Origin of the sequence: Brenneria rubrifaciens, from assembly GCF_005484945.1 — a bacterium.
GTDB classification, from domain to species: domain Bacteria; phylum Pseudomonadota; class Gammaproteobacteria; order Enterobacterales; family Enterobacteriaceae; genus Brenneria; species Brenneria rubrifaciens.
Genome location: NZ_CP034035.1, coordinates 1,729,881 through 1,787,551, shown reverse-complemented (window position 1 = coordinate 1,787,551; position 57,671 = coordinate 1,729,881). Strand labels below are relative to the sequence as shown.

The window sequence follows — 57,671 nt, the reverse complement described above, 5'->3', positions numbered from 1 at the left end:
CCAGCGCGGACGCCACAGCCAGCGGGTTACCGGCATAGGTGCCGCCCAATCCGCCCGGCGCAGGCGCATCCATCACGTCGGCGCGGCCTACCACGCCGGAAATCGGGAAACCACCGCCCAGACTTTTCGCCATGGTGATCAGGTCTGCATGCTCGGCATAGTGCTCCATCGCAAACAATTTGCCGGTGCGGGCAAAGCCGGTCTGTACTTCATCGGCTATTAGCAGTATACCGTGCTCATCACACCGCTTACGCAACGCGCTGATAAAGGCCGGCGGCGCCACGTTGAAACCGCCTTCGCCCTGAACCGGCTCCAGCACAATAGCGGCGACCTGATCGGCCGCGATATCCGCTTGCAACAAGTTATCGATACTGGCCAGCGCCTGTTCCACCGTGATACCCAGTTGCTCATTGGGATATTGCGCATGGAAGATGGAACCAGGGAAAGGGCCGAAACCGTTGGAGTAAGGCGCCACTTTGCCGGTTAACGTCATGGTTAACAGGGTACGGCCGTGGAACGCCGCGCCAAAAGCAATCACGCCGGGACGACGGGTATAGCAACGGGCGATTTTCACCGCGTTTTCCACCGCTTCGGCGCCCGTGGTAAAAAACGTACTTTTCGCCGGGCCATCAATCGGCGCCAGCGCGTTGATACGCTCGGCCAAACGGACATAGCCGCCGTAAGGCACAATTTGGTACGCCGTATGAGTGAAGCAATCCAGTTGCTCACGCACCGCCGCTAAAATTTTCGGATGGCGATGCCCGGTATTCAGCACCGCGATGCCGCCAGCGAAATCGATAAACTCACGGCCTTCAATGTCCCACAGCGTGGCATTCTCCGCCCGGGCCGCGTAGAAATCACACATCACACCTACACCACGCGGCGTGGCGGCCAAACGGCGTTGATTCAGTTCGCTATTCTTCATTCTCTGCTCCGATTACAAGGTACACCCAGGTTTATTAGTGCCGCGATGTGATCCGCTGCCTGACATCTTTCTGTTGCTATTTATGCGCCGGATGGTTCTATAATCCAGTGCCAGTTTTGAATATTTGAAGGAACCACTTTTGCGCTCGCTTTTAACCGATTTACTGCTACAGCGTTTAGGCAACCAACAGGCTGGCACGCTGAACAAGCGGCTATACGACAGTATTCGCCTGTCAATTCTCGACGGCGCCATTACCGCGGGCAGCCGACTGCCCTCTTCACGCGATCTGGCCCACGAGTTGTCGCTGTCGCGCAACACGGTATTGGCGGCCTATGAACAGCTTCTGGCGGAAGGCTATATTGAAACCCGAACCGGGAGCGGCACCTTTGTGACGCAGCAGTTGCCGGACGGCAGCATGATGCAGGTACGTAGCGTGAATCTCTCGGCGGCCCGATTGCCGATACAGGAGTTATCGCGCCGGGGACGGCATCTGCTGGGTTATGCCGGGGCATCTCCCCGGCAGTGGGGCGCGTTTATGCCCGGTATTCCTGACATTGCCAGCTTTCCTCTCGATCTGTGGCGCAGAATCCAGACCCGGCTCATACGGCGCGTCAAACCGGAGCAACTTTCCTATTCACCTGTCGGCGGCTGTCCTGAACTTCAACTGGCGCTGATGGATTACCTGCGGGTATCCCGCTCGGTTGAATGCACGCCGGAACAGATTCTGATTACGGAAGGTACGCATCAGGCGATGGATTTGCTGGCGAAGATGCTCTGCAATCCCGGTGACTTGGCCTGGATAGAAGACCCCTGCTATTGGGGAACGCGAAACATTCTGACGATTAATGGTCTTCGGGTCGCCCCTATTGACGTCGATGAACAGGGGATGGTGCCGCCGGATACGGTAACGCCCCAGTCAGTGCCGCGGCTTATCTGCGTTACGCCTTCGCATCAGTACCCGCTGGGCGCGGTGATGAGTCTGGCACGCCGCCAACGGCTGTTGGCATTGGCGCAGGAGCAAGAATGCTGGGTGGTGGAGGATGACTATGATAGCGAATTCCGCTTCTCCGGCAGCCCAATCCCCTCGCTGCAAGGGTTACAGACTCACTCCCCGGTGATTTATATCGGCACTTTCAGTAAAACGCTTTACCCCGGTTTGCGGGTCAGTTATATGGTCTTGCCGCCGCAGTTGGCGCGTGATCTGAAAATCGCCCATTCGGAGATGTACCGTGGCGGCCATTGGCTGACACAGGCCACGCTGAGCCAGTTTATTCAGGAAGGTCACTACGCCGCGCACATCCGCCGTATGCGCCTGCTGTACGCCAAACGGCGCACGATGCTGACAGAGCTGATCGAGCAACAGCTTGGGCCTGAATATGTGGGCGACAACAGCAATGCCGGGCTGCACATGCTGCTTCGGCTGCCTTCAACCACCGATGACGTCCAGCTCAGCACGCAAATTATGCAACGCGGCGTGACGGTCAAACCGCTGTCCAGCTACTATCTGCGCCCAACCCGAAACCGGGGATTATTGCTGGGTTACGCCTCGGTGGAAGAGAGCAATATGACGCAGGCGTTTTCCGTGATTGTGTCCTGTATTCAGGCGTCAAAAAAGGTCGAACGCGGTTTTTGACGCTGTGCCGCGTAAGCACTATTTCGGTGCTCACCAACAACAGGCCTCACCATAACAGGGCGACCCGATTGTCTGATTTTCTCCCTCTTAGTTTTCAACATGCTCGTAATGCTCACTTTTATCAAAACAGGCATGTTTTATGCATCCTGATGGTTGAAGACACCCGTCACTGCGAGAGAATGAAATAATGAGAAATTATGTCAGCTTCAAGAATATCCAGAAAACCTACGATGGCGATCGTCTGGTCGTTAAAAACCTGAATCTGGATATCCATGAAGGCGAGTTTCTGACCCTGCTCGGCCCGTCAGGGTCAGGAAAAACCACCAGCCTGATGATGCTGGCCGGATTTGAAACCCCGACTCAGGGTGAAATTCTGCTGCGCGATACCCCACTGCACCACCTTCCCCCGCATCAGCGCGGCATCGGCATGGTGTTCCAAAATTACGCGTTGTTTCCGCATATGACGGTGGCAGAAAACCTGGCCTTCCCGTTATCCATTCGCCGCATGAATCGTACCGACATCAAAGAAAAGGTCGACAAAGTGCTCGATCGCGTGAAGCTGACCAATCTGGCGGATCGCTATCCGGCGCAAATGTCCGGCGGGCAACAACAGCGCGTGGCGTTGGCGCGCGCGTTAGTATTTGAACCCAAACTGGTATTGATGGACGAGCCGCTGGGGGCGCTGGATAAACAGTTGCGGGAGCATATGCAGTTGGAAATAAAAGAATTGCATGAGGCGTTAGGGTTGACCGTTGTCTATGTCACACACGACCAGAGTGAAGCCATGACCATGTCCAACCGGGTCGCGGTTTTCAACGATGGCATCATTCAGCAGATGGCCAGCCCCAGCGAAATCTACGAAAAGCCGGAAAACACATTCGTCGCGCAGTTTATCGGGGAAAATAACACGCTGATCGCCACACAACTTGGCGCCGACGGCAATTTCTATCGTGCTCAGCTTGACGATGGCACACAACTGCGGGCGTTAAAAGTGCGGCCCAGCTCACCGGGCAAAAAAATCGCTTTGTGTATCCGACCTGAACGCGTTCGGATTAATGCAGCAAACGTTGACAGCCTGGCTCAGCAGGTCAAAGCACGGATTCAGCAGTTCATCTATCTGGGCGACCATGTGCGCATGATGACGGAGGTGGCAGGCCAGCCGCAGTTCATGGTGAAGCTGCCCGCGAGCGAAATTCAACCCCACTGGACAACCGGTTCGGAAGTCACGCTTTCCTGGCACCCGGAGCATCTGCGTGCGCTGGATGTGATTGTCACCCATTAATATTGATCTTCCCTAATAACAAAACCGCCCCGATAAAAACGGGGCGGTTTTCATGCTGCCGATTAATACGCTAATCGCGGATCATGCGGTATATCCACAGCACCACAATGGCGCCAACCACCGCGACAACAAAACTCCCGAAATTGAAACCATCCACCCGCCCAAAGCCAAAGAAGGTGCTGACGTATCCCCCGACCACCGCACCCACAACACCGAGTATGATCGTCACAAAAATTCCGCCGCCGTCTTTGCCCGGCATAATCCACTTCGCCAAAATACCGGCGACTAAGCCAAAAATAACCCAGGACAAAATACCCATAATAACCTCTCTTTAGATTCATCGCGTCCCTCACTCTGCCAACCGTCGGCAGATAAGACACGAGTCCAAGTATAGGCAAAGATTGAAAAAAGCGTCAGGAAGATGCTCAGAAAATCATTAACGCTGATTGGAAAAGCCAGGAGGCAGCGACGTGCCCGGTTTTAACCGTACCGGCATACAGGTGAACAAAATCTCCCTTTATAACACCTAAATAACCGACGTTCGTATAAGGACGACCAAAAAGAGCATTCACTATTAGGAGGGAAACATGGATAGGATTAATAACTGGTACTCAAACGCATATACGCACAATCACTCTATGGATTCATCTTGCAGTGTGTCAGCCACTGAATCCAGTGGCGCCGTAACAGGGCTGTCTGAACAGATCAGCGACTTAACCAGGGAGATAGCCAACAGGACCCGACTGTCCACAACCGGGTATCAAATGGCGATGGACCGTATCAATAATCCGCATAAGCTGGATTCGGACTCACTGATGACGATGAGAAGAGCAGAACAGTATCAAAGTGCGGCGAAATCTGCATATCCGACAGAAACCCTAAAATCGCTTGCTTCTTTGCAACAATCACAGATTTATCACACTTCCAGCGGCGAAATGCTAGGCGCGATTGAAATGTCGCTGGAACAACTCTCCACATGTCTGGACAGATGCAGAGCACACGGTTTTTCCAATTGCGATATGCAAGCGCTGGAAGTCGCACTTCATCTGAAACATCGTTTAGGCGTTGACGACTTCAAGATCATGAGTAATCACAAGCTCAGTCATAATTACGTTGTCATGAATCCGAGTAACACGTTTCCTAGAGGCGCTATCGTCGATTCCTGGACCGGGCAAGGCGTACTGGAATTAAATTTGAAGACGAAACTGAAATTTCAGCATCACGAAGGAAATTGCTATATCAACCAAAATATGCATGACTGGATTGATAGTTACGGCTCCAGCTACGTTTTATAGTACTGAACATGAAATTTAGGCCAGCGAGGTTATCCGCGTTCCCCACCCCACTTACAACTGCGCCTAAACCGACAGGTCATTTATAGACAAAATCCTAATTAATGCGGTGTTGCTCTCGTTTAAACTAAACGATTACACTGTTTTTACGCTGTTTCAACAGGTTTGTAACGTTGAGGAGTAATATGAAAAAAATCAGTAAAGAGCGATTTATCGGGCTGGAGTGGCTACGATTTTTGCTCGGCTGCTATGTTATGATTTATCACACAATACATGCCTATCCACAGCGTTTGCGCGTACCGTTTTTGACCGAGCTCACCAGTATGGGATTTTTTGCCACCAGCACATTTTTTGTGTTGTCGGGTTTTCTCTTGGCGCACGTCTACATCAAAGACGGTCGTTTACGTGAACCGGCCCGACATTTCTGGGCCAAACGCTTGTTTAACCTTTACCCCATCCATATTATCGCGTTGCTCTCGTCGGTTGCCGTCGTGACACTGATGCAATGGCTGGCGGTTCCGCCGGAAGGACAGGTCGCCAGCGCCCGTTTCGTGATTTATGACACCAACGATCCTGCGGCCGACCCACAATCGCTGCGCCACTATATGTCCAATGCACAGTTGGCATTCAACAGCGTTTTACAGTTGCTGTTGTTACAAGCGTGGAATCCCTATTTTCTGACGTTCAACGCCCCGCTGTGGTCGCTTTCCACGCTGTTCTTTTTCTATCTGCTGTTTCCTCTGCTGGCCCCGCGGCTGCTCAACAGCCGTCATCCCTGGCTGTGGATGGGGATTGTCTGCCTGCTCTACCTGCTGCCGCCCATCTGGGTTGTCTGGAGCGAGCAATACGGCATGCCATACACTGGGCTATTGCAACGTGGGCCCATATTCCGTTTACCCGAATTTCTGGCGGGAATTCTCGGTTATGCCCTTTTCCGTCAATATCGTCAGAAAGACGTTTTGCCGCTGACCAGAGTCCAACGCTATGGCGTTGCGCTTTTCATTTTCGCCAACTTTATCGTGGCGACCTGGCTGTTTACCCACGGTGAGGCATACTGGTATTTCCTGCTGCACAACGGTTTGCTGCTGCCCGCGCAGGTGGGTCTGGTTTGTATCAGTGCGCTGGCGCGTGATCCCGATAGCGAATTTCTGCGGCACTGGTCCCCCCGTCTGGGGGCCGCATCGCTGTCGATTTTTGCGTTGCATGTGCCGCTGTTCAACCTGTTTCGCACCCTGGAACAGTTGGTTCGGGGAGATCCGATGGCCTGCTTTACCAATTGGAATCAGTGTATTGCCGCCGCCGGACAGGTTCAGTTGTCAATGACCGGCTACCTTATTTTCCTGATCGCTACCGCCACCCTGTGCGTTATGTTCCAAGAACGTATCATTTTACCCGTTCGCCAGTTCCTGACGGCACGCTTCCTGAATCCGCGTCCAGCGTCCCCGACCTGAGCCTTGCAACAGCTAGCGCGCGAAGTGTGACGAACATCGCGTTATAGCTGTTAATCATCCAACATATCTTTTGTAACTATTTCCATTCTCGCTAATGTTCGTTTTTGACTAGAGCCTCACATCAATTCCTGTTAATGTTTGCCGTTCCGGGATAAACCGGCTTATTACTCAATCGGCTGTACGTCTTGAATGACGTCGTTCAATACTTGTCACCACTGTGTATCTTTATCTGGCAAAATGACACTATCCAAATACGCAATATCTTCCCTGAGCCTGGTTATCGCATATGCTTGCACAAGCATTTCCCAAAGCCGCGCCGATACCGTCTGGTTGACCAACGGCGACCAACTTAGCGGTAAAATCACCCTGCTTGACAGCGGAAAGTTATTCCTCACTACGGATTATGCCGGTACGCTCTCCGTTTCATGGGATAAGGTAAAAACCTTTGAAACCGATCACGGCCTGGTCATTCAGGGCGAACGCTATCAGGACGGCGTACTCTATCCGAAGATTAAAGCCGGGGAAAATCGCGCTATCGTGGCATTACCGTCGCTCGCCAACGATGAATCCGGGCCACAGACGCTGAAACTCTCTGAAATTACCTCAATTGTCGCGCAGAAACCCCTGGTGGAAGACTTTGTCTGGAAAGGCAACATCGACGCAGGCATGTCACACAAGAAAAGTTCGACTGAAACCGACAACTATGATGCCAGCCTGGATACGCAGGCACGCCACGGTACATGGCGTCATAACGTCGACGTCAACTACCACCTGGCGAAAGAAAACAACGTTCAGAGCACTAAAAACGCGTCAGGCGAATATGCGCTGGATAAATTCGTGGATGAAAACTGGTTCTGGCAGGCGCGTTATCGATACAAACGAGACTGGATTGAAAGTATCAAAATCAACCGCTCGTTCGGTCTTGGTCCGGGTTATCAGTTCTGGGATAACGATCTTGGCGCGTTTTCACTGACCACGCTGCTCAGCACCCAGACCTATGTCTACCGGGATGAAGGAAAAGACGACTTTTACTCCGGCGGTGTGAAGTGGGATTACAACCGTTATCTTTACAGTAAATCGATAGAAGCGTTTACCAACGGTGAATTGGGCCGCTCTTTCGACGCTACCGCGCCGCTCTATCTAAAAGCGGAAGCGGGTTTGCGTTTCAAGCTGACCGACTGGTCTTCAATGAGTATGAAAGTGTCACGCACCCGCGTCGAAAGCGATCAGGGTGACGTCGATGATACCCTGTACACGATGGGTGTCGGCGTCGGCTGGTAAACCAGCGCGAAAGCTTGAGCATTAGCGAGCGTTACCAACGACGCTCGCCAACGTAGCGGGCGGCCGCTCTCATTGTTCTTGATCGCTGACGGCTAACTGATGCTGCAAAACACGTACACGCTGCGCAAGTTCGCTCAATCCGTTATCCAGCACGCCGTAGTTTTTCAGTTCTTTTTCCAACGCAAACAGATACTGAGCGTTCGTCCCCAGCGGACCGCTAGCCTGTGCAATCAAGGGCGCAACTTTCTGAATACAGGTATCCTGCTCGACCAGTGGATGTTCAGGTTCAACAACAAACACCAACGCAGTGACAGTGTCACCATCGCGCTTATGCAGTTCACACCATAACGGCCGATAGCAGGCTGTCAGCATTTCACGCTTCCACAGCAGTTCCAAATCTTCCCGCAGAGAAGTCTCAGGCAGACGGAATGCCAAACCGGTGGTATGTCCGCCCTGCTTTAGCGCCAGCATGCGTCCCGGCTGACTTGCCGTACCGCGCCCGACGGTCAGGCGTAAACAAAAAGCCCGATGCCAGCCGTACAGGGTGGCCAGGCAAGCTTCTTCAGCATCGAAAACCGGATTCCACATCAGAGAACCATAGCCGAAAACCCAGACCGGGCTGTCGTCAGGCCGACTAGCGAGGGTTTGCGCCAGCGAGTCCGCCCGCTGCTGTGGTGTGAGTAATAAGGTTTCCTCAATACAACCAAAAGACGTTCTACAATCTGCTTTCTGCAAAAAATCACGTGTTAACACTACTGACAGCTCCTGGTCGTACTTTTTGTTGTTTATGAAAGTCCATTGTCGTTTCAACCTTAAAACCCGATTGTTTTTGCTTGGTTAATTTTACGGCAACACCAGAATCAAGGTTATTCATTTCTGGCTCAGCAATCAAGGTTGATACCGGTCACAAAAAGTAAAAAAGATCACATCGTTATCATTTACATCGCTACACCCGTCATATTTCAAGCACGCGTCCGCCGACTCACTCAGGAAGACAATGCATGGCAAACCGGCAACCCACATTAACACATCAAAAAAATGCCGGATACGCAGGACTGGCTTGTCGGCAGACTAACGGGTCTTCAACTGCACGGGGATCGGGAAGGTGGACGTAATCCGCATTATGTCTGACTTTACTAATGAGAAGAGCAAAATAAACAGCATTAACACCACAAACACCTCGATATCATGAACAACCCTGAATAATAATCATAAAAAAAACACTAGATATTATTATGATAATACAAAAACACTCATATTCCCCACTTTCACATAAATTTTAGCGTTAAGCGTAAAAATTAGTAAAAAAGTCAGCAATCCGCAGATAATTTGCTAACCTATGCTTTCTTTTTACGCTATAACTACTTTTTAGTAACGTCAGTGCCGAAGAAGCCGTTTGATGACGTACTATTTTTTTGCCTCCGCGCATAATTCCTCTGGATAAGGAGAAGCCCCTTAAATGAAGTCTCACACCGAGGTTGTCAAAACCCGCCATCAGGAATATTCGCTTATTCTCCCCATTATTGCGTTGTTCGTTCTGTTCCTGTCGGGAAACTCGCAAAATTTCCTCACCATTCTGGGCATAAACTTGCTGGCTTTAGCCGGTATTCTTTTTAGCGCGTTCAGCGTGGTCCGCCATGCCGATGTGCTGGCCCACCGACTGGGTGAACCCTATGGCTCCCTAATCCTCAGCCTGTCTGTCGTGATCCTTGAAGTCAGTCTGATCTCGGCGCTGATGGCTACCGGCGACGCCGGTCCTAATCTGATGCGCGACACGCTCTATTCCATCATCGTGATTGTGACGGGAGGACTGGTCGGTTTCGCCCTGCTGTTGGGAGGACGGAAATTTGCCACCCAGTACGTCAACCTGAGCGGCATCAAACAATACCTGATGGCGATTTTCCCGTTGGCCGTGCTGGTGCTGGTTTTCCCCAGCGCCTTGCCGGACGGAAATTTCAGCATCGCCCAGTCTCTGATTATCGCCCTGATTTCCGCCGCAATGTACGGCGTATTTCTGTTGATTCAAACCCGTACTCACCAAAGCCTGTTTGTTTACGAGCATGAAGATGAAGGGGACGATCCCCATCATGGGAAACCGTCCGCGCACAGTTCGCTATGGCATACCGTGTGGTTACTTATCCACCTGATTGCCGTTATCAGCGTGACCAAAATGAACTCCCTGCCGTTGGAAACGCTGTTGGCAGAAATGAACGCGCCCGCGCAGTTTACCGGCTTCCTGGTCGCGTTGCTGATTCTGTCGCCGGAAGGACTAGGCGCGATTCGAGCAGTACTGAAAAACCAGGTACAGCGCGCCATGAATCTGTTTTTCGGCTCCGTGTTGGCCACCATTTCCCTCACGGTTCCCACAGTGACGGTGATCGCCATGCTGACAGGCCATTCGCTGAACTTTGGGCTGGATATGCCGCATATCGTCGTGATGCTGTCCGTGCTGGTACTGTGTCATATCACGTTTTCAACCGGCAGAACCAATGTCCTCAGCGGCAGCGCGCATCTTGCCCTTTTCGCCGCTTACCTGATGACCATCATGTTGTAAAACAAAAACCCGCCCGCTTTAACACCCCACTTCACCGGTGCCGCAGAATGCGGCACCGCCCTTATAACCAGCTTCCTCTTGATGTATGTCTGGATCTCTGAAGAGCATAAGGCGTATCGTATATCGCGTATGTCTACGACGGACCGTTTGGCCCGCCATTCTTTGTTTCTTTATTGGTTCTTTCCTCGATGAAAACGCACGGAATTAACGGTATCAAACCGTTCAGCGCACTTCTTGAAGCGTGCTGGCGCGAAAAATATACGCTGCAACGCTTTACTCATGACATCATTGCAGGCATTACGGTTGGGATTATCGCCATACCATTGGCAATGGCGCTTGCTATCGCCAGCGGCGTTCCCCCGCAATATGGTCTGTATACTTCCGCCGTAGCCGGGATCGTTATCGCCGTCAGCGGTGGTTCCCGGTATAGCGTTTCCGGTCCGACAGCGGCTTTCGTTGTCATTCTATATCCGGTTTCTCAGCAGTTCGGTCTTTCCGGGCTGCTGGTCGCCACGCTACTTTCCGGTATTTTTCTGGTCTTGATGGGCGCCTGCCGTCTGGGGCGGCTCATTGAATATATCCCGCTGTCGGTCACGCTGGGATTTACGTCCGGGATTGCCATCACCATCGCCACCATGCAAATTAAAGATTTTTTTGGACTTCATGTGGTGGTGGTGCCCGAGCTCTATGTTGGTAAAGTTGCCGAACTCGCCCGCGCCCTGCCGACATTCCAGCCTGGCGATACGCTGATTGGCATCACCACGCTGATGGTACTGATTGTCTGGCCCAAGCTGGGCATTCGTCTGCCGGGACATCTTCCCGCACTGCTTGCGGGCATGGCGGTGATGGGCGTGCTGTCGCTGTTTGGCTCGGAGGTCGCGACCATCGGTTCTCGTTTCAGCTATCTGCTGGCCGATGGCGCCCAGGGACAGGGGATTCCGCCTATCCTGCCGCGTCTGGTGCTTCCCTGGGATGTTGCCGTTCCGGGCGGCAACACCATGTCGCTGGACTGGCAAAGTATTTCCGCCCTGCTGCCCGCGGCGTTCTCGATGGCAATGCTCGGCGCAATTGAATCCCTGCTTTGCGCCGTGGTTCTGGATGGCATGACCGGCAGAAAACATTACTCGAACGCCGAACTCATGGGACAGGGCTTTGGTAATATCATCGCCCCGTTCTTTGGCGGCATTACCGCTACCGCCGCGATTGCCCGCTCCGCCGCGAACGTACGCGCCGGGGCCACTTCCCCCGTCTCCGCCGTGATCCACGCTTTGCTGGTGTTGCTGGCGCTGTTGGTCCTCGCGCCCTGGCTCTCTTATCTGCCGCTGGCCGCCATGTCCTCGCTGTTGCTGATAGTTGCCTGGAACATGAGCGAAGCCCACAAGGTGGTCGATCTGCTACGTCACGGCCCTAAAGACGACATCATCGTGATGCTGCTTTGCATGTCGCTGACCGTATTGTTTGATATGGTCATCGCCATCACCGTCGGGATTGTGCTGGCGTCATTACTCTTTATGCGTCGTATCGCGCGCATGACCAAACTGAGTGAATTGCCTGAAACCAAGATACCGGACCATCTGGTGCTGCGCGTCAACGGTCCGCTGTTTTTCGCCGCCGCCGAACGTATCTTCAACGAAGTGGAGCAACGCAGCGAGGCGTATCAGACCATTATTCTACAATGGGATGCGGTGCCGGTGCTCGATGCCGGGGGATTGAACGCATTCCTGCGCTTCAGCGAAACGCTGCCGCCAGGCAAGCGTCTGATCGTGACCGATATTCCGTTCCAGCCGTTAAAAACGCTGGCCCGCGCCAATGTCTATCCCATTGAAGGCCGTCTCAGTTTCTATGGTTCACTGTCACTGGCGCTAAAAGCCATTACAGAAAATCAATCTGCCGCGGTCGCTGAATAAGCAAACCATTTAACGGGCAGGCGTGCTCTGCCCGTCAAAACCCAGCATCGGTGCCGTCGAACGTCTTTAATGCGGCAACATCGGCGACTTGATACAGATGGAAAGTCGCTCGTTATGCTGGGTCAGGGTTAGCGTGTCGCTACATTCATGCGATATTGTGCGTAATTGCTCGCTGGTCAGCGGATAGGGCAACAGAATATCAAACGCGGTCAGCCCCTGCTGCTGCGCCAACGTGATCAGCCTCACGATATTCGTCTCGTCACTGACCTGAGTGGATAGCACCTGTAGCGCCAGCACTTTCAATCGATCCTCCGTTGCGTCCTGACGGGACAACGGCCTTTTAGTCACCATGCCAAAAATCGGCAACACGCCGTACATCGCATCCATAAAACGCCAGCGTTTATTGCACAACGCCGCCAAATAATCAGTGTAATCGATACAGATCTTTTCACTGGAACCCGCAGATTCAGGGCAATCCTTATTCATTCCCCTATTCTCCTCTTCACCAGTGGCTTTTCACACTATTTCAGAGTAAAACCCTACCCTCTCTGATAGCTTATTCGGGTATATTGACACGGTTCATTGTGGTTTTACAGCTTGTTCAGGAGTATGGCTTGTGGCAGCTTTTTCTTCCGCGCCGGTTTTAATCACCGGCGGCGCCCGACGCATCGGGCTTGCGTTGGCCCGTTCATTTCTGGCGCAAAATATTCCGGTCATCGTCAGCTATCGTCGCGTTTACCCGGCGCTAGACGCGTTGACGCAGCAAGGCGCCATCTGTCTGTCTGCCGACTTTTCCACCAACGAGCAGATTTATGCCTTCGCCGACCAGATCAAAACCCTTGCCCCCCGACTGCGCGCCATCATTCACAACGCCAGCAGTTGGCGGCCAGAGAGCGCGGATACGTCACCGGAAAAGGTCCTGGCGGAGATGCTGCAAATACACGTCAACACCCCTTATTTATTAAATCAATTACTGGAGTCTTGTCTGCGCGGCCAGGGCGCCGCAGGTGCCGATATTATTCACCTGACTGACTACGTGGTGGAAAAAGGCAGCGACAAACACATCGCCTATGCCGCCAGCAAAGCGGCGCTCGACAACATGACCCGCTCATTTGCCCGCAAGCTGGCCCCTGAAGTGAAAGTCAACGCCATCGCGCCCGCGCTGATTATGTTTCATGAGCACGACGCGGCCTCATATCGCCAGCAGGCGTTGGACAAATCGCTGATGAAAATCGCACCGGGCGAAGAAGAAATCGTCCGGCTGGTGGATTACCTGCTTGCCAGCCATTATCTGACAGGCAAAACTATCGGGCTGGATGGCGGCAGGTTGTTGCGCTGATATCGCTATCTTCCATTTGTTCTTACGCTTTCCCCATACCGCCCAGCGCTTTAACACCCGTTTACGCTTGATTGCTAGTACCAACTGGCGCACGAGGCTATGCTGGTATGGGACTTTTTTTAACGACACGGATACCATGCCGAAAATAGTTTTTGTCGAAGATGATGCGGAAGTCGGCAAGCTGATTGCCGCTTATCTGGGTAAGCACGATATTGATGTTCAGGTCGAACCGCGTGGCGATCACGCGCTGGCGTTTATTGCGCAGCAACAGCCCGATCTGGTATTGCTGGATATCATGCTGCCCGGTAAAGACGGCATGACCCTCTGCCATGAATTGCGGCCACAGTACGGCGGCCCAATCGTTTTGCTCACCTCGTTGGACAGCGACATGAACCATATTCTGGCGCTGGAAATGGGCGCTGATGATTACCTTCTGAAAACCACGCCCCCTGCGGTTTTGCTTGCTCGTCTGCGCCTGCATTTGCGCCAGTACGCCGTGATGCCGCAGAGCGGCGTAGAGCGTGCTCCGGCAGCGTTGCAGGTTCACAAACCGTTGCATTTTGGTCTGCTGTGTATCGACCCGGTAAATCGCGCGGTGATGCTGGGCAAAGAGGATATCATGTTGTCCACCGCCGATTTTGATCTGCTCTGGCAGCTGGCTACCCATGCCGGTCACATCATGGATCGCGACGCGTTGCTGAAAAACCTGCGCGGCGTCAGCTATGACGGCATGGATCGCAGCATCGACGTCGCCATTTCCCGGCTACGAAAAAAACTGTACGACAATCCGCAGGAGCCCTTTCGTATCAAGACAATACGCAATAAAGGTTACCTGTTTGCGCCTAATACCTGGGAAAGCGCCACACAATGAAAAAGTTGTTTATCCAGTTTTTTTTGCTGCTGTTTGCCTGCTTCGTGGTGATGACGCTACTGGTGGGGCTGGTGTATAAAGTCACGGCGGAACGCGCCGGGCGGCAGTCCATGAATGACTTAATGAAAAGCTCGCTCTATCTGATCCGTAACGAGCTGCGAACCATTCCCCCGCGCGACTGGCATAAAACCATCAATCAGATGGATTTGAATCTGTCGTTCAAATTGCATATCGAGCCGTTGAATAAATATGCGCTGCCGCCAAACGCCCGGCTGCGTCTTCGGCAGGGCGAGATCGTGGCGCTCGACCATGAATATACCTTTATCCAACGTATCCCGCGCAGCCACTATGTGCTGGCCGTCGGCCCCATTCCGTACCTGTTTTTCCTGCACGAAATACGCCTGCTGGATCTGCTGCTGGTGATACTCATTGGCCTGTCACTGGCCTTGCCGGTATTTTTGTGGATGCGCCCGCACTGGAAATCGATGCTGAAACTCGAAAACGCGGCGCAACGTCTGGGAGACGGTCACCTTAAAGAGCGGCTCCATTTTGATCAAACCTCCAGCCTGTTCCGGCTTGGCGTCGCTTTTAACCGGATGGCGGATAACCTGAACCAACTGATCGCCAGTAAAAAACAGCTGATTGACAATATTGCCCATGAGTTGCGTACCCCGCTTGTACGCCTGCGTTATCGGCTCGCCATGAGTGAAAATTTGACGGAGGAAGAGCGGCAAGCGCTGAACCGCGATATCGGTCAGTTGGAAGCGTTGATTGACGAACTCATTACCTATGCCCGGCTTGACCGTCCTCAGGTCGCCTTACATCTCGCCCCCGTCGATTTTCCCAAGTGGTTACAAACCAAAGTTGATGATTTCCGGCTGATCCACCCGGACAAAACCATTACGCTGGATATTCCTCATCCAGACGATTTTGGCCCGCTTGACCTGCGCCTGATGGAACGGGTACTGAATAATCTCGTCAACAACGGGCTCCGTTTTTGCCGGCGGCGGCTGCATATCAGCCTATTGCTGAACCCCGACGGGAGCGCTTGTCTTCAGGTCGAGGATGACGGCCCCGGCATTGCGCCGGATAGCCGCGATCATATTTTTGAACCCTTTGTCCGCCTCGAAGCCGGAATAGAAAACAGCAGCGGCGGCTGCGGATTAGGCCTGGCGATTGTACACGCCATCGCTCGCGCCTATGACGGCACCGTCGCGGTCGACGGCAGTCCGCTTGGCGGCGCCCGCTTCCGCTTTCACTGGCCGCAAAAAAACCTGCCGCCGACGCAGATTGCCCCCTGAAACTCGCTCTATTTTCACCCGAATGTATGAAGCCGCCGCAGCGTGTACATTCGGTTACACGCCGAAACCAATCACTTACGGAAGCCGCCCGCTTTTCTCCTTATGCTCTGTTCACCGGCCCTAATCGGGGTCATGAAACCTGAAAGAGATAACGAGGAAATGATGATGAAAAAAGTATTAGTTGCAATCACTGGCGCTGCCCTGGGTCTGTCCTCTGTCGCCTTTGCCGCGGATACCACAACCCACGCCTCGGCTCAAGTGACCGCTCCGGCAACCACGACTACTCCGGCTCGCGTTACCCATACCCAAAAACACATGAAGAAAACGCCCCCTACGGAGCAAAAAGCGCAAGCGGCAAAAAAACATGTGAAAAAAGCGAAAACGGCAAAACCCGATACGACCCCGCCAGCCGCCTGATAAAAGATTCACCTCAATGGGTTAGCCCCCTCTGAGAAGGGGGTGATACGCGGAGGGGGATTAAGACAAGGCCAGAATGTTGTCAGCAGTCTGCACACCCGGTTTACCGGGTGTATTTCATGGATATCGGATGATGTTACGTCGTTACTCATATGAAATCATCTTATCCCTTGTCATCCTCTGTGGGCTCATTACTCTGCTCTTTTTCCTGTAATCCCTTAGATCAGCCCCCGTTTTACGCTGAAAATGCCCGCCATCCCTAATCATGCTATGGAAAATCCATCTATAGTTATTTCACTTGACAGGTTCGGTAATTCGCTGACTTTTAACGTAAGGCACACTATTACATGCGCATATCAGCCGGATTATTATGTTCATTCTTCCTTGCCGCAACCGCAAGTTGGGCGGAGATCCCTTCCCCAGAGGCAGAAAAACAGCAGCAGATTTTATTTTTTAATCATGACGACCGGAACAGCGTGGACGATCCCTCCCAGTGGCCGTGGCAGGCGATCGGTCAACTGGAAACCATCAGCGGCAATCAGTGTACCGCGACCCTGATTTCTCCCCATCTTGCCCTTACCGCCGGGCATTGCGTACTCACGCCCCACAAACGCAAGGTAGATAAACCTGTCGCGCTGCGCTTTCTGGCAACGAAGAAGGGCTGGCGCTATGAAACCAAAGACATTGAAGCGCTGGTGAATAAAAAACTCAGCAGGCAGTTGAAGGCCGATGGCGAAGGCTGGATTGTACCTTCGCCTGCCGCGCCGTGGGACTACGCGCTGATCCGGTTAAAGCAGCCGCCCCCCGGTATCGCCCCCCTCCCTATGTGGCAAGGTAATCGTCAGTCGCTCATCGAGGCGCTGCAACAAAACCGGCGGCGGGTAACGCAAGCGGGTTACCCTGAAGATCATCAGGATACGCTGTACCGTCATCAGGATTGTCTGATTACCGGCTGGGCCCAACCCGCGGTGCTGACACACCAGTGCGATACATTGCCGGGTGACAGTGGTTCTCCGCTCATGCTGCACACCGAGTCAGGATGGCGATTAATCGCTATTCAAAGCTCAGCGCCGGCGGCCAGCGATCGTAAACGGGCCGACAACCGCGCCGTTTCGGTTACCGCCATTCGTCAGCAACTGGAAATGCTGGCAAGCGAGGCCCGCGCCGCGCGCTGATATCGTCTCGCGTCTGGCTGTCTCGCATCCGATTACGGCACATCAACTCCGTATAAACTATGCTTGATGTAGACCACCCACTTTATCAGGCAACCTTGGTCCTTAATTTATAGCATTATAAATCATAGCGTTAATCGCTTTGCGATAAACCACATTCTTTTTACTTCCTCTATGTTACTGTATCTTAAATTAATTAAAGCAAAAGAACGCTCTATTATTACTCAAGAAGAGGGGTAGCATGTTAAGGCATTTAGATCATGATGAAAAAAAACGCATGCAGACTCTCGATAAGCTAAAAAATCTTGAAACATCTCAAGACCGCATACTTGATACAATCACCAATCTGACCTGTCAGTTGCTTAACGTACCCACGGCACTGATCACCCTCATCGGTACAAAGAAACAGCATATAAAAGCCAAGACCAATTTTGTTTTAAACGAAATGGAAAAAGTCGGGTCATTCGATCATTACATGGTTCAGACAGGCAATATACTGATTTGCCAGGATGCATTGCAGGATAAGCGCTTCAAAAACAGTCCCTATGTCACGGGTGAGCCACACATTCGCTTTTATGCGGGAGCACCGCTTATCACAGCAGACGGCCATCCCATCGGTACGATCTGCGCGATTGATTATATCCCTCGGACTTTCGACAAGATACAGCTGAGTAAGCTCACTGATCTGGCGGCGATTGTCATGGCATTGATTGACTACCGCAATGCCATCGGCCTGATTGATGCGGTTACCGCCTTACCAAACCGGCAGCGGCTGATGGAGGATATCGGCCACTTGACGGACATCCATGAAAACTACCTGCTGGTGCTGATCGACAGCATTGATATTTCATACGCCTACCAAATGGGGCGCTCACTCGGTATGCCGACCGTGGAAGCCATCCTGAAAGATGTCGGCACATTTCTGCGCCTTGCCTTCCACGCTCACGGGAGCATTTACAGCGCGGCCGTAGGGCGTTTCGCTCTGCTGGTGAAAGCAGAAAAAAAAGTGCAGTTACTTGATGAATTGGCTGTTTGCGCCGATCGTATTAACGACAGTATTACCAGTCATGTGCCGTTAAAACTGGAGTTGTTTGCCGGTTATACGGAATTCCAGATCCCCGTGGACAACCCGCAACGTATTCTGCGCGAATCCATGAGCGCATTGCATGACGCCATTGATAACAATGTGCGTTACAGCGCCTACGACGCGGCCAGCGATCAAACCAAACGCCTGGCTTTTACATTGGTTAATGATCTGTCCGACATATTAAAAAACGATAAACCCGGCCTGTATTTGGTTTATCAGCCCAAATTGAACATCACCGACCATACTGTGATTGGTGCGGAAGCGCTGATCCGATGGCACCATTCCGAATTAGGTGAAATTTATCCCGATCAATTTATTCCCCTGGCAGAAAGCACCACGCTGATGCGTCCGCTGACGCAATGGGTAATCAAACAGACCGCCAAACAGCTAAAAACCTGGCGTCAGGCGGGACTGTTATTTCCCGTGTCCATCAATGTCGCGGCCAGTAATTTTGCTGAAGACGACTTTATTGAACGTTTAATTAATCTTCTTGATAACTACGGTTTAACGCCGAGCGATATTCAAATTGAATGTGTGGAAACACAGAAAATCCACGAAAGTTCAGAAATGATTGCCGCTATTTTGACGTTACAACGACACGGATTTATTATTGCCCTTGATGATTTTGGCGCCGGCTACAGCAATCTGACCTATCTGAGAAATATTCCGGCTACGGTTATCAAGCTGGATAAATCACTGATAAAAGATATTAAAACCGATCAGAATAGCAGGGTCATTGTCGAATCCATCATCAGTATGCTGCACAAACTTAATTATTCAGTACTGGCGGAAGGCGTCGAAAATAAAGACACGCTCGATTATCTAACCCAATTTGGTTGCGATGAAGTTCAGGGCTATTATTTTTCCCGACCGATTTTACCGGAAGCATTCACCACCTGGCTGGCTAACCACAAAGCCCAGTGATGCGTCTTGCCAAAACGCGTGGTTCACGTCATAGACATATGAGAACGGCAATCAGGGTTTCGAGCACGTTATGACCATATTTGATAACCAACAAGACCTCGACGATATTCGGCAAGCCATTGCATTGTTGGAAGCGCCCTCAATCACTATCCAGTTGGCGAATCTGGCGGGAAAGCCGATTGAATGGAGCCTGTCAAAACTGCCTGCATGGGTGAAAAACAACGTTCAGAATGTGGTTCACGCCGCGCTGCATAAATCTGTCGATGCCGCGTTGTACACGCTGGATGACACGCCCAAACGCGCCTCATCGCCGAAGAGCCATACGCTGGCCGCGGCGACATCGGGGGCGGTCAGCGGCTTTTTCGGCGCGGCGGGATTGATGGTCGAATTGCCTGTCACTACAACGATCATGATGCGTTCCGTTGCCGATATCGCCCGCAGCGAAGGTTTCTCATTGGCCGATTTTTCCGTCAAAGCCGCCTGCGTGGAAGTGTTCGCGCTGGGTGGCAAGAGCAAAAACGATGACACCGCAGATTCTGCCTACTACGCTTCCCGCGCCGTTCTTGCCGATGTCACGAAACATGCCACCCGCGAATTGATCGAGCTTGCCGGCAAGAAGGGAGCGGAAAAAACCTCGGCGAGAATCACTACGTCACAGGCAGGCAGAACGCTGGCCAGGCTAATTGATGCCGTTGCGACCCGGCTGGGCATTACCATCACGGAAAAAATGGCCGCCCAAATCGTTCCGGTCATCGGCGCCGCCAGCGGCGCGGCCATCAATACCCTGTTCATTCATCATTATCAGAATATGGCGCGAGGCCATTTCATTATCCAACGTCTGGAACAAAAATACGGCGAAGAAGAAATTAAGTCGGCGTATGTGCGGTTGAAAGACTGAAACAGTCCGGTACTGGCTGCCTTTTACCCCGTCTGTTCCATCGCCTGTAATATCCGTTTGTCTGATACTGGAAACGGCGTCCCCAATTGTTGCGCAAAGTAGCTCACCCGCAGCTCTTCAATCATCCAACGGATCGCTTTCACCTCCTCATCCTCCCGCCGTTCAGCCGGCAGCTTACTCCACCACTGCCGCCAGGCCTGCTGCACCTGTTCGACCTTGAGCATTTGCGCCCGATCGCGGTGAGCGTCCTGCGCCAGTTTTTCCAGCCGACGCTCTATCGCCTGTAGGTAACGCAGCACATCCGGTAGCCGACGCCAGCCATTTTCAGTCACGAAGCCGCGGAACACCAATCCATTAATCTGGTTTTTGATATCGTTCAGCGCCAGCGCCATCGTCATATCAATTCGCCCTTTCAACCGCTTGTTGATGGCAAACACCAGGGTCAGAATCTGTTCAACCTGTTGGGCAATATCCACCACCGTGTCGTTCAGTTCCGCGCGCACTTTTTCATGCAGTTGCCTGAAAGCGTCTTCCTGCCACACCGGGCCGCCAAACTCGGCAACCAACTTATCCACCGCACAGGCAATACAATCGTCGATCAGATCAAGCACTTTGCCGTAAGGATTGAAGTACAACCCCAGCTTTGCCTTATTGGGTAACTTCTCATGCAGATATTTAATCGGCGAAGGAATGTTCAGCAACAGTAAACGCCGCAGCCCCTGCCGCATCGCCTGCTGCTGTTGATGTGGCGTATCAAACAGGCGGATCGCCACACTCTGTTTTTCATCCACCAGCGCCGGGTATGCTTTTACCGAGTACCCCCCCCGCTTTTGCTCATAGCAGTCGGGAAGAGAACCAAAACTCCAGACGTGTAGATTGCGCTGTTCCAACCCGTCATCCGCTACGGCGGAGAGCGTCTGCTGGACTTTATCTTTCAGTTGATCTTTCAGCGCATTCAGGTCTTTACCCTCACGCAATGGGCGATTTTTCTCATCCACCACGCGGAACGTCACTTTCAGATGATCGGGCACCTGATCCCATTGCCACTCGTCGCGCGGCACGGTGACGCCCGTCATCAGCCGCAATTCACGCTCCAATGACTCCAGCAGGCTTTTTTCCAGCGGCGTGGCGCGCGCCAGAAACGCTTCGGCGTAATTGGGCGCGGGTACAAAGTTGCGGCGCATCGGTTTCGGCAACGATTTGATTAAGGCAATCACCAGTTCGCGGCGCACACCGGGAATTTGCCATTCAAACCCCTCGTCACGCACCTGATTAAGAATCGGCAAAGGGATATGCACCGTCACGCCGTCGGCGTCCGTTCCCGGTTCAAACTGATAAGAAAGACGCAGCTTCAGGTTGCCCTGATGCCAGAAATTCGGATAATCCAGCGCGCTGACTTTATCCGCCCCCTCTTTGATCAACATACTTTTTTCAAAGTTCAGCAGATCGGCATTCTGGCGGCCGGCGGTTTTCCACCACTGGTCAAAATGACGGGCGGAGATAATATCGTGCGGCAGGCGCCGATCGTAAAAAGCGAACAGTGTTTCATCGTCCACCAGAATGTCGCGGCGACGTGATTTATTCTCCAGTTCCTCAACTTCAGCCAGCAATTTCAGATTAGCGCGGAAAAACGCATGCGGGGTCTGCCAGTCACCTTCCACCAACGCATGGCGAATAAACAACTCACGCGCCAGCACGGGATCGATCTGGCTATAATTCACTTTCCGCGCCGCCACAATCGGCAAGCCGAACAGAGTGACTTTTTCCTGCGCCATGGCCGTTCCCTGCGCTTTTTCCCAGTGTGGATCGCTATAGCTGCGCTTGATCAGATGCTGAGCCAGCGGCTCAATCCATTCTGGCTCGATGCGTGCGGCAATCCGTCCCCACAACCGACTGGTTTCCACCAGTTCGGCCACCATCGTCCATTTCGGCGGTTTTTTGAATAGCCCGGAACCTGGAAAAAGAGCGAACCGCGCGTTGCGCGCGCCGCTGAACGCCTGTTTCTCGATATCTTTCTGGCCAATGTGCGACAACAACCCCGTCAGTAACGCGCAGTGAATACTGCGATAATCGGCGGGCTCGCTGTTTACCGGTAATCCCAGCGTTTTCACCACCTGACGCAGTTGGGTGTAGATATCCTGCCACTCGCGCACCCGCAGATAGTTCAGGTAATCACTGCGGCACAGCCGACGGAACTGGCTGGAAGATAAGGCTTTTTGCTGTTCGCGCAGATAGTCCCATAACTTGACGAACGCCAGAAAGTCGGATTCTTTATCGACAAAACGGCGATGCTTTTCATCCGACGCCTGCTTTTTATCCAATGGCCGCTCGCGCGGATCCTGAATGGACAGCCCGGCGGTAATTACCATCACTTCCCGCACACAGCCAGTTTTGCGGGCCTCCAGCACCATGCGCGCCAAACGGGGATCGATAGGCAATTGCGCCAATTGGCGTCCCTGCGGGGTCAAATGGTAGTGACCGGTTTCCGCCAGTTGGATCGCGCCCAGCTCCTCCAACAGTCGCACGCCATCCTGAATATTGCGTTTATCCGGCGCCTCGACAAACGGAAACGCCGCAATATCCCCCAGCCCCAGCGCCGTCATTTGCAAAATAACGGATGCCAGATTGGTACGCAGAATTTCCGGGTCGGTAAATTCCGGGCGTGACAGAAAATCCTGTTCGGAATAGAGACGAATACAAACCCCGGCGGCCACGCGACCGCAGCGCCCTTTACGCTGATTGGCCGACGCCTGGGAAATCGCCTCAATCGGCAGGCGCTGCACTTTGGTTCGGAAACTGTAACGGCTGATGCGCGCCGTGCCGGGATCAATCACATAGCGGATACCCGGCACCGTCAGCGACGTTTCCGCCACGTTGGTCGCCAGCACAATACGCCGGCCGTGGTGTGACTGGAAGACCCGGTTTTGCTCCTGATTGGACAACCGGGCATACAGCGGCAAAATTTCAGTATGCGGCAAATCCAGTTTGGTCAACGCATCGGCGGTATCGCGGATTTCCCGCTCACCGCTCATAAAGATCAGGATATCGCCGGGCCCTTCCCGGCCCAGTTCATCCACCGCATCAAAGATGGCCTGTAGCTGATCGCGGTCGCTCTCCTCGGCCTCTTCCACCACCGGCCGGTAGCGCACCTCCACCGGGTAGGTGCGCCCCGAGACTTCAACGATCGGCGCATTGTCAAAATGGCGGGAAAATCGTTGAGGATCAATGGTCGCGGAGGTAATGATGACCTTCAAATCAGGACGCTTCGGCAGAAGCTGGCGTAAATACCCCAGAATGAAATCGATATTGAGGCTGCGCTCGTGCGCTTCATCGATAATCAGCGTGTCATACTGCATTAACAGCCGATCCTGCTGAATTTCCGCCAGCAGAACACCATCGGTCATCAGCTTCACCAGCGTATCGTCGCCCACCCGATCATTAAAGCGAACCTTGTAACCAACGCATCCGCCCAGCGGCGTTTCCAACTCTGCCGCAATGCGATCGGCCACCGTTCTGGCCGCCAGACGCCGTGGCTGAGTATGACCAATCAAGCCACGCACGCCGCGTCCCAATTCCAGGCAAATCTTCGGCAACTGCGTGGTTTTCCCCGATCCGGTTTCCCCCGCCACGATGACGACCTGATGCTCGCGCAACGCGCTGATAATCGCGTCTTTCTTCTGGCTGACAGGCAACTGTTCGGGATAATGAATAGCCGGGCGGGCGGCCCGCCGATTTTCCACTCTCTGGCGGGCGACAGCGATCTCCCCCTCAATTTCCTGAGCAATCGCAGCCTGAGCCTGAGGGTTGCCAACTTTCGCGGCGCCCTGTAAACGACGGCGCAGGCGTTGCTGATCGCGGAGCATTAACTCATTTAACGACGTAGATAATGCGCTGAGCGGTGATTTCACGTAGCTATTCCTTAAAACTTTTTCATATTACGAGCGATGCTTAGCCCCGATTCCAGTCACTTAAGCCGGAATATTTTCCAGCATACCTGTCCGGCGCGCATGGTAGCACATCGCCCGCGGGGGCTCTAACCGCGCTCACGTCCACTTATTCAATAAAATCGAACAACGCGCTCGAATATTTGCACTTTCAACCCAGGCGGCGCCTCCATAAGATGAAACGCATCAAAGAGCGTCGCAATATGACCAACCTCAATTAACCTAAGGAATTGGCAATGAGCAAAGTTTTGATTCTGAAATCAAGCATCCTGGCGGATTTTTCACAGTCTAACCAACTGGCGGACTACTTCGGCGCCCAGTGGCAAACCACTCATCCTGCTGACAGCATTACCGTTCGTGATTTAGCCGCTCAGCCGGTCCCTGTGCTTGATGGTGAATTGGTCGGCGCTCTGCGTCCTTCTGATGCGCCGCTGACGCCACGCCAGCAAGAAGCCTTAACCCTGTCAGATGAGCTGATTGACGAATTGCAGGCACATGACGTTATCGTGATTGCCGCGCCGATGTACAACTTCAACATCTCAACGCAGTTGAAAAACTATTTTGACCTGATTGCCCGTGCCGGCGTGACATTCCGCTATACTGAGCAAGGTCCTGAAGGTCTGGTGAAAGGTAAACGCGCCATCGTGCTGACCAGTCGCGGCGGCATTCATAAAGATACGCCGAGCGATCTGTTGGAACCTTACCTGCGCCTGTTCCTGGGCTTCATCGGTATTACCGATGTTGAATTTGTTTTCGCTGAAGGTATCGCTTACGGCCCGGATGTCGCTCAAAAAGCCGTTGAAGACGCAAAGGCACAACTGTCTCAGTTCGCCGCCGTATGACATACGTTTAACGCGCAATGATCATCATTAGCACCCTGCTGTAATATTTGTACTTTGGCTGTTTTATTGCGCGCCTTCAGGCGCGCTTTTCTTTATTTCTTCGCCCGCCGCATTATTCGATTTTTCCAATAGCTGCGTGGCTTCTTTATCCGCCCGGATATGAATTTCATGATCGACCTTGACGTTCATGTTGATCGTGATCGGTTCTTTAGGCGCGGCCACTTCAATACGCGGCACACAGCCTGCCAGTAAAAACACCGCCCCTGCGCCTGCCTGAATCACACCATAACGCTTCATGGCGCTATCCTTAATTTATTCATTTGCCTGCTGCTCCAACGTATCCTGCAAATTATCGCCAAAACGCAAACTCCGCCATAGCTGGAAAATATTCTCCTGATGACGATAGTTGAGAATGACTTGTTTCTGCGCACTTAATAGCGGGTTTTTGCCCTGAATTTGCGATACCAGCGCCAGTTCGCCCTGATTACTCAACTCCACCGTGGCATGAGCGCGGCCAATTTCCAGATAACGCATCCAGTCAATCGCCACGCCTCTGGCCATGTTGTTACCTGCCAGCTCGTCGGCAAATTGCTTATCCATGCGAATTGTCAGGAAACGATCGTTGGTGAAGCGCCCTCGCTGGATCAGCATCTCAGGATGGTTAAAATTTAACGGAAGAACGCCGCTGACCCGCCCCGACATCGCAAACTGTTTCAGTTTCAACGCCGTTATCAGTTCGCTGAGCTCCACGCTTTTCACGGTGAACAGCGCATCTTCCCGTTGCGGCCAACGTAAAACCAAAAGGCTGATGTGGCCGCCCAATGCCTCCATGCCGGCCTGCGATATCGTCAACGGCCACTTTTCACTGAACGGATAGTAACCGCGCAGATCGACACGGACAGCCGTCATGCGAAACAGATTGTCCAGCATGGCGATGCGCAGCGTCACCGGTCGTTTTATGCCTAACTCCCACCGCTGACTCTTCAGGCGGTAAGGCAGCACAAAATTTACGCCGCCGACTTCGCCATCCCGCAACCACACCCCGCCGTTATTTACAACCCAATGCCCGCCGGCGCGGAATCCCTGCCCCCGCGCCGCGGAAAATGCCGCCTGCGCGTAGAATTGTCCGGCCCGGATCTTCATGTTCAGCCTCGGCGAAAGCAAGGGCTGAAAAACGGTCAGGGACTGACGCGGCCACCAGGCATTGCCGCGTAGACGTTCACCATCCCAACGTCCACGCAGAGATACCGGGCCTATATCCTGCGCCTGTATCTGTCCCTTTATCAGAAAGTCGCTGGGATCATTCCCTTGCAAACTAAGTCTCATCAATGTGGGAGGAAGATAACCACCGTTGCTGAAATCCACCTGCTCCGATTCAAGCTGTAACGCGCCCTGAAAAGAGGTCGCTGAACGGGCGCGCTGCCAGCGCACGGGCTCAACGATGGTCAACCGCGGCCGGCGAACCACCGCCAGCCCGTAGCCAAGTTGATTCAATCCGCTCGACAGTCGGCTCACCTCAATCAGCGAATCCCGCCAGAAACCGCGTCCCGCCACGTCCCATTCCCCTTTCAGCGGCGGCAGTTGTCCACTGCCCCAATACCGCCACTGCCATTTTCCCTGGTCGGGCCAGAAATCCTGCGCCTGTCCATCCAGATGCAGGTTGAATCGTCCCCAATAGCTATGCCGGGCTTTGAGGATAGCCTGCAACCGGCCATTTACCCCAGCGGGGCTTATTCGCACCCCGGCCAGCGGCCAGCGCGCTTCCTCAAGCCGGAACTGCGGCCCCAGCGAACCCCAGGCGCGCAGTAGCCCGCCCGGTAAAATCAACAGTTCCGGGTTTAATAAGGAACCTTGCAATATGCCCGGCAGCGATGCCGTGAATGACAAATCCGACAGGTTGGCCTGGCCGGTGAGCTGAAAACGCAACTCGCTGTTTCCCAGCCCAATATGACCCGGCCCCAGCACCAGAACCGCGTTGGCCTTGCCGTTATGCCCTTGCGTCAACAGGTTCATTCGCGCATCGATGCGCGTTTTTTCCAGCCCCTGCCTCCAATTCTGCAAGGTGAGTGAAATCCGTCCCGACAGCGGTTGTGCGGCATAAGGCCAGCGCCAGATACCGTTATTCACCTGAATCCGCTCTTGCGATAATTGCCACGGCAGCATGACCAGGGGCTCATCCTCCTCCGCCGCCAGTAACGAAAACGCACCTTGCTGATGCTGCCAACTCAGCCTCATGGAAACCGGCCGAGGCATTTGGCCGGTATCAAGCTGCCCCTTGAGCACGCCCTGCACAGGCGCCTGCGGTAGCACATCCGCCAGATCAATCTCGCCGCTCAGTTGCAAACGAAAGTATCCCGCCGGCGTCGCCAGCATCCCATCACGCAAAATCAGATGTTGCCGATTCAGTTCCGTCTGAAACGCCAACTGCTCCCCTTGATAATGCAATGTCTGCCGCTGCTTGCCATCGGTGCTGATCCGTACCCGTCCCGCATAATCCTGCCAGGGTTGAAGCGTGAATTTTTCAATCGTGATATCGGCGACCGGCAAACGCTGTTGCCACTGGGAAAGCCGCGCTGACGCGTTATTATCGTCAGAGGCCAGATAGGACATGCAATCGCTGTTCACCGTAACAGTATCAATTCCGGCCTTCCAGCGCCCGGATTGCCGATGCACAACGATATTCCGCACCTCAAGCAGCGTACATTCGCCTGCGGTCAGCGTGAAACCGTCGCTTTGCAGCCCCCAATCGCGCCAAACCGGTGATGAGCGCAACGTCAGCGACATGTCGGCGGGTAACCCGAACCCTGCGAGATGAGGCAACCACTGCGGCATAGCGCGCCATAACACAAATAACAGCAGAACTATCAGCGCCGCGCCGGGTAACACATATTTTTTAATCATAAATGAAGATTAAGCATCCAATTAGACTCCGTAAAAATTCGTCAATTTTTCAGTTGGTTATGTCCTAAACAATTTCCGCGCAGCGCTGATGACTCCGTCGCATCATATAATCCGGCACCCGGATATGCCACCCTCGGCCTTCTCTGATAGGCGGACACTGAGATTGACTGATCAAGTAACCGGTTTTGTCTCCCCTGTATTTTCTGTTAGCTTAATCTGAGGTTTTCTGGAGAAAGACGTGATGAAACTGGCAATTTACAGTACTAAACAATACGACCGTAAATATTTAGAGCTGGTCAATCAAAAGTTTGGCTATGAACTTGAATTTTTTGATTTCATGCTGACGTCACGCACCGCCAAAACCGCGGCGGGCTCCCAGGCGGTCTGCATTTTTGTGAATGACGACGGCAGTCGTGAAGTGTTGACGGAACTGGCGCAAATGGGCGTTAAAATGCTGGCGCTGCGCTGTGCCGGTTTCAACAATGTCGATCTGGAAGCGGCCGAAGAACTGGGCATCAAAGTGGTACGCGTTCCGGCGTATTCACCGGAAGCGGTAGCCGAACACGCCGTTGGAATGATGCTATGCCTCAACCGCCGCATCCATCGCGCTTATCAACGTACCCGCGACGCCAACTTCTCACTGGAAGGGCTGATTGGTTTCAATATGCACAACCGCATCGCGGGCATTATCGGCACGGGGAAAATCGGCATCGCCACCCTGCGTATTCTGAAAGGTTTCGGTATGCGTCTGGTGGCGTTCGATCCCTATCCCAACCCGCAGGCTCTGGAACTGGGGGTGGAATATGTGGATCTGAAAACACTCTATGCCCGCGCCGATGTGATTTCGCTGCACTGCCCGCTCACACCGGAAAATCACCATCTGCTCAATCAGGCCGCATTTTCGCAGATGAAAGACGGCGTAATGATTGTGAATACCAGCCGGGGCGGGTTGATTGACTCGCAGTCGGCGATTGATGCGCTGAAACAGCAAAAAATTGGGGCGCTGGGAATGGATGTTTATGAAAATGAACGAGATCTGTTTTTTACTGATAAATCGAACGACGTGATCCAGGATGATGTTTTCCGCCGTCTATCCGCTTGCCACAACGTATTGTTTACTGGACACCAGGCGTTTCTGACGGAGGAAGCCTTGATCAGCATCTCCCAGACCACGTTGCAAAACCTAAAAGCCCTGAGTCAGAATGACCCTTGCGCGAATCTGGTGACCTGCTGAATTCAGCCTGCGGCAGTTTCAGACTGCCGCAATACTCATCCCGCCGGACAAGTTCCGTTCATCACTGCCTGTTCGTCGCAACGTTTGCCATTCGCCAGTTGGCAGGTTCCTATCTTGCCGCCATCCAATTGTCTGGAGATCGCCATCGTTCCTCCCATCATCGAACAGTTGACATCCATCGGCGTACTGCTTTTCATCAGCACCACAGAACGCTTGTTTTGGTTAAGCGCATCATCGACAACCGTAGTTTTTTCGCCGTTGCTGCAACCGGCCAATAGCAATGCGGCGGTCGTGAACAGCCATTGATAACGTTTCATGATCTGGCCCCAAATCAAATCGTATGGATGATATAACCCGGCGCAAAGCCTTGCGCCGGGTTATATCCAATAAATTTCAAATAATAAATATTTTTAGCACACCTTATTTCGCTGTCACATCAATAAATGCCGGATTGCGGCAAAAGAATAAATGCGTATAAATGAACGATCTGGCAATCGTCGCCGTAATCCGTACTATACGCGCCATACTTATGCCTATGACGGCTATCAGGGATCACAATCCTGTTTTGTTGCCAGTCAGATGAACATGAACATCGCCGGGCACATCCTTAACTGGCAAAAACGATCAAGAGTGACAAACAAATGCATGAAATTCAGCCTGTTAACACAAAAAGACAATACAACCTCAACAAGCTCCAAAAGCGCCTGCGCCGGAACGTCGGAGAAGCGATCGCCGATTTCAAGATGATAGAAGAAGGCGATCGCATCATGGTTTGTCTGTCCGGCGGCAAAGACAGCTTCACCATGCTGGACATTCTGCGCAACCTGCAACAGAGCGCGCCGGTTAATTTTTCGCTGGTCGCCGTCAATCTGGACCAGAAACAGCCTGGTTTCCCTGAACATGTCCTGCCGCAATACCTTGATAGCATCGGCGTTGAATACCTGATCGTCGAAGAAAATACTTATGGCATCGTGAAAGAGAAAATTCCAGAAGGCAAAACAACCTGCTCCCTGTGCTCACGCCTGCGTCGCGGTATTCTGTATCGTACTGCTACCGAACTGGGGGCGACCAAAATCGCACTCGGTCATCATCGTGATGATATTCTGCAAACGCTGTTTCTGAATATGTTCTATGGCGGAAAATTGAAGGGCATGCCGCCGAAACTGATGAGCGACGATGGCAAACATGTGGTGATTCGCCCACTTGCCTACTGCCGCGAGAAAGACATCGAGCGTTTTGCCGAAGCGCGTCAATATCCGATCATTCCGTGTAATCTCTGCGGTTCACAACCTAATCTGCAACGTCAGGTGATCAAGGAGATGCTGCGGGATTGGGATAAACGTTATCCAGGCCGTATCGAAACCATGTTCAGTGCAATGCAGAATGTGGTGCCTTCCCACCTTGCCGATCATGCGCTGTTTAATTTCAAAAGCATTCACCACGGCAGCGACGTCGTTGACGGAGGCGATCTGGCTTTTGATCGCGAGGCGCTGCCGCTTCAACCGGTTGGCTGGCGGCCAGAAGAGGAAGACGACGAAATGCAACCACCGACTCGGCTGGACGTACTGGAAATCAAATAATGGAAGTGAAAAGCACAAAAAAAATGCCGACAGTCAAGTCGGCATGGTGTGAATTAATTGTGCTATGCAGTAATTCAAAAAAGGAAGTAAGACAATATGGAGCGCAACGCCCATCGCTTGACGTTGCATTCACCTGCGAAAGGGATAGTGCCGCACAATTTTATAAAAAATGTTGATATTGCTCAATTTAGCCGAAACTTCCCGGTTTACAGAAAAAGACTGTGACATAACGCGCAATAACACGTGGTTGGCGTTCACAGCCATTTACTCCGTTTTAACCACCATGCAACACCACCAACCAATAGCACTAACATCAGGCAGAACACACTGAACCCAAATTGGGAATCACCGCCCGGAATTCCCCCCAGATTGACGCCAAACAGCCCGGTCAAAAAGGTCGTCGGCAGGAAAACCATCGCCAGCAGCGACATGGTATAGGTTCTTCGGTTCAACGCCTCCGTCATCTGCGCGGTGATTTCATCCGACACCACCGTAGTGCGTGCAATACTGGAATCCAGATCGTCCAGTCCGCGGCCCAGTCTGTCGGCAATTTCCTGGATACGGCGCCGATCGTCATCTTCCATCCAGGGGAGCCGCTCGCCGGAAAGACGCGAAAACACATCGCGCTGCGGCGTCATATAGCGGCGCAACACGATCAACTGTTTACGAATCAACGCCAATTCGCCCCGAGGAGGAATTTTTTGCTCCAGCAAATCCTCTTCCAGATCGATAATTTTTTCATGGAGATCATCGATAAACTCACTCGTGTGGTCGGTGAGCGATTCCGCGACCGACACCAGCCACCCCCCGCAGTCTTTCGGCCCATTCCCTTCTTTGAGATCGCTTAACACCTCATCAATGGCCAGCACTTTACGTCGCCGGGTCGAAATAATTAGCTTGTCGGTTATGAAAACCCGGATCGCCACCAGTTGGTCCGGGCGGGCATCAACATTCAGGTTGATGCTGCGCAAGGTAATCATCGTGCCGTCGCCTAACCGCGTCACTCTGGGACGAATACTCTCGCCGGCCAGCGCCTTGCGCACGCTGTCCGGCACCAGATGGGTTTCATGCAACCAGCGGGCGCTGGCCGGCAAGGTCGAATCCAGATGCAACCAGCAAGGCCGGGTACGGGTTATCACGTCCCGATCGCCGACAGGCACGACGCCGCCTTGCCCGTCCAACTGATAGGCATGTACCGCGCCGGAATGTTTCAATGCTTTTGCTTCAAACGGTTCCATAGGCGCCTCAATGTTTCACGATATAAAGCATGTGGCTATAAGCGACGTCTTCAGGGTTGGCGATCGGGTAGCCTTTTACCCAGGGTTTGATCAACCGCCCGTTAGTGTATTGATAAATCGGTGCGATGGGCGCCTCTTCCATCAGCATCCTCTCCGCCCGGTCATAATTCTCGCTCAAGGTGTTGGCGTCGGTTTGGTTGCCGGCTTCATCCAGCAGGCGATCATAATCGGCGTTTGTAAACCGCGCGATATTCCCGCTGTGACGCGAAGTTAATAACGACAGAAACGTAGACGCTTCGTTGTAATCCCCGACCCACGACGCCCTGACGACGTCAAAGTTACCGCTGTTACGACTATCGATGTAGGTTTGCCACTCCTGATTGGATAGGCGTACCTCTACCCCCAGCTTAGTTTTCCACATGGAAGCGACGGCGATAGCGATTTTCTGGTGGCTTTCCGAGGTGTTATACAGCAGCGACAATTTCAACGGCCTGCCAGGGCCATAGCCCGCAGCGGCCATCAATGCCTTTGCCTGTGCATCCAGTTCAGCCTGAGAATATTGTTGCAATACGCTCTCTGAGGGCGTAAATCCGGCGGTGACATCCGGCGTGAAGTGGTAAGCCGGTTTCTCGCCGGTTCCCAGCACTTTTTCCGCAATGACCTTTCGATCGATCGCATAAGACAACGCTTTGCGTACCCGCACATCATTGGTTGGCGCGCGCTGGGTATTAAAGGCGTAGTAGTAGGTTCCCAGTTGCGCTGGGGTATAAACCTGACCGGGCAGATCTTTCAGCAGCTTTTGATACAGGTGTTTAGGAAAGGATTCGGTGATATCAATGTCGCCGGAAAGATAGCGTTTTGTCGCGTTCGATTCCTGATTGATGGGGACGAACGTCACTTTCGTTAACCGCGTATCGGCATGATCCCAATAATATTCGTTCGGCACCATCACCAACTTTTCATTGACGACCCGCTGTTGCAGCTTAAATGCGCCGTTACCCACCAGATTACCCGGTTTGGTCCAGTCGTTGCCATATCGCGCTATCGTTGCCTGATGCACCGGAAACAGACTGAAGTTTGCCAACAGACTGACAAAGTAAGGCACCGGCCTGCCGAGTTGAACTTTGAGCGTATGGTCATTGAGCGCCATGACGCCAAGTTTGTCCGCCGGCATTTTTCCTTCGATAATCTGTTCAGCATTGACTATCCCCGCCAGACGAGCAAACCAGGCGAAAGGCGATGAATTATCTGGCGTAACCAACCGCCGCCAGCTATAGACAAAATCTTTTGCCGTGACCGGATCGCCATTAGACCAGCGCGCATCCTTACGCAGCGTAAATGTAAAGGTACGGTTATCATTGGATTGCCAGCGCAAAGCCACGCCGGGCACAATGTTGCCGTTGGCATCTTGATTGACCAACCCTTCAAACAGATCGCGCGCAATCTGCGCTTCCGGTAGGCCGACCGCTTTTATCGGGTCCAGCGAGGCGGGTTCATCTTTAATATGACGGACGATTTCCTGTTTTCCGGCTAACACGGTTCCTGGCGGAACCTGCGCTGCGCCAGCATTGCCTGTCAATATCGTGAAAAGCACAGCATAGTGAGCAGCATGACCATTTTGCATAGTGACTAACCCTTACCCATTAAAACGCGCTTCCGTGTACTGGAATAAATTGCTCGGATGCCAAAGCGAGTTTTGAAACTGCGATGTCCCCTCATTGACGATGCCGTCCCGAAAGCCAATTGATGACAGATAATAAAAGCACTAAAAAAGCATAATAGACAATAAACGGCCCATACATCTACTTGTAACCGCAAGTACTTATAACAACATGCCCCAATACAGACAGCGGATTGGCGGATCGCATTCCGATGTCACCCGGATGTTATTTTCATCCTCAACCGTTATGATGGAAACAGGCTAACAGCAACCGGGGCTGATTACATGAACGATCACACCATCCCTCTTCGGGCCCGCCATCAGCGAGGCAATTTGTCTTCTCTGGGAGAGCCTTATGGTAAATCACTGCTGGGCGCGCCGTTGCTCTATTTCCCCGCCGAGTTGCCACAAGCGGACTGCGGACTGATCATTGCCGGTACACATGGCGACGAAACCGCCGCGGTGATCACTCTTTCCTGCGCCCTGCGCACGCTGTTTCCCGGTCAGCGCCGCCATCACGTCGTACTGGCCGTCAACCCGGATGGATGTCAGTTAGGCCTGCGCGCCAACGCCAATGGCGTCGATCTCAACCGCAACTTTCCCGCCGGTAACTGGCAACCGGGGAAAACACATTACCGCTGGAACAGCGCGGCCGATGAGCGGGATGTGATGCTGTCCACCGGGGACACCCCGGCATCAGAGCCGGAAACAAAAGCGCTGTGTAAATTGATCGAGAAACTTAATCCAGCCTGGGTTGTCTCTTTACATGAACCCCTGGCCTGTATTGAAGATCCTAAAAGTTCTGAATTCGCACAGTGGCTGGCACAGCAATTTGACTTACCGTTAGTCACCAGCGTGGGTTATGAGACGCCGGGATCGTTTGGCAGTTGGTGTACCGACCGGGGGTTGCCATGCATTACGTTGGAACTGCCGCCGGTTTCGGCAGATACCGCCAGCGACTGTTATCTGAACGCCATGACAGCATTATTAAGTCGTCATTTATTATGACGCGACGTTGAAAAACGCTCCCGGCGTTTTTCTATATCAATGTTGCTGATGTTGCTCTAAACTGGGCGACGTGTTAACAACCTGTAATTAAGGACGCATACATGTCACAGAACGTACATTTTCAAGGCAATACAGTACCGCTATCAGGGACGTTTCCCGCAAAGGGAAACAAAGCTCCGGCTTTTACACTGGTTGGCAAAGACCTGTCAGATATCGCGCTCAGCCACTACGCTGGCAAACGTAAAATCCTGAACATTTTCCCTAGCATCGATACTGGCGTTTGTGCCACGTCCGTGCGTAAATTCAACCAATTGGGTTCTGAACTGGATAACACCGTTGTTCTGTGTATCTCTTCCGACCTGCCGTTTGCACAATCCCGTTTTTGTGGAGCTGAAGCCCTGAACAACGTGGTTGTACTGTCCACGCTGCGCGGCGCTGAGTTCAAAGAAAATTATGGCGTAGCCATTGCCGATGGCGCATTGAAAGGTCTGACCGCGCGTGCGGTAGTGGTTCTGGATGAGAACGACAATGTATTGCACAGCGAACTGGTAAATGAAATCACCACCGAACCCGATTACGATGCTGCGCTGGCCGTACTGAAGTAATCCCGCAAAAAATCGGCAACGTTTTAAACGGCGCCTGATGCAAAGAACGGCTGCCTGGGCAGCCGTTCTTTTATTCTTCGTCTTCGCCCGCCGCTTTGCGCTGACTCAGCCCGTATTCCCGTAATTTATTGGCAATCGCCGTATGCGATACGCCAAGACGTTTAGCCAATTTACGTGTGCTGGGGTAGGACTGGTACAGGCGGGTGAGCACGGCACGTTCAAAACGTTTGCTGATCTCATCCAGCGAACCGTTCAGCATTTCCTCACTTTGCGGAATATCCGCCGAGAAAGCGGGCAGATCGATATCCTGAATACACAGTTCATGACCTTCCAACTGCGTTAACGCCCGGTAAATGGCGTTTTTTAACTGACGCACATTACCAGGCCAGCCGTACAGCGGCAAAAACTGCTGCAAATCGACAGACAGTCTTGGGCGCGGAATGCCCTGCTCGTCGGCAAAGCGAGCGACGAACAGTTCAGTCAACGGCATAATATCGGCCGGACGTTCGCGCAATGGCGGCAATGTGAGCGTCAGTACGTTGAGACGATAGTAGAGATCTTCCCTGAATGCACCGCGCTCCACCAATTCCAGCAGGTTTTTCTGCGTCGCACAGATCACCCGCACATCCACATGTATTTCATGTTCTTCACCCACCCGCCGGAACGTTCCATCATTCAGGAAACGCAGCAGTTTAGTTTGCATCTGCGCGGACATTTCGCCGACTTCATCCAGCAGCACCGACCCGCCGTTCGCCTGCTCAAAAAAGCCTTTTTTGCCTTCCAGCGCATTGGGATAAGCCCCCGGCGCATGACCGTACAGTTCACTTTCCATCACCTCATCGGGCAACGCAGCACAGTTGAGCGCCAGAAACGGCTGTTTACCGCGCGGACCGCGGAGATGGCAGGCGCGAGCCAGCATATCCTTGCCTGTTCCGGTGTCGCCGACAATCAGCAACGGCGCATCGAGCATTGCCAGCTTGCGCGCCTGCTCAACCACCTGACGCATTTTGGGGCTGACCGCCACAATGTGCGCAAACTCACTGTCATCGTTCACCGACAGATCTTGCAACTGCCGTCCCATCCGCACCGAGGATTTCAGCATCACCAGCGCGCCCGCCGTGGTGATTTTGCCTTCATCGTCTTCCAGATGGACTGGCGTCATCTCCAGCAGAAAATCCTGTCCGCGGATCACCACGCGCTCCGTCACCCTCATGCTGCCGCGTTCCAGACACACCTTCACATTAAAGCCCGGTATCAATGCGCCAATGGTCAGGTTGCGAATTTCCCCGGCGGATTGTGCAAACAACGCTAGCGTAGCCGGGTTGAACAGTTCGATCTTGCCGCGCAGATCGATCGAAAACACCGGTTCCGGCATGGATTCCATCAGGGCGTTTACCGCACGATGTTCCCGTTCCGAGGGCATAAAGGCCACGGTACGGACATCTGTGACGCTCTCAATCCGGCGAATATCCGCCATCAATACGCGAAAAGCATCAATATCCAGCGCGGAAAAATTAAGATAAATACGACCGATTGGCGCAATCTCGATACCTCCCAGGTCGATATCGCGCGACGCCAGAAGATCCAACAATTCGCGGGCCAGGCCAGTACGGTCTTTACAAAAAACTTCCAGACGCATCAACGGCTACCTTCTTCAACAAAAGCGACAGGCTAATAAACGGTGATAATACCCTTTCGTCTTACACGGATGAAGTGAAGTGGCAGCAAAAGTTGACAGTCATAGAAAATTTTCCTGAAACATCCCGTCGGATTACCGCGTTTTCTGCAAGGTCGCTTTCACCTGTCCAATCAGTTCACGGCGGAAATCGCCCAGACGCGGTTTATCATCCAGCCAGGGCAGCGGGCGGCACAGTTCCATCGCCTTGATGCCCAGTCTCGCGGTCAGCAGGCCCGCACCGATGCCCTGCGCCGCACGCGCGGAGAGGCGCGCCGCCAGATCCTGCGACACCCAGTCCATGCCGATTTCCCGCACCAGTTCGGACGCGCCGGCAAACGCAATATTCAACAACACCAGCCTGAACAAACGTATGCGGCTAAAATACCCCAATTCGATACCGTAGAGCGCGGCAATCCGGTTTATCAGCCGCAGATTGCGCCAGGCGATAAACGCCATATCCACCAGCGCCAGCGGGCTGACGGCAATCATCAGCGTGGATTCCGCCGCCGAGCGGCTGATCTCCCGCCGGGCCTGGCGGTCCAGCACCGGTTGAACCAGCCGGGCGTACAGTTCAACCACTTCACGATCGTTGTGGGTTTCATGCAAGGATGCCTGCCAACGCTGCATGGCCGGATGGCCGTTATCCAGCCCGGCCTGTCGCGCGAGTTTTTCACAAAACTCGCGCCCTCGCCCAACGCCGTGGCTGTGCAGTAAATCCCGGGCCACGTCGCGCTCTTCCGCCCGCTCGCGCAATCGGTATAGACGCCGCCACTCAACCGCCAGCGATCCCACGCCCGCCATCACAATCAGGCTACCGGCCGCGATGCCGCCCAGCGCGATCCAATCCTGTTGTAGCCAGGCGTTGTGCAACGACTGAACGCCCTGCGCCACGGCGCTGACGCCAAACAGCGTCAAACCCGCCATGACCATTCGCCGCCACAGGCTGCGTTTAGGCCGTAGCGCCGCGCTGACCACTTCCTCGGCAACGCCCTCTTCCGGCACTTCCTGTTCACGGCTCACGGGAGCAAATCCTTCCGCCGCCTGCTCGTCAAGCGCCACGTTAGCGCGCAACTGCGGTTGAGGCTCCGCTGGCGAGACTTTGTCAAAGGTCATGCGCGGTTTGAGTGGTTCGTTCATCGCAATTTATCTCCCAATAAAAACTCCATCACCGTATCCAACCGGATGTGCGGCAACGGGGTGTCCACCGTCATTTCCCGCGGACGAAACTCATCAAAGTGGAACCCTTGTTCCTGCCAGAATGTTGCCCCCGGCAATCGGGGAGGCACTTCTCCCGGATAGACCGTTAATGGCTGGCCATCACTGAGACGGTTTCCCTTCAGCGCCGGAATTTTTTGCCCCTGATGTTCCACTACGCCGCTTTGCGTGGACTGGATCGATGCAATACCGGCACAATCCATGCTGATGCCTTCAAACGCGGCATTCTGCCAGGCTTCCTGCACCAGTTGCTGCAACAGCGACACCAGATTGGCATGTTGATCGGCCGTAATGTGGTCGGATTTACTGGCAGCGAACATCAGCTTGTCGATGCACGGCGAAAACAGACGCCGGAACAGCGTCCGCTTGCCATAGTGAAAACTTTGCATCAGTTGGGTCAGCGCCAGCCGCATATCATTAAACGCATGAAGGCCGCTGTTCAGCGGTTGCAGGCAGTCCACCAGCACAATCTGACGGTCAAAGCGGATAAAATGATGTTTATAAAACCCTTTCACCACCGACTGGCAGTAATAATCAAAACGCTGGCGCAGCATGCCCATATTGGTTTTTGCATCAGCCTGCGCAAGTTTGGCTTCTCCCCATTGATCAACCTGCGGCCACGGGAAAAACTGCAAAACCGGCGCCCCGGCCAGATCCCCGGGCAGCACAAAGCGCCCCGGCTGAATGAAATGCAGCCCCTCTTGTTTGCAACGCATCAGGTAGTCCGTGTACGCCTGCGCAATGTCGGCCAGTTGGTTTTCATCGGCAGGGGCCAGCGGGTCCAGCTTCTCACACAGCGCCAGCCAGGGTCTGGCCCACTCGATGCGCTCGCCTTGCAGCAGTCCGGCCATCTGACGCGACCAACTGAGGTACGTCTGCTCCAGTAACGGCAGATCCAGCAGCCATTCTCCCGGGTAATCCACAATTTCCAGATACAGCGTCGACGTATCTTTAAAATGCCGTATCAGGGAATCATTAGAGCGATAGCGCAACGCCAGACGAATCTCACTCACGCCGCGCGTAGGCTGAGGCCAGTCCGGGGGCGAACCATAAAGCGCCGCCATGCCTTCGTCATAAGCAAAACGGGGAACGCCGAGATCGCGCTGCGGCACCCGTTTAGCCCCCAGCAAGCGGCCTTCTCGCACTGCGGAAAACAGCGGCAAATGCGCGCCGCTGTGCACATTCAGCAGTTGATTGACAAATGCGGTGATAAAGGCGGTTTTACCGCTGCGGCTCAATCCGGTAACGGCCAGCCGCAGATGGCGATCCACGCCGCGGTTAACCAGCGAGTTTAATTCGTTTTGTAATCGCTTCATTGAATAAATCTTGGCTCCTTTTAGCGCGAAGATCCGCCACCCTGTGTGACATTGTCACTTTTTTGGCGCTGCCGTTATTTGTCCCGACCCTATTCGACTTAACACTGGTAGGCTACCCATCACAAGCGTTATATCCTCCATGAAATACCCAGTGGAGCGAATGAGGCGGTTTTACAGGAAATCATGGCGACTGACAAATCCCCGAATGATTCCCAATCTCGTACAGATTACTCATGAGAAAAGAAAAGCGGCGTCGTTTTATTCTTGTCAGACAATCAACGCCGTAGGAGATGATGATGTTTACAGTTGGCGAAAGCGGCTTTGAACGCCAAACGCTTCCGAGGTGACATAGCGCTCGATACTGCGCAGACGCTGTTCGCTCGCCATCAGGGTCGCATCCGCGTCGTTCAGCAGTTGTCCCGGCGTAGAGGATGACCGATCTTGTTCGCGGTAGCGCGCGGCAGGCGCGGGATTGAGCACAAAAGTGAGCGCGATATACGCCACGAGGGTGAAAAAGAACAGGCCGAAGATCATCGATAACACCACAATGACCCGCACCAGTTTTACCGGTACGTCAAAGTAGCGGGCCAGCCCAGCGCACACGCCTTTAAGCATGCCCTCTTCCGGTATGCGATATAACGTTTTACCTGACCATGTATTCTTCATTACGATTTTCTCCAGTCCGGGTGTTCTGCATCCAGAATTTCTTCCAGCGTCTGAATTCGCTCGCGCATGCGGCGGGCGTCTTCCGTTAATTGCGTCAGACGCTGCATATCGCTTTGTCCTAATTGAGCATTGTTTTGCTTACGCTGACTGTAATGTAGCCAAAGCCATATCGGTGCCACAAACAGCATGAAAATGGTCAGCGGTATGGCAAGAAACAAAGCACTCATCGTGTCTCCTTAATGATTATGTTCGCCGGTTTTGCTAAGGCTATCGCCAACCCTGACGATAGCCGCCCCGGTTATTCTGCTGATTTAACTTTAGCTTTAAGCGCGGCCAATTGCGCACTGATTTCGTCATCCGCTTTCAACTCGGAGAATTGCTGATCCAGCGATTTATGTTTGCCCAGCCCGACGCTTTCCGCTTCGGCTTCCATCGTATCAATCCGACGTTCGAACTGCTCAAAGCGCGCCATCGCTTCATCCAGCTTGCCGCTGTCCAGTTGACGACGCACATCACGCGAGGAAGAAGCAGCCTGATGGCGCAGCGTTAACGCCTGCTGACGCGCACGGGTTTCCGTCAGTTTGTTTTCCAACTCGCCGATTTCTCGTTTCATGCGCTCCAGCGTTTCATCAACGCTTTCCGCTTCATGCTGCAACGTCACGATCAAATCGGTCAGTTTCTGTTTCTCAATCAGCGCGGCACGCGCCAGATCGTCTTTGTCTTTTCTCAGCGCCAACTCAGCCTTTTCCTGCCACTGCGCCTGCTGAGACAACGCCTGTTCAATACGGCGGGCAATCTGTTTCTTTTCTGCCAGCGCCCGTGCGGAGGTAGACCGAACCTCAACCAATGTATCTTCCATTTCCTGAATCATCAGCCGGACCAACTTCTGCGGATCTTCCGCTTTATCCAGCAATGAATTGATATTGGCGTTCACGATGTCGGCAAAACGAGAAAAAATACCCATAATCAAATCCTCTTCATGATTTCCAGCGTCTGATTACGCCTGATTTATGATCGCGACCGGTCATCAGCCGATTGCATGGTAGATATATCAATAAGCATGCCAACTTTTAATTACCGATAACTTATTGAAAAATAAAGCATGAAGAATTTTGACTATTTTTCATTACCCGCTAAATTAGTCAAATACGCTAACTGTTAGTAAAAACCACAGGGTACAAAGCGATGGCGCATGAAAAAGAGAACTTACTGGGGGAAGCCAACAGCTTTCTTGAAGTGCTGGAACAGGTTTCACAACTTGCGCAACTCGCTAAACCCGTTCTGGTGATCGGCGAGCGCGGCACCGGTAAGGAGTTGATCGCCAGCCGGTTGCACTATCTTTCTCCCCGTTGGCAGGGGCCTTTTATTTCACTGAATTGTGCGGCCTTAAATGAAAACTTGCTGGATTCTGAACTGTTCGGTCATGAAGCCGGCGCGTTTACCGGGGCGCAAAAGCGTCATCTGGGCCGCTTTGAGCGCGCTGATGGCGGTACGCTGTTTCTGGATGAATTGGCGACCGCGCCAATGCTGGTGCAGGAAAAACTATTACGGGTGATTGAATATGGCGTGCTGGAACGCGTCGGCGGCGGACAGGCGTTGCAGGTCGATGTGCGACTGGTGTGCGCCACCAACGATGATCTGCCTGCGTTGGCCGCCAGCGGAAAATTCCGCGCCGACCTGTTGGATCGGCTGGCGTTTGATGTGGTTCAGTTGCCGCCGCTACGTGAGCGTCAACAAGATATCATGTTGCTGGCGGAGCATTTTGCGATTCAGATGTGCCGCGAACTGCGGTTACCGCTCTTCCCCGGTTTCACGTCACGCGCCCACGAAACGCTGCTGAACTATGGCTGGCCAGGTAATATCCGGGAACTGAAAAATGTCGTGGAACGCTCGGTTTATCGTCATGGCGGCAGCGACACGATGCTGGATACCATTATTCTCAACCCGTTTCAGAGATCGGGATCGGCTGACCTGGTTCCGCCTATCCGCCTTGCGGATGAATTACCGGATTTACCGCTGGATATGAAGCAATGGCAACTATCCCAGGAGCGCACGCTTATCGAGCGGGCGTTGGATCAGGCGCGTTTCAATCAGCGTAAGGCGGCGGAATTGCTGGGGCTAACCTATCACCAGCTACGTGGTCTGTTGAAAAAGCACGCTATCGCTGTTAATGAATAGTTTCACCCTCCCCGATTAACGAGGAGGGGTTAAGGGGAAAAAACCAGCAGGCGCACATCCGCCGCTGGCTTTTACCTGTAATTAAGGCTCAATTCCCCATACCAGTTGCCCTTTATCATAGACCGTCATGCGATCCCAGTCGGTAAAGACAGCGTTTGTGCCATTGTAGGAATAGTCGTTGGTTTCATCGTAATTACTCCAGTCCATAGGATGAATCCGCACTTGCACGTCGCCGCTCGCGCCGCCAGCGGGGATAGAACCAGCCTCATTTTTGAAAGAGAGTACGACATAGCGGTTCGCCTTGTCCGTTCCGGTCAGCGGTTCAGTGCTGGCGATGACATTACTGGCGCCGATCATCGCCCAGTCGATGAACACCTGGGTATCCGACCGACCGTCATCGTTGAAGTAGTAGCGGACTTTCACATCACTGAGCTTAACCTCGCTATTGCCGGTATTTTTAAGATTGAACACCAGATGCATGGCATTATTGTCAGGGTTGCTGTCGAGAGTGCGATGTTGCAGCACGATTGTTCCCGTTCCGGTGTCGGGATTCTCCGGTGTCGGTGTCGGTGTCGGCGTCGGCGTCGGCGTCGGTGTAGTTGGCGGCGTAACGACGTCGGTTATCGGTTCAGCCCCCGCACGGATCTGCTCTCTGACAAACCGGCCTGATGTCGACAGCGCCTGCTCTGTCCAGCCGCCGCTGGTGCTGGCGCCTGGCGCCAGCGCAGCGGACGCCTCCGCTTTATCCGTCAAAGACCAGTTAACCCAACTGATGCCGCGATTATTCAAAAAATCGATCCAGGTCTGAGATTCCGGCAGGTACGGGCCGCCATTGCCGGACGCATCACTGGTGCCCCATTCGCTGACAAAAATCGCCGCCCCCCGGCTTTGCGCATAATCGATCCGATCACGTAAGGACTGCCCATGCGTGCCCGCATAGAAATGTAGCGCGTACATGGTATTGGCGTCAGGCAACGGAAAATCCGCCGCATCGTTAATATCCTGACTCCAGGTGCCGGTTCCGACGATAATAATGTTGTCGGGATCTTTGGCGCGGATAGTTTGCGTGACTTCCACCGCATAAGGCCGGATCTGCGCATTCCAGGTCACGCCGCCGTTGGGTTCATTGGCAATTTCATAGATGATGTTAGGCGAGTTGCCATAAAGTTCGGCCATTTCATTGAAGAAAGTTTTTGCCTGCGCTTTATAAGTATTCGGGTTGCCATCCGAAAGAATATGCCAGTCGACGATGATGTACACCCCAAGACTCTGCGCCGCCGCGACCGCCTCTTTGACCTTATTGATTAGCGAAGGATTGGAAATGTAGCCCCCCTCCTCGGTGTACATTGCCACCCGAAAGACTGAGATTCCCCAGTCATCGCGCAGCCACTGCATCGTCTCCTTATTGACATAGTTGCCGTACCACTGCAAACCATGCGAACTGATCCCTTTCAGATGCACCGCCTTACCACTGGCATCGACCAGTTTGCCGTTGGCTATAGATAACTGCCCGTATTGCTCTACCGGCGTGGCTGCTGCCGCCGATGACGAAAAAATCAACGCGACCCCCAGTAGCGCGCTGGCGGCGCCTGACGTTAATATCCTTACGCTCCTTATCCACTTAGTATTTATCCACATATTCCTTATCTCCATTGTGAACACCCAGCTAATTGGGTTATTGCATAATACTGATGATTTCTGTGGCTGGGAGAAATTTAAGAATCATCTTAAAATACTTGATTTCATCAATTATTTTTCTGAAAGAGAATGAGATCTGAAAGAGAATGAGATTCAGATGTTTTGGCCAAAAAAAAGCCAGCACGTAGGCTGGCTAAAATAATACTGGAAGCAATGTGAGCAATGTCGTGCTCTCCTTCAGTGCCTGCGAAGAAGCAACTGCTGAAGCGCGGAAATGATGATAATAGTTATCAGTATCATCTGTAAAGCACTTTGTTGAGAATTTTTCTCATTTCCATATAAAGTATGGGTTCTTCTTGCCTGAGCATTCGCTTTCATCGCTTTTTAAGCGAGCGTTGCGAATATTTTTGCACAAAATAATCCCAGTGGTCAGCCAGCAGACTTAAATCCTGTAACTCGGTATCCAGCGTTGATGCGGAACTGCCGCGATCTCTCAGCATCATTTCAAACTGATCGAGCATATCTGCAACACTGCATGCGCCGTCAGCGATCGATAATGCCTGGGCCATTTCGACTTGAGACGAAAAGGTTCCCTGCTTTAACGCCTCGATATCTCTCTGTACCGCGTCAGCGTATTCCTTATCGCCCAAACCGGCGGCAAGCAAAAGTTCGGCGTTAGCCGCCCCCAGCCGCACACTGTCTCGCCGCGACACTCGCTCACTCATGTAATGATCAATTATTTTCTCCGCCTGAGGCTGATACACCTCGGTGATAAAATTCATCTTGATGAAAGTGAGCATCGATTTTTTCAATGCAATATCGAAAGCCTCGATCATCCCCGTCTTTTCGCCACTCAGCGAATTTGAAAATGCGTCATACACGGCATTGGCAAGCTCAGTGACCGGAAATTTCGTCCCTTCTATTGCCAAAATAAAAAAGGAAACGGCCAGATCGGAGACAGGGTCCAACGGCGTGAACAGCGGGGTATCCCTTAACTGTTTTATCTTCTCATTTTTCGCGTTAATTTCTTCTTCGGTTAACGCCGTCACTGGATTTTGCCGATCCCCGCCAGCCTCACTTTCGATACGGCCCATACTTTCATCTGAAAATTCAATGGGCTCGAAATTTGTCATGGTTAGGTCAGCGCCTAAATCAGCAGAGGGATTGGTAACATTTTCCATATCATGTGAAGGTTTGCAGTCCAAGGTACGATGAGGCCAGATGCTGTCCATCAAAAATGACTCCATTTTTCAGACAAACTGTTAGTTATTAACGGCACCCTTGCAAAATAACTTATGTTGGTTATCCCTCATTAGCATGATTAAATGCCTTTAACATGATCCAAAACAAAAACTCACAATAAGTAATATCATCTGGTTGTAAAGTCGCCAGATGCGCACAACACAGTGGGGTGGATTGCCAGAGTGCGGTACACTCTGTGTATTACGCCCTGACTGAAAAATCCCTTATGCCTGGAAAATTTTATTTCGCACTGGCATTCGTCTGGCTGGCATTGCCCGCAATGGCGGCTCCGCCGCCTGCGACAACGTCCTCGCTCACGCCTGACGCACCGCTGCCCTCTATCCGCCAAAGCGGTTTCGTCTATTGTGTAAATGACGTGCTGAGCACGTTCAATCCGCAGATGGCGCGCAGCGGCGTCACCATCGATACGCTGGCCGCGCAGTTGTACGATCGTCTGCTGGATGTCGATCCCTATACTTACCGCCTGATGCCGGAACTCGCCCAGCGCTGGGAAGTGTTGGACAACGGTGCCACCTACCGTTTTTATCTTCGCCGTGACGTGCCGTTTCAAACCACGGACTGGTTCAGCCCGAGGCGCAAAATGAACGCGGACGATGTACTGTTCAGCTTTCAACGCATGTTGGACGATAAACACCCTTATCATGATATCAACGGCGGCGATTACCCCTATTTCGATAGCCTTCAGTTTGCCGATTCGGTACAAAGCATCCGCAAACTGGGTGAGTACGCAATAGAGATTCGGCTCAACAGCCCGGATGCCTCTTTCCTGTGGCATCTGGCCACCCACTATGCTCCGATCCTTTCCGCCGAATATGCACAAACGTTGGCGGCGGATGATAAGCAGGCGTTGATCGATCGGGAGCCGGTGGGCACTGGCCCGTACAGGCTTGACGAATACCGTAGCGGACAATATATCCGTTTGACGCGCAACGAAGCCTACTGGCGTGGACAGCCCCGGATGCGGCAGGTGGTTGTCGATCTGGGATCAGGCGGAACGGGGCGTCTGTCCAAACTGTTGACCGGCGAATGCGATGTGCTTGCCTACCCCGCCGCCAGCCAGTTGACGACCTTACGCAACGATCCGCGTCTGCGGCTGTCGTTGCGTCCCGGCATGAACGTCGCTTATTTGGCGTTCAACGTGCGTAAACCGCCGCTGGATAACCGCCAGGTACGGGAAGCGATCGCGCTGGCGATCAACAATGACCGGCTGATGCAGTCCATTTATTACGGTACGGCGGAAACGGCCGCGTCGATCCTGCCGCGGGCGTCCTGGGCCTATGATAATGAATCGCAGGTAACCGATTACAACCCGGAGAAGTCCCGCCAACTGTTGCAAGCGCTGGGCATGACCAATCTCAGCCTGCGCTTATGGGTGCCCAGCGCGTCGCAGTCCTACAATCCCAGCCCGCTAAAGACCGCCGAGCTGATTCAGGCCGATCTGCAGCAGGTCGGTATAGAGGTGACCATTGTGCCGGTGGAGGGACGCTTTCAGGAAGCAAGGCTGATGGAAATGAGTCACGACCTTACGCTGGCGGGCTGGGCAACCGATAGCAATGATCCAGACAGTTTTTTCCGCCCACTGTTGAGCTGTGCGGCCATTCGCTCTCAAACCAACTATGCTCACTGGTGCGACCCGGCATTTGATGAGGTGTTGCAAAACGCGTTGTCTTCACAGCAGTTGTCAAAGCGCATCGAATATTACCAACAGGCGCAAAAAATACTGGCGGAACAGCTTCCTGTCTTACCGCTGGCATCGTCCTTGCGTTTGTTGGCCTATCGTTATGATATGAAAGGCTTGGTGCTCAGTCCGTTCGGCAATGCTTCTTTTGCAGGCGTATTCCGTGAACAGCCTCAGACCACCCAGCCACAGTCAGCTTCTTCACAGGACACCGTTGAAGGGGAACAACCGTGATTATTTTTACGCTGCGTCGACTGGTGCTGTTGCTGGTGACGCTATTCCTGCTGACGCTGGTGGGATTCAGCCTAAGCTATTACACGCCAAATGCGCCGCTTAACGGCGCGGCGCTGTTTGACGCCTATCATTTTTATCTTTCCAGCCTGTTACAAGCCGATTTTGGCCGCTCCAGCATCAATGGTCAGGCGATTAGCGAACAGTTGAAAGAGGTTCTTCCGGCCACGATCGAGCTTTGCGTACTGGCCTTTATAATGTCATTGCTGGTGGGCATCCCGCTGGGCATCACCGCTGGCGTGATGCAGAACCGCGGGCCGGATATCGTTATCAGCACGCTGGCGCTTATCGGCTTTTCGCTGCCGGTTTTCTGGCTGGCGCTGCTGCTCACGCTGTTTTTCTCTCTTCATCTCGGTTGGCTGCCGGTTTCCGGGCGCTTCGATCTGCTCTATCAGGTCAAGCCTGTCACCGGATTTGCGCTGATTGACGCCTGGTTGTCTGACTCGCCCTATCGCGGCGAGATGATAGTCAGCGCCATTCGTCACCTGATTCTCCCTATCACCGTACTCGCCGTGGGACCGACCACCGAAGTGATCCGGCTGATGCGCATCAGCACCACCGAGGTGATCGGTAAAAACTACATCAAGGCCGCCGCCACCCGCGGATTATCCAAGCTCACCATTATTCGCCGTCATGTACTGCATAACGCGCTGCCGCCGATTATACCCAAACTGGGATTACAGTTTTCCACCATGCTGACGCTCACCATCATTACCGAGGTGGTGTTTAGCTGGCCGGGTTTGGGACACTGGTTGATCAACGCCATTCGCCAACAGGATTACGCGGCTATCTCGGCGGGGGTCATGGTGGTCGGGTCGATGGTGATCACGGTTAACATTCTGTCTGATATTGGGGGGGCGATGACAAACCCGCTAAAACATAAGGAATGGTATGCCCTACGATAACGTTTACAGCGAAAAACGTTTGCCCAGCCGTCTGGGAGACACCTGGCGGGTATTTCATCAGGATACGCTGGCGATGATCGGTTTTTACGGTTTTCTGATCCTGTTTGGCCTGTGTCTGTTTGGCAAGCTGTTGGCGCCATACGAAGTGAACCAGCAGTTTTTGGGCTATCAACTGCTTCCGCCCTCCTGGTCGCACTACGGTGAAGTCTCTTTCTTCCTCGGCACTGACGATCTGGGCCGCGATCAGCTCAGCCGCCTGCTCAGCGGCGCGGCGCCGACGGTAGGCTCGGCGTTGATTGTCACCCACGTCGCCGCACTATGCGGTATCGTGCTGGGCGTCATCGCGGGGGTAACCCACGGGCTGCGTTCCGCGATGCTCAACCATATTCTTGATACGCTGCTCTCCATCCCGTCGCTGCTACTGGCGATTGTGGTGATTGCGTTTATCGGCCCGAAACTGGAACACGCCATGCTAGCCGTCTGGCTGGCGCTGCTGCCTCGCATGGTGCGAACCATCTACAGCGCCGTACATGATGAGATGAACAAAGAGTATGTCATCGCCGCCCGGCTTGATGGCGCGTCGACCGTTTACATCATCTGGTATGTGGTTTTGCCGAATATTGCCGCCCTGCTGGTTTCAGAATTTACCCGCGCGCTGTCCATTGCCATTCTGGATATTGCCGCATTAGGCTTTCTCGATCTGGGGGCGCAGCTTCCTACCACGGAATGGGGGGCGATGCTCGGCAGTTCGCTGGAGCTGGTCTATGCCGCGCCGTGGACCGTCATGTTGCCCGGCGGCGCCATTGCCCTCAGCGTGTTGATCGTTAATCTGCTTGGGGATGGTCTACGCCGCGCCCTGGTCGCAGAAACGGAATAATGGCGGAGACGAAATTATGCCACTACTCGATATTCGTAATCTGACCATTGAATTTCTGACCTCGGACGGCGCCGTCAAAGCCGTGGATCGGGTCAGCATGACGCTGAACGAAGGGGAAATCCGCGGGCTGGTGGGTGAGTCGGGTTCCGGTAAAAGCCTGATCGCCAAAGCCATCTGCGGGCTTGCCAAAGACAACTGGCGGGTAACGGCCGACCGTTTTCGTTTCGACGATGTCGACCTGCTGAAACTGTCGTCACGCGAACGGCGCAAGCTGGTGGGCCATAACGTTTCCATGATTTTTCAGGAGCCGCAGTCCTGTCTTGACCCGTCGGAAAGCATTGGGCGCCAGTTGATACAGGCCATCCCCGGTTGGACGTACAAAGGCCGTTGGTGGCAACGCATCAACTGGCGTAAACGCCGGGCCATTGAGCTGTTGCACCGCGTTGGCATCAAAGATCATAAAGACATTATGGGCAGCTACCCCTATGAACTAAGCGACGGGGAGTGCCAGAAGGTGATGATCGCCATTGCGCTGGCGAATCAACCGCGCCTGCTGATTGCCGATGAGCCCACCAACGCGATGGAATCCACCACGCAGGCGCAAATTTTCCGTCTGTTGTCGCGTTTGAATCAGAATAACAGCACCACCATTCTGCTGATTAGCCATGACCTGCAAACGATGAGCAAATGGGCCGACAGAATCAATGTGCTTTACTGCGGTCAGACGGTGGAAAGCGCGACCAGCGAAGACCTGATTGCCGCGCCGCATCATCCCTATACGCAGGCGCTGATTCGGGCGATGCCGGACTTTGGCCGCTCATTACCGCATAAAAGCCGCCTGAATACGCTACCGGGCGCGATTCCCTCGCTGGAGCATTTACCAGTAGGTTGCCGTCTGGGGCCCCGCTGCCCATATTCACAAAAACAATGTATGCAAACCCCGCTGCTACTTTCCGCTAAAAACCATTGGTATGCCTGCCACTTCCCGCTCAACATGGAGGAATCCTGATGGTCGAAACCCTGCTTGAAGCCCGAAATCTGACCAAAACATTTCGCTACCGAACCGGCCTGTTCCGTCGCCAGCATGTTGAAGCGGTCAAATCCGTGAGCTTCACCTTACGTGAACGCCAGACGCTGGCGATTATTGGCGAAAACGGCTCAGGAAAATCTACGCTGGCGAAAATGTTATCAGGCATGATTGAACCGACCTCCGGTGAATTGCTGATCGACGATCATCCCCTGCATTACGGCGACTACCCTTACCGCAGTCAGCGTATTCGGATGATCTTTCAGGACGCGGGCAATGCGCTGAATCCCCGCAAACGCATCGGTCAATTGCTGGATGTCCCGCTGCGGCTTAATACCGATCTCAGCGGGGAAGCGCGTGAAAAGGCCATTAATCAGGCGCTGCAACAGGTTGGTCTGCGGTCCGATCACGCCTATTACTATCCACATGCATTGGCTCCCGGCCAGAAACAGCGTGTCGGTCTGGCCCGCGCCCTGATCCTGCAACCCAAAGTCATTGTGGCGGATGAAGCGCTGGCCTCGCTGGATATGTCTATGCGATCACAAATTATCAATCTGATGTTGGAACTTCAGGAGAAGCACGGTATCTCTTATATTTATGTCACCCAGCATCTGGGCATGATGAAACACATCAGCGATCAGATCCTGGTCATGCAGGCGGGCGAAGTCGTTGAACGCGGCAGCACGGCGGACGTGCTCGCCTCACCGCTGCACGATCTGACTAAGCGCCTTATTGCCAGCCATTTTGGGGAAGTACTGAGCGCCGACGCCTGGCGGCGTGACGGCGCACAAAGTTGAGTGTGAAAGATGGCGAACAGCTCGGAGTACCCCAATCTGCTTCAGACATGGTAGAATCGACCGCTTTATTCATCTCGATCATCATGAAATAATTCTTTTTACCACTGATGATCGCAGCAACAATGATCACAAGGATTACTGTTATGGGTTTTCTTACCGGTAAGCGTATTCTGGTAACAGGTGTTGCCAGTAACCGCTCCATTGCCTTCGGTATCGCGCAGGCTATGCACCGTGAAGGTGCTGAACTGGCATTCACGTATCAGAACGATAAACTGAAATCTCGCGTTGAAGAGTTTGCCAAGGAACTGGGGTCGAGCCTTGTCCTGCCCTGTGATGTCGCGGAAGATGTAAGCATCGAAGCGCTGTTTTTTGAACTGGCTAAAGTATGGCCGAACTTTGATGGCTTCGTTCATTCCATTGCTTATGCGCCGGGTGAACAGCTTGACGGCGACTATATTGATGCCGTCACCCGTGAAGGTTTCAACATTGCCCACGACATCAGCTCTTACAGCTTCGTCGCAATGGCAAAAGCCTGCCGTAACATGCTGAACCCGAATTCCGCGCTGGTTACCCTGTCCTACCTGGGAGCAGAGCGCGCCATCCCTAACTACAACGTGATGGGTCTGGCAAAAGCCTCTCTGGAAGCGAACGTACGCTACATGGCAAATGCCATGGGCGCACAAGGCGTGCGTGTTAATGCCATTTCAGCGGGCCCAATCCGTACGCTGGCCGCATCCGGTATCAAAAACTTCAAAAAAATGCTGTCTCACTGTGAAGCCATTACGCCAATTCGTCGTGTGGTGACCATTGAGGATGTCGGCAACACAGCGGCATTTCTGTGTTCCGATCTCTCTGCCGGCATCTCCGGTGAAGTCCTGCATGTCGATGGCGGTTTCAACATCACCGCGATGAGCGAATTAGCGCTGGATTAATACGCTATACCGCCGTTTTCCATGCCCCACTCCGTTGGGGCATCGTCAACTCTCCCTATAACGTGCTTTGCGCCTCATCCTATCCTGCACTGATAAGCGCATAGGCGCTGTCCAGTGGTTCAAAATCGTAATGACGCTGAGAAGAGAGGATAATTTCTTTATTTTTGGTGACAAAGATAGCTTCTATTTCCGGTTTAGCGCGTAAATAGTCAACACTGGCCTCAACCCCCATGCCATAAAGCAATGTGGTGTAAATATCACCGTCAATAGAGTTGTCCGAAATAACGGTGACGCTGTGCAATTCATTATCCAGCGGGTATCCGGTTTTGGGATTCAGAATATGGTGATACACCCGATCGTTCACGGTAAAAAAACGCTCATAAACGCCAGACGTCACCACCGACTTATTAATGACCTTGATAACGCCAAGCAAACTGTTTCTGTCCGCGAACGGCTTTTGTAACCCCACGCACCACTGACCCTGCGTGCATGAACGGCCGACGGCAAGGACGTTGCCGCCGAGGTTGATCAGTGCGTGATAAATCCCGTTCTGATACAGCACCCCCCGGATAAGATCCGCAATATATCCTTTGGCGATGGCCCCCAAATCGATTTCCATGCCCGCGCGCTCCAGAAAAACGGCGCCGTCGTCGTCATTGAGCATAACGTGTTCGGGATGGGACAATTCGAGCGCTTGCGCGATTTTTTCCACCTCAGGCACCGCGCAACCGCTGAACCCTATTTTCCACAGTTTCACCACCGGGCCGATGGCAACATTAAAGCAACTGTCTTTGATCAAACTGACCGCCTTAGCCTGCTTGATGAGGCTGAAGACTACTGGGCTGACCGTCACCGCATTTTGCCCCGCCGCGTGATTAATGCTCATCACTTCCGACTGCGGACGATTGACGGTCAAACGATCTTCGAGTTGTTTGATATGGTGAAATACCTGTTTAACCAGCATTTCATCATGAACGAACATTTTTATTACAACCGGGCTGCCCATCAGATGAGCGGTATAGGAATAGGTATCGTTTGCGGATTTCATGATAGGCAGGTCAACGCGGCAGGTGAGATTAGAGAGGCGCCCTTACGGACGCACTCCCTGTATACGATTACGATGAACAAGCGGTTATGAAGCCGCCTCGAGCAGAACGTCCCTATCCTCAACGTTTACCAGCGCGGTGTTATCCGGCGATTTCGCGTAGGCGGCCGCCTGTAAACCGGATCGAATACCGAAAATAATGATATCCGCCACGGCATTGCCGCCAATGCGATTGGCGCCATGAATACCGCCGACGACTTCTCCGGCGGCATAGATGCCGGAGATAATCTGTTTACGGCTATCCAGGACTTCGGTATTGGCATTGATCACCACGCCCCCCATGGTATGGTGCACGCCGGGCGCCACGTTGATGGCGTAGAAAGGCGCGCGATCGAGCGGGTCGCGCATGCCGGTGGTTCTGCCAAAATCGTCGTCGTGCTTGTTGTTGACAAAGACATTATACCGGTCGATTGTCGTTTGCAGCGTCGCCGAATCGATACCCAGCTTTTCCGCCAGTTCAGCGATACTTTCACCACTCACGGTTAGCCCTTGCGATACGTATTCCTCAACCGCCTGGTTGCGATCTCTCACCTGCTGATCGAACAGAATATAGGCGGATTTTTCCGGCAAGTTAACAATTGCCGCTGAGACGTTATCCCGGGTATCCATTTCATTGAAGAATCTTTCGCCGCGCTGTGAAACCAGAATTGCACCGCCGCCGCGGATAGATTCAGAGATCAAATAAGAGGTGGTTTGTTCCACCGTCGGATGGGTTTGAATTTCCCCCATGTCAACGGTATCCGCACCCAATTTCTCCAACAGGCGAATACCGCCGCCGGTTGCCCCCTTGTGGTTGGTTGTCACAAAACCATGCAGATCCGGCCGGTATTTAACCACCATCGACGTATTGGCGCTGAATCCGCCCGTCGCCACGATAACGGCTTTGGTCGCAATGATTTTCTCTTCCTTCTCATCATTAATGATGCGCACGCCCGTCACCTTGCCCTGTTCCTGAAGGATTTCCGTCACCGCGGTATCCAGCATGACATCAATATTCCGTTTATTGAGGTTTTTCACCAGGCCGCTGATTAAATAGCCGCCGACCGCGGCGCCGCTGGCAGGACGATGGGTTCTGTCGACGCTCATGCCGCCGGTGGTGGTAATGTCGCTCAGCTCAATATCATGTTCGGCCAGCCAGTCAATCGCTACCGCTGCATGCTCAACGAAATATTTCACCAACGCCGGATTGTTTATGTGCTTGCCGCTTTTCAACGTCTCGTTGTAGAACAGATGCTGACTATCCTCAATGCCCTTGATTTTCTGGAAAACGGTTTCAGCGGCGTTCATCCCGGCCGATGCTTTGATGGTGTTGCCGCCGATAACCGGCATTTTTTCAATGATGACGACATTGGCGCCCGCTTCGCTGGCCTGAATCGCCGCGGCCAGCCCCGCCCCGCCGCTGCCGATTACCACCACATCAACCTCCTGATCCTCATCAGGATTACCGCCTTCCTCAAGAATGGCGTCCTTGAAGGATTTTACCATCGCTTTGGTAACGGCTTTCTTAATCGCTTCACTTTGCGTTGTCGCGCCGGTTACCGCGTCGACATGCGGACTGTTGGTATCTAAAATCCGGCTCCTGATCACGTCAAAGCTGATTAGCAGCGATTCGTCAATCCCGGCGTTATCTTCCAGTTCAATATTTTTTATCCGATCTGACTCAAAGCTGACATTCACTTTCAGCTCAACGTTTTCATCCTGTACGTTTTCCTGATAAACCCCGGCTTTAAATTTTTTCCCTTTTAAATTCACATCCCGAATCATCGCTTCGACTAATGAAAAACGCCATAAAGGTTCGGGGATCATTAATGCTTCGCGCTTGTCGCTATCGATATAAAGTTTGATATCTTGTTGCCCGGCGACGCGATCGATCCAGTCAGGATAAGCAATGCATCCTCTGCCGACCGCGACCAGATCATAACCATTTTCCAGCGCCGTTTGCGCATCCGTTTTATTGACGACATCCCCGACGCCGATTACCGGAATTGCCGCTAGTCTGGACGAGCGTCCGGCGACATATTTTTTAATCAGCGGGGTAGGATCATCAATATCGACCAATGACGAACGCAAAATATTCCCCATTGAAAAGTGAACATAATCCAACCCTTTTTCCGCCAGTTTTTCCAACAGGTATATAGTGTCGTCAAAACGAATACCGGGTTCTTCTATTTCCTCTGGAGAGAATCGATAACCGATGATAAATGAACGGTCCGCATATTTATTTACCATTTCATGAGTAATATCCAGAATGGCCAACGGGAATTTCGCCCGGTTATCTCTGCTGCCGCCCCATTTATCGGTACGCTGATTTGAGTTGGGAGAATAAAACTGCTGAATCAGATAGGTATTGGCGCCGTGAATTTCCACACCGTCAAAACCCGCTTGAATCGCGCGGTGTACCGCGTCGCCGAACTTTCTGATCATCGCCTCAACCTCGTCGCCCGTCAACGCAACCGGCGTGGCCGCGCCAGCTCTGGGCGCCGCCAGCGCGCTGGGCGCAACCGGCGTGGCGCCGCCGATAAACCGGGGTTCCACCATCCGGCCGCCATGGTAAATTTGCAGCACAGCTTTCGACCCCCTGGCTTTAATGGCGGTCGCGATTTTGGCCAGGCCCGCGATTTTATCGTCCTTATCGATACCTATCGCGCCGGGAAAAGCCAGCCCTTTATCGTCAACAAAACAGCATTCCACAATAACCGTACCGATACTGCCCGCCCGGCTTTCATAATATTCAATTAATTCTTTTGTAACACTCCCGTCGAAAAAACCGCTACACGTCGTCATCGGCGCCATTAATACTCTGTTTTTCAGCGTAACGCCATTCGGTAATGTGAAAGATTTTAACAATTGAACGTTAATATCCGTCATGATGAATACTCCACTTTAAAATAAAAAACTTGCTTAAAAATAAAGCACAATAAAGCCAGGGTCTTTTCGTTCTTCTTTATATTGGCTAATGTCATTACTCACTGAGTATGTGTTTTTTTTAATGTAATAATACGTTTTTTTAATATTTTAACTGCTTAATATAAATACACTTAATAGGGTTATTAGCGATGGGTGTTTTTAATATTGATATTACCTATTTTCATTAACATATCCGCATCTTACGGAGAAATTAAACCATAAATATTTAAGTTTTATGCAACAAAAAACGCAGGGGATCGGCGGCGGATATTTTTGAATGAGGTGAAAGAGGATAATTACTGCTCTTTATTTTTTTAACGCATCATGTTATAGCGGGCATCGACGGCGCAACACCCTGACTTCACGGCCAGACAGCCCGGTTTAACACGCTGTCTGGTTATTTATTTTTCTACTTCTATCCCCCGAAACATTTCTGTTGCTATTCGCGTTCAAACACAGAGGTGCGAACGCCGTTAATGTACAGTGTCCGGCGTTCTCCGACCGGAAGACGAATGGCGGCCCGCCGCCATGCGGGCTGAAAACGCCCTTCCGATGTGAAATTGACATCAATGCGCTGGCTGTCGCAACGGATTTCCCAGCGTAGCCACAGGGCATCGCCCTGCCGCCACCCCCAGGTTTCGCCATCGTCCTCAAACAGCAAACCCTGGTCTTCCCCCGTATCATGAGGCGGGAACAGTAAAAATTCCCGCTGGTCATCCTCTTTAGGACTAACATAGGCGGTACGCCCGGAAAGCGGGATCATGCTGCCCGCGCGAACCAGTAAAGGAAGCCGTTCCAGCGGAGCTTCCAGGCTTATCGTTTGCCCGCCGCTGTACCACCGTCCAGAATAAAAGTCGTACCAGCCCGACTCGCGGGCGGGCAGGTAGACCGCTCTGTGCCGCTGTCCCGGTTCAACCACGCTGGCGACCAGCACGTCACGACCCAGCATAAAATCATCCGTTTCGGCGAACGTCGCTTCATCCTGTTCGTGATCGAGGAACGTGGGCCGGAGCATCGGTTCATCATCCGCGCAGGCCAGCCAGAACAGCGTATAGAGGTAAGGCAACAGCCGGTAACGGAGCGCGATGGCGCTGCGTATTGCCGGGGTCACCGCCGGATACATCCACGGCTCGTTCACCGTGTGATCGTCATTCCAGGAGTGAATGGTGAAACGCGGATGCATCACCCCATTCTGCACCCAGCGGACAAACAGCTCCGCATCCGGTTTGTCGCCGGAAAATCCCCCGACGTCGTGCCCGATGTTGTATAGCCCGGAAAGACTCATCCCAACCCCCATCCGGGTGTTATACCGCAGCGTCTGCCAGTTGGTTAGGTTATCGCCGCTCCAGGTCTGAACATAGCGTTGCATACCGGCGCAACCAGAACGTGAAATCAGATAAGGGCGTAGTGCGGGGGCAAAATGCTGCTGTGCCTCCATTGAGGCGCGCATCATCAGCAGCGGCATCAGAGGGCGGATATGCTTGATCGCCACAGGGTCGCCAAAACCGTGACAGCGGGCCTCGCCATCCCAGACTTCATATTCGTTATTGTCATTCCAGGTGGCGTCAATGCCCTTTTGCAACAACTGCCGGGTCACGTTCTCCTGCCACCAGCTCACCGTGGCGGGATTGGTAAAATCAAGATGCGAACCTTCATCGTCCCAGAAGCTGGAGCGTTCAGGCGCATCGGATTCTGAATCGCGGATAAACAGTCCCTGTGCCGCCACCTCATGGTATTTGGGGTGATCCTGTAACAGACAAGGCTTGATATTCGCCGCCAGTTTAAGACCCGCGTCATGAAATGACTGCGACATCGCCTCCGGCTGCGGCACTTTGTCGTAATTCCAGTTAAA

The 57,671-nt window shown here is 53.0% G+C and carries 48 protein-coding genes (2 of these 48 cut by a window edge); 27 read left to right on the top strand and 21 right to left on the bottom strand.

The genetic code is table 11. The features are described 5' to 3' along the window. Positions 1 to 925, bottom strand: partial view of a 4-aminobutyrate--2-oxoglutarate transaminase gene (locus EH207_RS08275; RefSeq protein ID WP_137713557.1) — the 5' portion only. The gene continues 341 nt to the left of window position 1, outside the view; 925 of the gene's 1,266 nt are visible here — the first part of the coding sequence; it begins with the start codon at positions 923 to 925; its stop codon lies beyond the left edge, outside the window. Between the two features lie 139 nt (positions 926 to 1,064). On the opposite strand from EH207_RS08275, the gene pdxR reads away from it, so the two are divergent. Both pdxR and EH207_RS08265 read left to right on the top strand, forming a co-directional pair. Further along, the gene (pdxR, locus tag EH207_RS08270; protein ID WP_137713556.1) at positions 1,065 to 2,558 is read left to right on the top strand and encodes a MocR-like pyridoxine biosynthesis transcription factor PdxR; all 1,494 of its coding nucleotides are present in this window, start codon (positions 1,065 to 1,067) and stop codon (positions 2,556 to 2,558) included. A gap of 187 nt (positions 2,559 to 2,745) precedes the next feature. Beyond that, a complete protein-coding gene (locus EH207_RS08265) occupies positions 2,746 to 3,840 on the top strand; it encodes an ABC transporter ATP-binding protein (RefSeq protein WP_137713555.1) in 1,095 nt (364 codons plus the stop codon). Positions 3,841 to 3,910: 70 nt separating this feature from the next. On the opposite strand, the gene EH207_RS08260 is transcribed toward EH207_RS08265, so the two are convergent. Next, a complete protein-coding gene (locus EH207_RS08260; protein ID WP_137713554.1) occupies positions 3,911 to 4,159 on the bottom strand; it encodes a GlsB/YeaQ/YmgE family stress response membrane protein in 249 nt (82 codons plus the stop codon). 268 nt (positions 4,160 to 4,427) lie between these two features. Between EH207_RS08260 and EH207_RS08255 the strand changes: the two genes are divergently transcribed. The 3 genes from EH207_RS08255 to EH207_RS08245 all read left to right on the top strand — a co-directional run bounded on the left by EH207_RS08255 (position 4,428) and on the right by EH207_RS08245 (position 7,864). Further along, the gene (locus EH207_RS08255; protein ID WP_217496122.1) at positions 4,428 to 5,135 is read left to right on the top strand and encodes a hypothetical protein; all 708 of its coding nucleotides are present in this window, start codon (positions 4,428 to 4,430) and stop codon (positions 5,133 to 5,135) included. Between the two features lie 182 nt (positions 5,136 to 5,317). Then, on the top strand, positions 5,318 to 6,583 hold the full coding sequence (locus EH207_RS08250) for an acyltransferase family protein (RefSeq protein WP_137713553.1): 1,266 nt from the start codon (positions 5,318 to 5,320) through the stop codon (positions 6,581 to 6,583). Positions 6,584 to 6,820: 237 nt separating this feature from the next. Then, entirely contained in the window at positions 6,821 to 7,864 is a 1,044-nt protein-coding gene (locus tag EH207_RS08245) for a DUF481 domain-containing protein (RefSeq protein ID WP_137713552.1), read from the top strand. 69 nt (positions 7,865 to 7,933) lie between these two features. Here EH207_RS08245 and EH207_RS08240 read toward each other — a convergent pair whose 3' ends face one another. Continuing rightward, positions 7,934 to 8,617 carry a gamma-glutamylcyclotransferase gene (locus EH207_RS08240; RefSeq protein ID WP_137713551.1) on the bottom strand — a complete coding sequence of 228 codons (684 nt, stop codon included), beginning with the start codon at positions 8,615 to 8,617 and terminating at the stop codon, positions 7,934 to 7,936. A gap of 706 nt (positions 8,618 to 9,323) precedes the next feature. Here EH207_RS08240 and chaA point away from each other — a divergent pair. Then, positions 9,324 to 10,418 (top strand): sodium-potassium/proton antiporter ChaA, encoded by a 1,095-nt coding sequence (gene chaA, locus EH207_RS08235; protein WP_137713550.1) that lies wholly within the window; start codon positions 9,324 to 9,326, stop codon positions 10,416 to 10,418. A gap of 188 nt (positions 10,419 to 10,606) precedes the next feature. After that, positions 10,607 to 12,325, top strand: a complete 1,719-nt coding sequence (dauA, locus tag EH207_RS08230) for a C4-dicarboxylic acid transporter DauA (protein WP_137713549.1) — start codon at positions 10,607 to 10,609, stop codon at positions 12,323 to 12,325. A gap of 66 nt (positions 12,326 to 12,391) precedes the next feature. Here dauA and EH207_RS08225 read toward each other — a convergent pair whose 3' ends face one another. Then, the gene (locus EH207_RS08225) at positions 12,392 to 12,811 is read right to left on the bottom strand and encodes a hypothetical protein (RefSeq protein ID WP_137713548.1); all 420 of its coding nucleotides are present in this window, start codon (positions 12,809 to 12,811) and stop codon (positions 12,392 to 12,394) included. Between the two features lie 130 nt (positions 12,812 to 12,941). On the opposite strand from EH207_RS08225, the gene folM reads away from it, so the two are divergent. From folM to EH207_RS08190, 8 genes are all read left to right on the top strand, one after another. After that, the gene (folM, locus tag EH207_RS08220) at positions 12,942 to 13,664 is read left to right on the top strand and encodes a dihydromonapterin reductase (protein ID WP_137713547.1); all 723 of its coding nucleotides are present in this window, start codon (positions 12,942 to 12,944) and stop codon (positions 13,662 to 13,664) included. Positions 13,665 to 13,800: 136 nt separating this feature from the next. Then, complete coding sequence (rstA, locus tag EH207_RS08215) at positions 13,801 to 14,535, top strand: two-component system response regulator RstA (protein ID WP_137713546.1); 735 nt, start codon at positions 13,801 to 13,803, stop codon at positions 14,533 to 14,535. After that, positions 14,532 to 15,836 carry a two-component system sensor histidine kinase RstB gene (gene rstB / locus EH207_RS08210; protein ID WP_137713545.1) on the top strand — a complete coding sequence of 435 codons (1,305 nt, stop codon included), beginning with the start codon at positions 14,532 to 14,534 and terminating at the stop codon, positions 15,834 to 15,836. Before rstA ends, rstB begins: the two co-directional genes overlap by 4 nt. A gap of 165 nt (positions 15,837 to 16,001) precedes the next feature. Continuing rightward, positions 16,002 to 16,253 carry an acid resistance repetitive basic protein Asr gene (gene asr / locus EH207_RS08205; RefSeq protein ID WP_137713544.1) on the top strand — a complete coding sequence of 84 codons (252 nt, stop codon included), beginning with the start codon at positions 16,002 to 16,004 and terminating at the stop codon, positions 16,251 to 16,253. A gap of 76 nt (positions 16,254 to 16,329) precedes the next feature. Beyond that, positions 16,330 to 16,467, top strand: a complete 138-nt coding sequence (ydgU, locus tag EH207_RS18685; protein WP_483995148.1) for a small membrane protein YdgU — start codon at positions 16,330 to 16,332, stop codon at positions 16,465 to 16,467. A gap of 133 nt (positions 16,468 to 16,600) precedes the next feature. Continuing rightward, the gene (locus EH207_RS08200; protein WP_137713543.1) at positions 16,601 to 17,428 is read left to right on the top strand and encodes a trypsin-like serine peptidase; all 828 of its coding nucleotides are present in this window, start codon (positions 16,601 to 16,603) and stop codon (positions 17,426 to 17,428) included. 238 nt (positions 17,429 to 17,666) lie between these two features. After that, the gene (locus EH207_RS08195; RefSeq protein WP_137713542.1) at positions 17,667 to 19,436 is read left to right on the top strand and encodes a sensor domain-containing phosphodiesterase; all 1,770 of its coding nucleotides are present in this window, start codon (positions 17,667 to 17,669) and stop codon (positions 19,434 to 19,436) included. A gap of 70 nt (positions 19,437 to 19,506) precedes the next feature. Then, positions 19,507 to 20,334 carry an EcsC family protein gene (locus EH207_RS08190; RefSeq protein ID WP_137713541.1) on the top strand — a complete coding sequence of 276 codons (828 nt, stop codon included), beginning with the start codon at positions 19,507 to 19,509 and terminating at the stop codon, positions 20,332 to 20,334. A 23-nt stretch (positions 20,335 to 20,357) separates the two neighbouring features. Here the strand turns inward: EH207_RS08190 and hrpA are convergent, their stop codons facing one another. After that, the gene (hrpA, locus tag EH207_RS08185) at positions 20,358 to 24,242 is read right to left on the bottom strand and encodes an ATP-dependent RNA helicase HrpA (protein ID WP_137713540.1); all 3,885 of its coding nucleotides are present in this window, start codon (positions 24,240 to 24,242) and stop codon (positions 20,358 to 20,360) included. Positions 24,243 to 24,514: 272 nt separating this feature from the next. Between hrpA and EH207_RS08180 the strand changes: the two genes are divergently transcribed. Beyond that, positions 24,515 to 25,120, top strand: coding sequence for an FMN-dependent NADH-azoreductase (locus tag EH207_RS08180; RefSeq protein WP_137713539.1), 606 nt, complete (start codon positions 24,515 to 24,517; stop codon positions 25,118 to 25,120). A 63-nt stretch (positions 25,121 to 25,183) separates the two neighbouring features. Here the strand turns inward: EH207_RS08180 and EH207_RS08175 are convergent, their stop codons facing one another. Together EH207_RS08175 and EH207_RS08170 are read right to left on the bottom strand one after the other, a co-directional pair. Next, positions 25,184 to 25,417 carry a YnbE family lipoprotein gene (locus tag EH207_RS08175; RefSeq protein ID WP_137713538.1) on the bottom strand — a complete coding sequence of 78 codons (234 nt, stop codon included), beginning with the start codon at positions 25,415 to 25,417 and terminating at the stop codon, positions 25,184 to 25,186. Between the two features lie 15 nt (positions 25,418 to 25,432). After that, positions 25,433 to 28,021 carry a YdbH family protein gene (locus EH207_RS08170; protein ID WP_137713537.1) on the bottom strand — a complete coding sequence of 863 codons (2,589 nt, stop codon included), beginning with the start codon at positions 28,019 to 28,021 and terminating at the stop codon, positions 25,433 to 25,435. A gap of 241 nt (positions 28,022 to 28,262) precedes the next feature. On the opposite strand from EH207_RS08170, the gene EH207_RS08165 reads away from it, so the two are divergent. After that, positions 28,263 to 29,255 carry a 2-hydroxyacid dehydrogenase gene (locus tag EH207_RS08165; RefSeq protein ID WP_137715303.1) on the top strand — a complete coding sequence of 331 codons (993 nt, stop codon included), beginning with the start codon at positions 28,263 to 28,265 and terminating at the stop codon, positions 29,253 to 29,255. Positions 29,256 to 29,290: 35 nt separating this feature from the next. Here EH207_RS08165 and EH207_RS08160 read toward each other — a convergent pair whose 3' ends face one another. Further along, on the bottom strand, positions 29,291 to 29,572 hold the full coding sequence (locus tag EH207_RS08160) for a putative hemolysin (protein WP_137713536.1): 282 nt from the start codon (positions 29,570 to 29,572) through the stop codon (positions 29,291 to 29,293). 324 nt (positions 29,573 to 29,896) lie between these two features. Here EH207_RS08160 and ttcA point away from each other — a divergent pair, with 324 nt between their 5' ends. Continuing rightward, positions 29,897 to 30,835: a tRNA 2-thiocytidine(32) synthetase TtcA gene (gene ttcA, locus EH207_RS08155; RefSeq protein WP_137713535.1), complete on the top strand. Its 939-nt coding sequence runs from the start codon at positions 29,897 to 29,899 to the stop codon at positions 30,833 to 30,835. Between the two features lie 254 nt (positions 30,836 to 31,089). Here the strand turns inward: ttcA and zntB are convergent, their stop codons facing one another. After that, the gene (gene zntB / locus EH207_RS08150; protein WP_137713534.1) at positions 31,090 to 32,073 is read right to left on the bottom strand and encodes a zinc transporter ZntB; all 984 of its coding nucleotides are present in this window, start codon (positions 32,071 to 32,073) and stop codon (positions 31,090 to 31,092) included. A 7-nt stretch (positions 32,074 to 32,080) separates the two neighbouring features. Beyond that, on the bottom strand, positions 32,081 to 33,697 hold the full coding sequence (locus EH207_RS08145) for a peptide ABC transporter substrate-binding protein (protein WP_137713533.1): 1,617 nt from the start codon (positions 33,695 to 33,697) through the stop codon (positions 32,081 to 32,083). A gap of 321 nt (positions 33,698 to 34,018) precedes the next feature. On the opposite strand from EH207_RS08145, the gene mpaA reads away from it, so the two are divergent. Continuing rightward, on the top strand, positions 34,019 to 34,741 hold the full coding sequence (mpaA, locus tag EH207_RS08140; protein ID WP_137713532.1) for a murein tripeptide amidase MpaA: 723 nt from the start codon (positions 34,019 to 34,021) through the stop codon (positions 34,739 to 34,741). A 101-nt stretch (positions 34,742 to 34,842) separates the two neighbouring features. Next, complete coding sequence (gene tpx, locus EH207_RS08135) at positions 34,843 to 35,346, top strand: thiol peroxidase (protein WP_137713531.1); 504 nt, start codon at positions 34,843 to 34,845, stop codon at positions 35,344 to 35,346. A gap of 70 nt (positions 35,347 to 35,416) precedes the next feature. On the opposite strand, the gene tyrR is transcribed toward tpx, so the two are convergent. The 6 genes from tyrR to pspA form a co-directional block, all read right to left on the bottom strand. Continuing rightward, on the bottom strand, positions 35,417 to 36,985 hold the full coding sequence (gene tyrR / locus EH207_RS08130; RefSeq protein WP_137713530.1) for a transcriptional regulator TyrR: 1,569 nt from the start codon (positions 36,983 to 36,985) through the stop codon (positions 35,417 to 35,419). A gap of 132 nt (positions 36,986 to 37,117) precedes the next feature. Beyond that, positions 37,118 to 38,161: a YcjF family protein gene (locus EH207_RS08125; RefSeq protein ID WP_137713529.1), complete on the bottom strand. Its 1,044-nt coding sequence runs from the start codon at positions 38,159 to 38,161 to the stop codon at positions 37,118 to 37,120. Beyond that, on the bottom strand, positions 38,158 to 39,555 hold the full coding sequence (locus tag EH207_RS08120; RefSeq protein WP_137713528.1) for a YcjX family GTP-binding protein: 1,398 nt from the start codon (positions 39,553 to 39,555) through the stop codon (positions 38,158 to 38,160). Before EH207_RS08120 ends, EH207_RS08125 begins: the two co-directional genes overlap by 4 nt. A 300-nt stretch (positions 39,556 to 39,855) precedes the next feature. Next, positions 39,856 to 40,221: an envelope stress response membrane protein PspC gene (gene pspC, locus EH207_RS08115; protein WP_137713527.1), complete on the bottom strand. Its 366-nt coding sequence runs from the start codon at positions 40,219 to 40,221 to the stop codon at positions 39,856 to 39,858. Beyond that, positions 40,221 to 40,448 carry an envelope stress response membrane protein PspB gene (gene pspB, locus EH207_RS08110; protein ID WP_137713526.1) on the bottom strand — a complete coding sequence of 76 codons (228 nt, stop codon included), beginning with the start codon at positions 40,446 to 40,448 and terminating at the stop codon, positions 40,221 to 40,223. Before pspB ends, pspC begins: the two co-directional genes overlap by 1 nt. 71 nt (positions 40,449 to 40,519) lie before the next feature. Beyond that, entirely contained in the window at positions 40,520 to 41,185 is a 666-nt protein-coding gene (pspA, locus tag EH207_RS08105) for a phage shock protein PspA (RefSeq protein ID WP_137713525.1), read from the bottom strand. A gap of 221 nt (positions 41,186 to 41,406) precedes the next feature. Here pspA and pspF point away from each other — a divergent pair, with 221 nt between their 5' ends. Then, positions 41,407 to 42,399, top strand: coding sequence for a phage shock protein operon transcriptional activator (gene pspF, locus EH207_RS08100; protein ID WP_137713524.1), 993 nt, complete (start codon positions 41,407 to 41,409; stop codon positions 42,397 to 42,399). Between the two features lie 81 nt (positions 42,400 to 42,480). On the opposite strand, the gene EH207_RS08095 is transcribed toward pspF, so the two are convergent. Continuing rightward, on the bottom strand, positions 42,481 to 44,037 hold the full coding sequence (locus EH207_RS08095) for a cellulase family glycosylhydrolase (RefSeq protein WP_137713523.1): 1,557 nt from the start codon (positions 44,035 to 44,037) through the stop codon (positions 42,481 to 42,483). A gap of 374 nt (positions 44,038 to 44,411) precedes the next feature. Then, on the bottom strand, positions 44,412 to 45,269 hold the full coding sequence (locus EH207_RS08090) for a hypothetical protein (RefSeq protein ID WP_137713522.1): 858 nt from the start codon (positions 45,267 to 45,269) through the stop codon (positions 44,412 to 44,414). A gap of 236 nt (positions 45,270 to 45,505) precedes the next feature. On the opposite strand from EH207_RS08090, the gene sapA reads away from it, so the two are divergent. The 6 genes from sapA (at position 45,506) to fabI (ending at position 51,807) form a co-directional block, all read left to right on the top strand. Further along, positions 45,506 to 47,212 carry an ABC transporter substrate-binding protein SapA gene (sapA, locus tag EH207_RS08085; RefSeq protein WP_137713521.1) on the top strand — a complete coding sequence of 569 codons (1,707 nt, stop codon included), beginning with the start codon at positions 45,506 to 45,508 and terminating at the stop codon, positions 47,210 to 47,212. Next, positions 47,209 to 48,174: a putrescine export ABC transporter permease SapB gene (gene sapB, locus EH207_RS08080; RefSeq protein ID WP_137713520.1), complete on the top strand. Its 966-nt coding sequence runs from the start codon at positions 47,209 to 47,211 to the stop codon at positions 48,172 to 48,174. The genes sapA and sapB overlap by 4 nt, the downstream gene beginning before the upstream one ends. After that, positions 48,161 to 49,051: a putrescine export ABC transporter permease SapC gene (sapC, locus tag EH207_RS08075; protein ID WP_137713519.1), complete on the top strand. Its 891-nt coding sequence runs from the start codon at positions 48,161 to 48,163 to the stop codon at positions 49,049 to 49,051. Before sapB ends, sapC begins: the two co-directional genes overlap by 14 nt. Positions 49,052 to 49,067: 16 nt before the next feature. Continuing rightward, on the top strand, positions 49,068 to 50,060 hold the full coding sequence (gene sapD / locus EH207_RS08070; RefSeq protein ID WP_137713518.1) for a putrescine export ABC transporter ATP-binding protein SapD: 993 nt from the start codon (positions 49,068 to 49,070) through the stop codon (positions 50,058 to 50,060). After that, the gene (gene sapF, locus EH207_RS08065; RefSeq protein ID WP_137713517.1) at positions 50,060 to 50,875 is read left to right on the top strand and encodes a putrescine export ABC transporter ATP-binding protein SapF; all 816 of its coding nucleotides are present in this window, start codon (positions 50,060 to 50,062) and stop codon (positions 50,873 to 50,875) included. The genes sapD and sapF overlap by 1 nt, the downstream gene beginning before the upstream one ends. A 143-nt stretch (positions 50,876 to 51,018) precedes the next feature. Further along, entirely contained in the window at positions 51,019 to 51,807 is a 789-nt protein-coding gene (fabI, locus tag EH207_RS08060) for an enoyl-ACP reductase FabI (RefSeq protein ID WP_137713516.1), read from the top strand. A gap of 79 nt (positions 51,808 to 51,886) precedes the next feature. On the opposite strand, the gene EH207_RS08055 is transcribed toward fabI, so the two are convergent. The 3 genes from EH207_RS08055 to EH207_RS08045 all read right to left on the bottom strand — a co-directional run. Further along, positions 51,887 to 52,855, bottom strand: coding sequence for an FAD:protein FMN transferase (locus tag EH207_RS08055; RefSeq protein WP_137713515.1), 969 nt, complete (start codon positions 52,853 to 52,855; stop codon positions 51,887 to 51,889). Between the two features lie 84 nt (positions 52,856 to 52,939). Then, positions 52,940 to 55,780 (bottom strand): flavocytochrome c, encoded by a 2,841-nt coding sequence (locus EH207_RS08050; RefSeq protein WP_137713514.1) that lies wholly within the window; start codon positions 55,778 to 55,780, stop codon positions 52,940 to 52,942. Positions 55,781 to 56,258: 478 nt separating this feature from the next. Beyond that, positions 56,259 to 57,671 carry the 3' portion of a glycoside hydrolase family 31 protein gene (locus EH207_RS08045; RefSeq protein WP_137713513.1) on the bottom strand. It continues 954 nt past the right edge of the window, so the window shows 1,413 of its 2,367 coding nt (coding positions 955-2,367); the start codon falls outside the window, past its right edge; the stop codon is at positions 56,259 to 56,261.

Bases quoted from the DNA above. Each gene is read 5' to 3' on its own strand.
- EH207_RS08265 (WP_137713555.1), top strand. From the start codon at position 2,746: ATGAGAAATTATGTCAGCTTCAAGAATATCCAGAAAACCTACGATGGC.
- EH207_RS08260 (WP_137713554.1), bottom strand. From the start codon at position 4,159: ATGGGTATTTTGTCCTGGGTTATTTTTGGCTTAGTCGCCGGTATTTTG.
- EH207_RS08255 (WP_217496122.1), top strand. From the start codon at position 4,428: ATGGATAGGATTAATAACTGGTACTCAAACGCATATACGCACAATCAC.
- EH207_RS08250 (WP_137713553.1), top strand. From the start codon at position 5,318: ATGAAAAAAATCAGTAAAGAGCGATTTATCGGGCTGGAGTGGCTACGA.
- EH207_RS08245 (WP_137713552.1), top strand. From the start codon at position 6,821: ATGACACTATCCAAATACGCAATATCTTCCCTGAGCCTGGTTATCGCA.
- chaA (WP_137713550.1), top strand. From the start codon at position 9,324: ATGAAGTCTCACACCGAGGTTGTCAAAACCCGCCATCAGGAATATTCG.
- dauA (WP_137713549.1), top strand. From the start codon at position 10,607: ATGAAAACGCACGGAATTAACGGTATCAAACCGTTCAGCGCACTTCTT.
- EH207_RS08225 (WP_137713548.1), bottom strand. From the start codon at position 12,811: ATGAATAAGGATTGCCCTGAATCTGCGGGTTCCAGTGAAAAGATCTGT.
- rstA (WP_137713546.1), top strand. From the start codon at position 13,801: ATGCCGAAAATAGTTTTTGTCGAAGATGATGCGGAAGTCGGCAAGCTG.
- rstB (WP_137713545.1), top strand. From the start codon at position 14,532: ATGAAAAAGTTGTTTATCCAGTTTTTTTTGCTGCTGTTTGCCTGCTTC.
- asr (WP_137713544.1), top strand. From the start codon at position 16,002: ATGAAAAAAGTATTAGTTGCAATCACTGGCGCTGCCCTGGGTCTGTCC.
- ydgU (WP_483995148.1), top strand. From the start codon at position 16,330: ATGTTGTCAGCAGTCTGCACACCCGGTTTACCGGGTGTATTTCATGGA.
- EH207_RS08200 (WP_137713543.1), top strand. From the start codon at position 16,601: ATGCGCATATCAGCCGGATTATTATGTTCATTCTTCCTTGCCGCAACC.
- EH207_RS08195 (WP_137713542.1), top strand. From the start codon at position 17,667: ATGTTAAGGCATTTAGATCATGATGAAAAAAAACGCATGCAGACTCTC.
- EH207_RS08190 (WP_137713541.1), top strand. From the start codon at position 19,507: ATGACCATATTTGATAACCAACAAGACCTCGACGATATTCGGCAAGCC.
- EH207_RS08180 (WP_137713539.1), top strand. From the start codon at position 24,515: ATGAGCAAAGTTTTGATTCTGAAATCAAGCATCCTGGCGGATTTTTCA.
- EH207_RS08175 (WP_137713538.1), bottom strand. From the start codon at position 25,417: ATGAAGCGTTATGGTGTGATTCAGGCAGGCGCAGGGGCGGTGTTTTTA.
- EH207_RS08170 (WP_137713537.1), bottom strand. From the start codon at position 28,021: ATGATTAAAAAATATGTGTTACCCGGCGCGGCGCTGATAGTTCTGCTG.
- EH207_RS08165 (WP_137715303.1), top strand. From the start codon at position 28,263: ATGAAACTGGCAATTTACAGTACTAAACAATACGACCGTAAATATTTA.
- EH207_RS08160 (WP_137713536.1), bottom strand. From the start codon at position 29,572: ATGAAACGTTATCAATGGCTGTTCACGACCGCCGCATTGCTATTGGCC.
- ttcA (WP_137713535.1), top strand. From the start codon at position 29,897: ATGCATGAAATTCAGCCTGTTAACACAAAAAGACAATACAACCTCAAC.
- zntB (WP_137713534.1), bottom strand. From the start codon at position 32,073: ATGGAACCGTTTGAAGCAAAAGCATTGAAACATTCCGGCGCGGTACAT.
- EH207_RS08145 (WP_137713533.1), bottom strand. From the start codon at position 33,697: ATGCAAAATGGTCATGCTGCTCACTATGCTGTGCTTTTCACGATATTG.
- mpaA (WP_137713532.1), top strand. From the start codon at position 34,019: ATGAACGATCACACCATCCCTCTTCGGGCCCGCCATCAGCGAGGCAAT.
- tpx (WP_137713531.1), top strand. From the start codon at position 34,843: ATGTCACAGAACGTACATTTTCAAGGCAATACAGTACCGCTATCAGGG.
- tyrR (WP_137713530.1), bottom strand. From the start codon at position 36,985: ATGCGTCTGGAAGTTTTTTGTAAAGACCGTACTGGCCTGGCCCGCGAA.
- EH207_RS08125 (WP_137713529.1), bottom strand. From the start codon at position 38,161: ATGAACGAACCACTCAAACCGCGCATGACCTTTGACAAAGTCTCGCCA.
- EH207_RS08120 (WP_137713528.1), bottom strand. From the start codon at position 39,555: ATGAAGCGATTACAAAACGAATTAAACTCGCTGGTTAACCGCGGCGTG.
- pspC (WP_137713527.1), bottom strand. From the start codon at position 40,221: ATGAAGAATACATGGTCAGGTAAAACGTTATATCGCATACCGGAAGAG.
- pspB (WP_137713526.1), bottom strand. From the start codon at position 40,448: ATGAGTGCTTTGTTTCTTGCCATACCGCTGACCATTTTCATGCTGTTT.
- pspA (WP_137713525.1), bottom strand. From the start codon at position 41,185: ATGGGTATTTTTTCTCGTTTTGCCGACATCGTGAACGCCAATATCAAT.
- pspF (WP_137713524.1), top strand. From the start codon at position 41,407: ATGGCGCATGAAAAAGAGAACTTACTGGGGGAAGCCAACAGCTTTCTT.
- EH207_RS08095 (WP_137713523.1), bottom strand. From the start codon at position 44,037: ATGTGGATAAATACTAAGTGGATAAGGAGCGTAAGGATATTAACGTCA.
- EH207_RS08090 (WP_137713522.1), bottom strand. From the start codon at position 45,269: ATGGACAGCATCTGGCCTCATCGTACCTTGGACTGCAAACCTTCACAT.
- sapA (WP_137713521.1), top strand. From the start codon at position 45,506: ATGCCTGGAAAATTTTATTTCGCACTGGCATTCGTCTGGCTGGCATTG.
- sapC (WP_137713519.1), top strand. From the start codon at position 48,161: ATGCCCTACGATAACGTTTACAGCGAAAAACGTTTGCCCAGCCGTCTG.
- sapD (WP_137713518.1), top strand. From the start codon at position 49,068: ATGCCACTACTCGATATTCGTAATCTGACCATTGAATTTCTGACCTCG.
- sapF (WP_137713517.1), top strand. From the start codon at position 50,060: ATGGTCGAAACCCTGCTTGAAGCCCGAAATCTGACCAAAACATTTCGC.
- fabI (WP_137713516.1), top strand. From the start codon at position 51,019: ATGGGTTTTCTTACCGGTAAGCGTATTCTGGTAACAGGTGTTGCCAGT.
- EH207_RS08055 (WP_137713515.1), bottom strand. From the start codon at position 52,855: ATGAAATCCGCAAACGATACCTATTCCTATACCGCTCATCTGATGGGC.
- EH207_RS08050 (WP_137713514.1), bottom strand. From the start codon at position 55,780: ATGACGGATATTAACGTTCAATTGTTAAAATCTTTCACATTACCGAAT.